This window comes from Microbulbifer mixtoriginis (SeqCode) (genome assembly GCF_052466695.1).
Map to the genome: position 1 here is coordinate 348528 of NZ_CP174285.1, position 57671 is coordinate 406198.

Sequence of the window (57671 nt, forward strand, 5' to 3'; positions counted from 1 at the left end):
AATTTAGTACAGCCACATTCTGATTGGCTATCAGGGAGTAATATTATGTCCACTTCAACTTTGAAAGATATTGAGGCTTTGGAAAATTACTTGCTAACGGGCAAGCAACCAGAGGGGGAAGATTTCTCCAACCTTAAAGCGCTTACTGAAAAATTCAGCGGCAACACTTTTGAAGCAATAATGGCTGCGTGCAAGTGTTACTCCCAGCAAACAGCGATTTCTTTTTTTCTCTCAGGCAAAGATTATAGAAAGCCAGTAAAGATCAGCTATCAAACACTGTCTGAACGTATTATTCAAACTGCTAATTTATTGAATAGTGTTGGCATTAAAGAACATGACACGGTTGCGTTTGTACTGCCAAATTTACCAGAAACGCACTATGTACTCTGGGGGGCAGAGGCGGCCGCTAAAGTATTGGCCATTAATCCGCTACTGGAGGCCAGGCAGATAGAAGAGCTGATTCGGCATAGCCAAGCAAAGGCTATCGTTACCTTGAGCCCTTTCCCTGGTACCGATATCTGTGAAAAAATTGAAAGTATCTTGCCAAATTTGCCTGAGGTTAAAAATATCTTCCATGTGGACCCAGCTTATCATGCAAGGGGTTTTAAAGGCATTGCGGCTAGTGCGATACAGTATCAATACCGAAAACGGCTGCCCCCCTTGCAAGGTAAAAAGCGGATAGCCTACCAGTCGGCACTTAATCAGCAACCGTCTAGCCATTTGAATTTCAAACGCAGTATCCACAGTGATGATACCGCCTCTCTATTTTGTACTGGGGGCACAACAGGCCTACCCAAAATTGCTACCCATACGCACGGGAATGAACTGGCCAATGCAAAAAGTATAGGTCTGGTAGCTGGCGACATTATGGGGCCAGGAAAAGTTATCTTATGTGGCCTGCCACTTTTTCATGTGAATGCGGCAATTGTGACGGGGCTAGCGGCCTTTATTAATGGTTGCGAGGTGGTATTAATGACCCCTCAAGGTTACCGAGGTGAGGGTGTTTTCAGTAATTTCTGGAAAATTATTGAGTTCTACCGCGTGAACAGCTTCAGCGCTGTGCCCACAGTTTATTCCACTTTGCTGCAGCAGCCAGTAAATCAGTGCGATATCTCCTCCCTACAAATGGCTTTGTGCGGCGCGGCGCCTATGCCGGTTGAGGTTTTTAATGCTTTTGAGCGTATAACCGGTGTGCAAATCGTAGAGGGATATGGTTTAACGGAAGGTACTTGCGCTAGTAGTCTCACGCCACCACATGGCGTGAAGAAGGTGGGTTCTATCGGGCTGCGTTTACCGCTGCAAGAGATGAGAAGTGCCCAGCTGGATGAGCAAGGCAACTTCATTCGGTATAGCCAGGCCAATGAAATCGGTAATCTGCTGATTCATGGGAATAATGTATTTAATGGTTACCTTAATCCTGAGCATAACCAGGGGATATGGGTAGAAGATGCTCAAGGACAGCGCTGGTTTAACACCGGGGATTTGGGCAGGCAGGATGAAGATGGCTATTTTTGGCTCACAGGCCGAAAAAAAGAGTTGATAGTACGTGGAGGGCATAATATTGAGCCCAAATTGATAGAAGAGGTGCTTTGCCAGCATCCTTCCGTTGCTATGGCTGCAGCGGTAGGTACACCAGATGCCCACGCGGGAGAGGTTCCTGTCGCCTACGTCAAGTTATCAGAGGAAGCGATTAGTCCCCTGATAGTCAAAGGGCATGAGGTTGTAATGGATGATTTGGCCAAAGCCCTGCTTGAAGCAATTACTACCTATGCCAAAGAAAATATTACTGAGCGAGCGGCCATTCCCAGAAGAATTGTGCTCCGTGCCGAACTCCCTACTACAGCGGTTGGCAAAATTTTCAAGCCCGCTTTAGAAATGGAAGAGATCCGTTTGTGTGTTCAGGGGATTATTGATCAGTTGGTGAGGGGAACAGACATGGTCACTGCCAGCAACCAGGTAAAGGTGGAGCAGGATAAGGTACTTGGCACTATTGCCAGGGTTACCACAGGAGGGAACCCTAGCTTGGAGGGCGCCCTTGCGGAACAGCTTGCGCCCTACACCTTTAAATATGAAATTGTTTAATCTTTCTCTGAGGGTGCTCTCTTTGAGAGCATCGAGATCAAGTCTACTCAATCTTTGGGAGCCTGAACGGTTTGCCCAGGGGCTTTTCCAGCCCTAATAATCTACCATATAAGGAGTTGCATATAAGCCCAGCCATAATCAGCGCAAAGCCTATAATTTCTATGGTCTGTAACTTTTCGTCCAGGATAATACTAGAAGTGATAATACCTACTACTGGAATCAATAGAGCAAAAGGGGTAACCGCTATAGCGGGATGTGATCTAAGGAGCCTGCCCCAAATTGCGAAAGCAATTAGGGTGGAGGTGTAACTGACAAAGGCAAGGGATAGCCAGGTTTTCTGATTGGCACTAATAATTAGAGTTAACGGGTCTTGGCTCTCCAGGAAATAGGAGAGAACAAAAAGTGGTATGGGAGGTACCAGGCATACCCAGATCATAAAGTGCAGTAGATTGACGCCCTGGATACGTTTCATATCTAGTAGGAGTTGCCTGGGAAACTGCTCCTGCATGGTAAAGTGAAATTGGAAATAGTCAATCAAATAGTATTGATCTTGTGGAGCCGGGAGAGTTGGATTTTTCGGGGTGCCTTGTCTAAAAACTTAACAATACAACCTAGGATTATCTTTATCTGCCCAATCAGTCTAACAGTGAGACATTTCAAGGGGCAATGGCGTTGATGGTCGAGGAGGTCAACAAAAGGGCAGGTAATATTATCATCGAGATAATCGTATTCTGTACAGTTTTTCTGAGTAACTAGGTAATCTTCAGGGCATAAAAACTGCAGGTGAACTATCGAAAGTTAAGGGCAGGGGAAAATATTTAGTAATCAGCGAAAACATAGATGCTCAAATATTCGAACTTGTCATGAGCTTCTATTGAGAAGATGTTCCATCTGGCTGGTTGAGCCGCTCGATAATTCTTTGTATGTCCTGTTGATTTTCTTCTATCAAGCGGTCGGCATAAATTTTTAAATGGTGTAGCGAATCGTAGTCAAAGATATCGACGAATGGATCAGCAATTTCGATATTGAGATAATCGTATTCCAGGCGGTCGCTATCGGAGAAATGTTGGGCGAGATCAAGAGCGTATAATTGTTGAAGGTCCATATATCTCTGGATATTAGAAAAAGCATCTCGTATCCAGCGAATGCGCCCCCAGTTTTTTAGCTCGCTATAATCTACCTCGCTACTGGCCAATGGTGGCGAACCTGCCCCCAATATTAGAACGTAGTAGTTTTTATTTGGGAACTCTTTAAGGATATCAAGTAGCACCAGACTGGTGGGGTTATTCATGGCTAGACCTGCATCGGCAAAGTAACGGTGCACTCTGGTTTGCTCTGGTGTTTTGAAGACTACCGGGGGAAAGGCGGTCTCGGCACTGACTGCTGCCGTGATAAGTTGGTATAAGCTGTCGGTAGGTAATTGTTTGATTGCATCCCCACGATTTTTGAAAAGGTGTATTTCACCACTGTGAATGTCCAGTGCAGGAATAAGAACAAAGTTATTTAAGTCTGTAAAAGAGAGCGACTTTGTATAGTGGTTTTCCAGTACACGGTGGAGTCGTTCCCCCATGAAAGACGGGGAAAAAAGCCCCCAGCCTGTTAATAGATCATGATACCAGGGTGAGGAAAACAGATAGTCACTTTCTTCTTTATAGAGTTGTATTAAGTACTCTGTGGCAGAATCATGCCCGGTGTAGTTTTTGGGAATAAATTTTTCAGGGATGTTGATGCCGCTGGCTACAATAGCACCGCTGGATACACCACTATAAACATCAAAAACTTCGCTAATAGGTTTGTTTAGTTTGTTCTCGATATAGTTGAGCACATATAAGGGGATGAGCCCCCGGACACCGCCGCCATCTACAATCAAGATTTTGATGGTGTCTTTTTCTTTGAGGTAATCCAGGCTTTCAGATCGTTCGGGCTCGGAGGGGGAGCTTTTGAAGGTGGCAGACTGAGTAAAGTGCTTGTTGTAGACGTAAGCGGCAACAATATAAATTACAAGGATACAGAGTAGGGCTAAAATCGCACGCTTAAGCATAAGACTGCAGGCCACTCTTACTTAAAGAGTTAGTGAATGCTGCCGGGCCGAAGCCGAGATTACCTTAGGCTAATGAGAAGTGTATGGTCGTATGCCTGCAATCGCTACTTATGAATCTATCTACTGAAGAAATAAAAAAAGGGCTTGCATCCGGAGATGCAAGCCCTTTTGAAATGGCGCGCTCGGGAGGATTCGAACCTCCGACCGCCTGGTTCGTAGCCAGGTACTCTATCCAGCTGAGCTACGAGCGCGTCGTTGAGGGTGCGCACAATATAGACTTCTCCATGGAGCGTCAAGTACTTTTATGAAAAAGAGTACTTGAGGTTAAATATTGACCATCATGCAAAGGAGAGTAGTGGTCAGCTCCTACTCCGGTTGACCAAGAAGCGGGGTGGTTTAGCTATGGCATTACTTGGCATCAATACATTAGTAGCCTTGAGCTGTTTGAGGGGTCGTTAGCCGCTTAGTGGCGTGTCCGTTGTTGTTGGATAGGATCACGCTGGTAGTTTTATTCTTGCCATGGGTGTTTAGTGTTTAATCTCGGAGAGAAGCTTAGGGTTCTGGATCAGATTCCTTACACCGTGAGCATGATTTTCATTAAAGATATTGTCCTTGCACCAGTTGCCCACAGAAGTAATGTTGACCTTGGCAACGTTGGGGCGGACACTCCAGGTGACTTGATAAGGGGAGCCTTGTTCATTGTAATCTGGACCGGTGGTGGAACCTGAATACTGAATTGGCTTTCCAGTATTGCTGGGAATGCCCAAGGCTTGTTGAAAACCACTTTTTTCATCATGGGCAGTTAGCTTTACAAAGTCTAAAGCAGTGGAATCATTCACCAAGACATAAACTTGCGTTTCTACACGCAATTGTGGATTCTTAATCTCTTCATTAAAGCAGGAACCCAAGGTTGGGCCCGGCTTGATTTTGGCGGATGAGTGGACGTAATGGACTTCAATGGTATCTCCCGGATAAAGACTCCCATGATCGCTTGGGCACACTTCTTGATTAGGCGGAGCTAACTCGGCCGTGGTAAGAGTACCGGAATATTTAAAGCCTGACAGGAAGCCATGCCCATCACCATTGCCCGCATACTGGGTAAACTCTCCACCTTTGTGCTCAGCATTTTTATGAAAATGGATATTGCACAAATTCATAACTGTATGCGCTGGTGCGGCAGCGAAGAAAATCGTATGGTTTCCGGAAGTTGATTCAATATCTCGTGGTGATTGCGGGCCAAAGCTTCTCCCTGTGGTGTTCTTCTCTAAATTCGCGCGTTGATTTGCAATGGCTTCATCTGATACTGCGCCACCACTGTCTAGTGCATTTGTGTTGAAGGCTACGGTTGTCGTTGCAGCTAAAACAAAAAGAGATTTTATTTTCACGGTGATAACCTTCTGCGGTTTGTTGTGGTTGAGAGGTTGGTTGTATTTATGTGGATATGTTGCTCTGGTAATTAATTCCGGTACGCTGCAGGAGTAACTTTAGATTACATCCAATAGGGCATATGTTACTCTATCCGGCTTATATACACAGCTGCTAAATTGCTGTTGCCATCCGCAACAATAAAGTCACTTTTACCGTCTTTGTTTAAATCTAAAAGTGCGACCCCCCATGGGTTGGGAGTGTTCAAATTCTTAAATTTGATTGACTTGATCGTCGGGCCTCCAATCAAAATAAGCACTTCACCTGACCAACTGCTGACTAAAGCATCGTCAATATCATCGCCATTGAGATCTCCCGTTGCAATCTGTTTGGCGCCATTAGATGCCTGGATTTCGATTTGTTTCTTTTTTAGAAAACTACCGCTACCATCTCCTGGGATTATAGTAATGATATTGCGATTGTTCGCTACAAGTAAATCCATGTTTCCGTCTCCGTTCACGTCTGCCGCCTCAATGCTAAATGGCACTTCGGATTGCGCAAGACGACTTAAGCTGAAAGAACCCTTGCCCGATTTATTATTTATTAATATGCCTATGTCATTCTGATTTGGAGTTACCAAATCGGAGTGTCCGTCTTTATTTAAGTCTTTGATGGCAAATCCCCGGTAGGGGTCTCCTCCCACTTTGATAGTCTTTCCTGGCAGTTTAAAATCACCATTCCCGTGTCCTTTGAGAACGAGTAAACCTTCGTGATTACGGTTGTCTACAATCAGATCAACTTTGTTATCACCATCAAGGTCATTTAATCGGACGGCATGTGGGTGAGGTGTTACGTGCACGTTTAATGGTGAATTCGGTGCGGGGTTAAAACCTCCTTTGCCATTTCCTAATAGCATGGTGACGTATGAGGTTTCGTGGTTGGCTATAACAACATCAACGTTCCCATCGCCATTGATGTCAGAGGCCGATAGACCTGAAGGGCTGTCACCGGCGGGGAAATCTCCCGCTAGTGTCAAAGTCCCATTGCCATTGGAAAGATAGGTTACTATGTCGTTGTCCGAATTGTTTGCAATAATTACATCTTGATTTCCGTCTGAATTAAGGTCAGTTACTGCAATTGCAGGTTGGCCGGCACCAACTTTAAGTATGGAAGCAGAGTAAGATATATTTTCTACTTTAATTGTGTCTGCGGAGCATAAAGCGCTAGACATAAAGCAGAGTGTTAGAAGAATATATTTAGTTAAATTCATTTTCTTATGATTCTCTAAGGTTTATGTGAGTGCATAACAAGTTTTAAGGGGATGCTCTGGTCTAGAGTTGACTAAGTTTAATTATCTCCGGCTTAGAACTTTATCTGCTCTAGGCAATTAATCGAGACTGATTTGTTAACCTCTGGTTGATTTGGCAGCATCTGAATTTTGTGTGGGCTAAGTGGATGTTGTCACAACTTAATAACTTATCAATATTATGTGCAGCGCAAAATACCCGTGATCGACCTTAAGCGTTATTCTGCCTTTTCAGGGAAAATTCTTTTTTTAATGTCAGAGCTCTCAGGTGGAGGGTTCTTCAAGCTGTTCTTGATTGTGCTTGTGCAGTTAAATAAAGCCTTGGGTTTTCCTGTATTATGGCTGCTTAAAAGAGTCAGGCTGCTCTTTGTTGGCGCTTGAAAATATCTTTTGGTCCCTAGTAGTCACTATTAACCATGTGTCGTCAAAGTCTATTTAAGTACAGGCTCAGTGTACCAGGATACCTGCTGGTAAAGACCCCATACAGGTTGCGCGGCTCTTTTGTAAGAGAGCGATTAAAAATTATATTGTATTCATGTCTCATTTAGGCTCGCAATTTTATGCCTGGGTTGTTATAACAAATACTATCCTTGGTAATAGGAATGTGGGGCCCGTTGGTTCCAGGCTAGTTATTTTGAACATGGGTAAGCTGGGAATATTACTGGAGCTGATGCCAACCAGTCGCCCTGAAAGAACGACATTAGATTGAAGTACTCAATGGGCAAAACGAAAACACTAATTGTCTACTGAGGTACTTCCTCTTGAAAGAATTGCAAGCCGGCATGATGCCTAAAAGTCGGGGGCGTTTATGTGTTTTTTCTGGTAGGAGATCATCCCTTTACCTATAGATTGGCATGACCTAGGTTGCTAAAGCGGGCGGAAGCGGAGAGACGCAAAGCCCTAGAGCCTGCTATGGTAATACCCACTATATATGTGTAACCGGCATTAACTCGTTTTCCGTGTAAGTCACTCCGGCCTATTCAACAAATCAAACACCAGCCTGGAAAACTGCTTGATCTTTTCTGGATCGGATAAAAGCTGCATTATCTGATTCTTGCTTGCACGCCTTAAAGCTATTTTCCATATTGGCGATGAGTGCCGCATCACCCCCTCGCTTACTGTTCTCAAACATTTCCTTGACCTGTTTATTGGCGGCTAGGGCAGATTTGCAGTGGACCTGCCAGCGCTCAACAGCCGGCTTACAGATATTGTCAATCGCCGCGTTGCTCTTACTCTTGATAAAAAAGGCCGCGCAGAACTGCTCTACTTCCGGCCTGGTAAAGATGCCCGCAGCTTGTCGAGCAAATCAAAAATCAGGTCCGGGTCGGTGACGTTGGCCAGCTAGTATTTCAATTGCTCGGAGTAGGGCGCTTGGGTGGCCGCGATGTCTATGATCAAAGCCAGTTTTTTAGCGGTTATCGGTGAATGACCAGAGTGCTGACATCAACCCAGCCACGCTCACCATCCTAGGCATAGCCACTATCGCAGTCGGCTAGCTATACAGCATCACCAGCCCAGGCCCGAAGGCACAAATCTGCGTGTTAGCAGGAATCAAACATCTTTAGCGGCATACCCAATAACGGCAAACCCTTCGCACAAGAGGACACCCTAGCGCCCGCCGTCAAGCCCGGGACACTATCGACGCACAACTGCAGCTAGAAGAGCAGGCCATACAAAACGATCCGCCGGGCACTGCCAGTAATGGCGAGCGCTACCTAGTGGCTTCAGGCAGCGGCGCCTGGGCCGACAAAGTCGACCAGCTTGCCCGCTATGTGGCAATGTCAGGCTACAGACAATTTTGCCTGGCAAAAGTGGCCCCGAATAAAGAGGACAAACTGCTGTATATGAAAGGCAACAGCGGCTGGCGTATCGCTTACCGGGGGGGGCTCTGCCGAAGATCACTGGGAGTGCAAGCAGCGATTTGGCTGGGGTGCTGGGGTAGATGTTATCCGCGTTAAATAACAATTGCTGGGGTAACCAGGTTGTTTGATCGCTTTGCTTTTGACTGCTGGCTTAGTTGGTACGTATATAAAGGTGAAAATTTTGGGGCATGGGGAAAGAATGAAATAAAATACTTCGGACAGTTTTGGCCTAGTTGTTTTAGGGTTGTAGCTTTGTAAAGGTATTTTTTCACAATTTGGAGATGTCCAAGACTGCGATTAATAGCGATTATCAAGCTGCAGGCCTTATTAGGGTTGGGCGTTAAAAAACTGTCCGAAGTATTTATTTGTTTCATAGTATATGTAATAGGTTGTAATTTTGGAAAAACTGGCTACAGAATCCGCTCTGCACAGGGCTGTGTTAAAAAATTCTATCGGTGGTATCACTTTTATCTGTGCATCGGCACTGGTTCATGCGGATACAATCAGTACAAAAATAGATCTAGGTGAGCCGTTTCCCTTTAGGATGGAAGATGGAGTTAGACATGAGGTGAATTTAGATATTGGTTATCAATTCGATAACATTAAGAAAATTTGCATCAATACTAAGGTTAAAAATGGAACTGCCGACGCAGCATTTTATATAACAGAAAGTGAACCTTCAGGGCCTTTCACTCTCCCTATTATTGATTCGATGGCGCAAATGCTGGTTAGGAGTATAGAGCTTCCAACACCGGAAAACCCTAACCCTGTACCACAGCTACAAGAAAGCATCAATTTCTGCGAGGAAGAAAATAGCGTATTAGCAAAAAATTTTCTTGATGGAGAAGGCAAGTTTACGTTCAATGTATCTGGTGGCTATGTAGATTTCTGGGACTTTGAGCTGGTTGTAGATGGGGATGTCTCTGATACTCAGTTGGCGATTGTGCTTGACGAACCTGTCGAATTTTCAGTTCCTGCCTATGGAGGAAGAGTCAATTACGATGCGAGTATTCGCAATTTAGATTCTTCACAATCATTGGTTACTCTTGAGCAATGGAGCGTGCTCACTCTTCCCAATGGGGATAATTACCCCATTCATAAATCACGTGATGTCGTGTTGAATTATTCTGAGGCAAAGGACTACACTCGAAATTATCTAACGATACCAGGGTGGTTTGAGGCTGGAGATTACGAGTTAACTTGGTATGTCACTGACCCAAGCACCGGGGTTCGGGTGAAAGACAGTCTGTATTTCACTAAAAGTGCTGACTAAGTTTTAAGCTTTCGGCTGAGCTGGGGCGCTCTTGTATCCCAGCTCTTCCTTTATCAAGCCAAGGGCTTTGCTTTTAAGGACTGGGTTATAAAAAACTGTCCGAAGTATTGTTGTGCCTCATAATGTATGTAATGGAATATCGTTTTGAAAAAAATCACAAGTAAATTCCCACAGTATAGGGCTGTATTGAAGAGTTCTATCGCTAGTTTCACTTTAATCTGCGCATCGACCTTGGTTCAGGCAGATACGATCAGTACAAAAATAGATTTAGGTGAGCCGTTCCCCTTCAAGATGGAAGATGGAGTTGAGTATGAGGTGGATTTAGATATTGGCTATCAATTCGACAGCATTGATAACGCTTGTATTAGTACCGAGGTTAAAGGTGGAAATGCCTCTAAGGCATTTCTTGAACTGGAAAGTGAACCTGCTACCGGGTCCTTCATTTTGGGTTATTCTGAGTCCCATGAAATAGGGATGATATACAGTTTCGATTTTCCAACACAGGAAAACCCCAATCCTGTCTCAGAACTGATAAGTTTCGGTTTTTGTGCTGGAAGATTTAATGGTAGCCTCCTGAAAAGAAACTTCCTCGATGGGGAAGGTAAATTTACGGTCAGCGTATCCGGTGGTTATGTTGAATTCTGGGACTTTAAGCTGGTTGTTGAAGGGGACCTATCTGATATTCAGCTGGCGATTGAGCTTGATGAACCTGCCGATTTTTCAGTACCTTCCTACGGGGGAAGAGTCAATTATGATGCAAGTATTCGCAATTTAGATTCTTCACGATCATTGGTTACTCTTGAGCAATGGAGCGTGCTCACTCTTCCCAATGGGGACAAATATCCTATTCATAAATCACGGGATGTTGTGTTGAACTATTCTGAGGCGAAGGATTACACTCGAAATTATTTAACGATACCAGAGTGGTTTGAGGCTGGAGATTACGAGCTAACTTGGTATGTCGCTGACCCAAGCACCGGGATTCGGGTGAAAGACAGTCTGCATTTCACAAAAAGTGCTGACTAAGCTTTCGACTGAGTTGGGATACTCTTGTGTCCCAGCTGTCCCGTTCTAATCATATATGGCTTAGTCATCAAAATAAGTTTTGGATGTTAGACTGCCTTTCGATGTTAAAGTACTGTTGTGTATTTCTCTTACTTGCCGTAACAGCCACTTTAAACGGCTGCTACTAAACTGAGCCCGAGGTTTATGATCACAAGTAGTGGCTTCCCCAGTGGTCCAATGCCGATGGTGACTGTCAGAACACTCGCCAAGAGCTGCTGATTCACCTCTCCTTGACTCCGGTGAACCTCAGAAATGAAAAGGCCTGTACCGTTATGCCGCGCTTATGGTGGCCCCCTATAGCGGCCAGTTTTTCCAAAAGGCTTCGGATCTGGATGTTGAGCATATAGTCCTGCTCGCTTGAGTCCATAAGTATGGCGGTGCCAATTGGGCCTGCGAGCAGCGCCGCGCCTTCGGCAAAGACCCGGCCACCTGTGGCTGGTGGAAGAGGGCCATAACCAGAGCAAGGGCGATAATGGCCCCGATGAGCGGCCCCCTTACCAAAACCATCTACAAGCGGCAGTTTGGGATAGTGGCTGGTAAGTATGGGCTGATGTGGCGCAAAGAAATTAGGCCCGATAAGTAGGGCCTATTTTTTAGTTGCATGCTTATACCTGAGTTTGAAAAACCTTGCTCTTGCAGAAGGCTTTCAAGTTTTGTAAGCGCAGCAGCTTTGCTTCTGCGAGTGAAGGTGACGCCTACGGGTGTTCTGATTTCATTAAGAATGAAGTCGCTTTCTTGAAGTAGATTGGTTTCGTTGTGTACTTCAATTTCCCTTTTTTTAGAGGTTTCAACATCTATATATTGACTACTTACTAGCCCTTTAATTCAACAAATTATTTATTATGATAAGTTTCCCTCGGTGTAATGCAGTTAATCGAAAAAATGAATTGGGAGATATACAATTATTGATTAACAACTGCTCGGTTTCGTGCATGCGTTGAGGAGGCAAACAATGCCAGACAATAATTTGATCTGGATCGAATGTAAGCCCGATTTAATAATTCGCAAACTCTGTGTTGAGAGGGCGTGAATAACCTAGAGAGCATTTCACTGATACTCATTGCCGGGATGACCTACAGCGTGATTATTGAAGGCTTCCTGTGCATTTTGCTGGTACTCTTACAGTGCCTAAAGTTCTCGCCTTGAGGGAGGGTACGAAGGGTTCCCAAGTGTGTCAATGCGCCCAGGAGGACAGACTGGCGCCGCTTCGGCCCGCCGTTCAAGGTGGTGAGGCTGGACATTGATAGCAATATGCGGATGCGCTCTATTGAAATCCTAATGAAGTCCAGCAAGCGCCGCATACTGGAGCTTTGGCAAAACCGAAAATCGGGCTTTTAACTCTATATGGTGTTTAGTTAGTTGCGCTAGTCGACAGAGTGGAAAAGTGGTTATGTCCATCTTTAAAGATGCTTTTTGTGAGGGCGTTCAACTGCTTTTGTAGCCGCTTAAAATTTTCTTGGTCCTGAGCAAAAATTCCAACCGACTGCGAGGCAAGCTCAGTTGATTTCCTCAGATCTTCAATCAGCGTTTGTACTTCTGGCTCGAAGTGCGGCGCCAGTTTCCCCAGCCTTTTATCAGCTTTATTGAGGTGCGAGATGAAGGCTTTTTTGGATTTTGTAGCTTTGCAGTCTGGACTATTGTCTTTTCCTATTTTTTCGAATTCAGAAAGAAGAAGGTTTAGTTTCGACTCCAGGCCACTTATCAAAAGCACGGCATTTTCGTATGCCTTCATCTTTTCATCATAAAGAGCTTTTTTCTCAGGAATCCTGTCTTCTAAGCTTTTTAGTGGCTTTGTTATACGCCAGACTATAAAAGCGCTAATTAGGAAAAAGGTTATCGTGACAACGGCAGTGCGAATGATCTTTGTTCCAAGTTCGAGCTCGTCCATGATTTCTCCTGAGTCATTATTAAAAATAGTCATACGATGCAGCAGCTTCTGAGTGGTTACTCCTCAGTCTTCACCGCAAATAAATCTGGCTGCTATTTCCGTACTATCGAAAACTCCAGCCTGGTAATCAGTCGCCCTGTTGGTTGTTATGGGGCGCACCGTTATTGGGTATAAATTGATTCGCCTCATTTGTACCCCTTAACCTGCGAGAATGTAAACCAGAAATCTGTACACCTTAAAGCGGTCGCTGAAGGCTCCGGGCTTGGGGCCTGTAGGATATCTGCTATGTCAGCAGTGTGCAGATATTCCGGCCGGACCTGCGCGTCCACCAGGTGGTGATTTTCTCCAGCAATTATCCACTGTATGGCGGTACCTTCCAGCGGGTGAAGACCACCCTGCGCGAGTTCGGCCCGAATATGGAAGTCTACAGCATTGAGGAGGTGTTTATGGGCCTGCACGGGATGCAAGTGGATTGGCAGGGCTACGGCCACAAAATCCGTAACACGTTCTGGCGCAATATCCGCATGCCTGTGGGAAAGGGTGTCGCCCCAGTAAGTTGGTCAAGCTTGCTAACCGTGTGGCCAAGGCTTTGGTAAAGATTACAAACCCTTTTGAACCGTGCGGGATGTCCCTAGCAGAGGCAGGGTGCATCGTCAGCCTGCGCTAATCCATTTAGTTAGTCAATAATCGCCCTCGTCACTACTGTCATGCAGTGATTGCAAGAGATCTAAAAACTTCTATTCAAGTACTGGAAATTGAGCTAACCAATAAAACCAAAAAAGATGGTACGGAAGAATCAGAAAGTCTTTCAACTTTGTTTTTTCAGGCCGGAGATACAAAATCAACTTATTTGAATATCCTGGATGAATTGATGACATCGTATAAGGGTGAAGGTCTAAATGCGATGAGCTGGAAGCGAAGTTATATTGCTGAAAACACTTCTGTACGAGAATACTTGGGTCATCCGGGCAATAAAATAAAGAGTGAACAAGGTGCGTTGGGGTCATGGATAGAAAGAGCGACTCAGAAAGTAATCGGTATGTAACAGAGCATTAGTTCCTAATTTTTATTAAAATTATGACTATTTAACATGTCTATTGTCTTGTAATTTAAATGACATCTAGCTCATAGATTAAAGTCTACTTGGGCAGTTTGAAGGTTATAGATATCTCTTTAGAGTTAATTGGGGAAGGCTGCTTACCACCCTGTTAATTTAAGTGCGCAGTCTAATAAAAATGCTTAATTCCACCTTTTCATAAATTCTTGCTAGGCAGAAGCCAGATATTACCGAGATTGTATTTGGCTTTAGGTGTCCGATTTTAAAGTGGATGAATTTATAACCTTCTAAGACCTCAGAAAATAATTATTAGTTGGTACCTGTGTAAAAGTTGTTGTGTTTTTAACGACCAGATTGTTGTGGTTAGATTTTAAAAATTAATTTCCCACCTTTACCATGCGAAAGAAAATTTAGAATGTTGTTGATTGTACTTTTCTTCTTGTGATAAAAGGTGCGCCTAATTTACAGGGATGTACTGTTTTATTTTTGCCTTCATTGGCTCCGATGGTCCCTTTTGGTGTGAAGCTTTTTTCTACGTGTAGTCTGGCTATGCTGAAACGGATTTCTTTCTTTAGTTGTTTGTTTTTAATACTTTTTGCTGAATTTGCTACTGCTGGGGTTTGGGCAAGCACCACGAATTCAAATGGAAAGCATACGATTCGTTGGAGTACAAATTCATCTGCCGAGTACTATGGAGTAAGCGTCCATAAAGGGTCAAAGTCTATTGGCACCTATAATGTAAATGGTACTTCTAGATCTTTTACCCACACTGAAAATGGGGACTATAGGTATCAAGTTGTCGCTTTTTCAGGGGATATTTGGAATCCAATAATAGGTGAATGGGTTCCGGGTAGTGGTACAGCATTGGGCAGTGTTACAGTAACGGTAAAATTACAAGCGCCCCCTAAGCTAGGCAATCTAACAGCCCCCACAAATAGTTCGAACGGTTCTTTTACCTTATCCTGGCCAGTACTTTCAGGTATTGTCTCTCGCTATGAGGTCTATAGGCAGATTAACAACGGGGCTTGGTCTCCCCTCAACGGTATTGGGGCAAGTTCCACCAAGATTTCAGGTTTATCTACAGGAGCATGGGATTTCAAAGTCCGAGCCTGTAATAGTACCGGCTGTGGGGCTTTTTCTAACGAACGCCGGGTCAATGTTGCCCGTACACCGAATACGCCGGCTAGCATTGTCCTTAAGGATATAACAAGTGGCACTGTCGACCGTGAGGGGCGGATAAGCGTCGATTGGTCAGCACCTGGTTCGGGTTCTGCTGTTACGGGCTACCAGATACAACAATGTAAAGATTCTTGCTCAAGTTGGACACAAATTTACTCTAGTGCAAGCACAGCCACTGGGCCGACGCCTGTTCCGGCGTCTGGAAGTACTCCGCTAACTAATGGAACTTATAAGTACCGTGTTAGGGCCTATGCAAAGGGCGGTTCCTATGTCACTTACAGTGGCTGGAGAAATTCCTCTTCAGTGACTGTGAGTCGACAGCCTGATACTGTGCGGAACTTTACGCAACCTGACCACGGGACCCAGAGTGGTAGTTTTAAGGTGGTATGGTCTGAAGTTACCGGCTCATTCGATGCGGTAACACGTTATGAGCTTCAGTGCAGTATCAATGGAGGGAGTTACACCTACGCTAAGTGCGGTAGTTCCAACTTGGGTACAGCAACCTCTATGGAGGTTACACTCGACTCCAGTGATCCCAGTGGCGAATATCGTTTTATGGCTCGGGCCTGTAATGACCATGGTTGTAGTGGTTGGACTCCCAGTGATAGCCGTAAAGTTGTGATGGTCAATGTGCCGTTGCCCGCACCAGACGCACCGAAATTTACTTCTTTCCCTAGTGACAGTGAGTTTGGTGATTACGATCTCAGTTGGAGTGAACCAAGCCTTACATGGACCTCTTTTGAGTTACAGCGTGAGCGCCGCAATGACCCAGACACAAGCTGTGGAAATAGTTGCTGGAAAGTGGTCTCAGGTAATCTAGAGGAGCGGACTTATTCAGCTCGCGGAGACATAGAGGATAAATATCGCTACAGAGTCCGCGCCTGTAATGGTCCTGAGTGCTCTGGATGGACTACAAGTGATTGGATTGATGTACACAATCTCGAGGGGATCGAGCCGGCGGTCAGTCTTGCAATTGCAGATACATCAGGAACAGCAAATTATAGTGCAAACGTTAATTATGAAGGGGACGCGGTTATATCGATTCCTGTCGAAGTAGCGCCGGGGGTTAATAACTTGGTCCCTAGCTTGGGCCTTCAGTATTCAGGTGCTCGATACCGGGAAAGAAATAATGAGATGTTGCCAGAAGATATTCTGGGCTATGGATGGAGGTTGAGTGGTCTGCAGGAGATCCGCCGCTGTGTGAAGAATCGTCCCAACACAGACCGCATCAAGTTGGATGATACGGATTCGCTGTGTTTGAACGGTCAGCCATTGGTCCTTGTTTCCGGAGAATATTGGGCCTCTGGTTCGAAGTACCGAAAGCTTAGAGATGACTTTAGCCTTATTGAACTAAAAGAGACAGGTGGTCAGCCTTGGTTCCTGGTACATAAACCTAATGGTGAAGTTCATGAGTTTGGTAACACAAATAACAGTCGAATCCGCGCTGGGAAGAACCCGAGCTTTGCTTGGAGCATCAACAAGGTTACTGATGCCTTTGGGAATAGCATAACGTATCAATACCATCTTGATACCGTTGAAGGTATTAATTATCCACTAGAAATCACCTACGGTAATGGAAACGATGCACGTATAGAGTTTGCCTATGGCACCCGCAGCGATGCCCCCCCGCAACCACTGGCCTCGGGAGAAATTGAGCAAGAGCAGTTGGTTCTACTCCACCATATTAATGTTTACCTCGACAATAAATTATTAAGAGAGTACCGCTTAATTACTGAGCCAGAACCTGCTAGCAAGCATTCCCAGCATTACCGCCGTCTGCAGCAAGTTCAACTCTGCGGTTATGATAAGCATGGTACTGGCTATCAATGCCTTAACCCCCTCATATTCAATTGGGAAGAGGTTAATAGCTCTAGTGACCTGGATCTCGATACCGGTATCTGGCAAATTATCGATGGTTTAGGCAAAGCTACTAGGTTCTATCACACTACGGTACGTGAGGTAACTGGCCAAGCCTCTGCCTCCGGTAACGCTACTTTCTTGGAAAGGCCCTTTGGGGATGGTGTTCTTCCCGAAAATGCGAAAAATCTTGAGGCCGATAATGGTGACTATCGGACAGTAGTCGGAGAAGTGCACAGATCCAATGGTTTGGCAGATGATTTGGAAAATGGTTGGCATAAAACCAAGTATTACTATCAAGGTGTTGGCGTTGTCAGTACCAAGGGCTGGGGATTCCTGGGTTTCTACGCACAAAAAATCCATGATATAGCGTCGGATATCGTTACTTATCGCCAATTCCGTCAAGATTTCCCGCATTTTGGCAAGGTGGCGAGAAAGCTGCAATTTCAGGGAAGTTATGGTTCTCATGCGCAGAAATTGGCGGATGAGCGTCATCGTTATAGCGTGATGGAGCTATCCACAGGCTTAGATAAGAGTTACTACCCCTTCTTAGAGAAAAGTGTTGAAACCCTAATCGAAAAGAACCAGGTTCTTGGTTATCGTTCTCTACAAAACAGCTTTGGAAAGAGAAGCTTTGGTACACTCGGAGAGCTGCTTGAGAATCAAACTTCAGTAGAGAAAACAGCGAAATCCCTATCTGGGACCGCTGATCAAGATGGCTTGGGCGGTATTACTACCCCTTCCTTTGGGCAAACCGATAAACTCCCGACCTTACCAACTAAACCGGTTACCTGGGGCGAAATTTCTGACTTTTCCTTGAGTGGCATTGAGAGAAGTCGCGAGATTTTCACTAGTTTTGAAAACCGAGTTGGAAATGGTCAGTGGTTAGTGGGCTTTGCATCCGGCCTGGAGCTTAGGGAGTATGATGGTGGCCCCAGTGGTGCTCCCGATCGTACTCATACCGTGGTCTCTCTTCCTTATTTGTCAACGAACAAGGTCGCAACTAGGGTCAGCTTTCCCGATGATGCAGATCTAAAATTAAGCACTGATTTTGATTATGACACCTCGGGTAATTTGGTCAGTGAAAGTACTAGCGGAGCCCATGTAGAAACAAGAACAACGTCTGCAACTGATTTTGTAGATAACCGCTACCCTGGGACATTAACCAATGCTCTCGACCAGAAGGTCTCACTAACTTACGATCAACGCTTTGGCTTGGTATCTGAGATCACTGATAGCAATATCCGTACTACTAGTGTGCAATATGATGCCTTTGGGCGCGAAATCGAGAAGACCAATACCGATGGAGTGGTGTTTAATACGACATATTCCGAATGCTTTGCTGGCACTTGTCCAGTAGCTGGTAATATTCTTGCAGCTTATAAAATAATCAAAGATTCTTCAATTTCTCCCAAAGTTGAACTCTACTATGACTTGCTGGGGAGAATAGTGCAGCAGGATCAAAAGGCATTTGATGGAACACGTATCGCCCGGCGTGAATTTAATTATGATTTGCAAGGCCGCTTATATCTAGAAACTGATCCCTTCTATCTAGGGGAAAATAAACCACTGACCATCTATGATTTCGATATAAAAGACCGTATTGAGAAAATCACAAGCCCAGATGGTAGTGAAGTCCGCACTAAGTACTATCCAGATACGGCTCAAAAACTAATCAGGGTCGAAGCAGAAGAAGATATCTTAGATAGTAATGGCAGCTTGGTTGAAACTCAGACTAGGCATCACTATTACAATATTTCTGGTAGCCAGGTGAAAGTAGTTGAAGCTGTGGGAACTAATAAACAAGTGACTACAGAATATGACTACTATGGCAGTGGTCTATTGAAATCTGTGCTTGTTAACAATGACTCATCAACAAAAGCCAGTTTCTTTTATGACAATGCTGGCAACAATACTAGAACCATTGATCCTGCTTTCGGTACAGTGGTCACTCACTACAATGGGTTAGGCCAGATAAGAGAGCAGATAAATAACAAGGGCGATAGCTTAAGTTATCTCTACGATAAGCTTGGACGTATGCGTGAGCAGGTTGATGCTCTAGGCGTAGCCAGTTGGACTTATGATGCAGCAAATGCAATAGGTAGCATTGCAAATCGAAGTTATAGTCAGAATGGATTAACTCTATTTTCTGAAGATTATATCTATAATTCTGCGGGTCAATTGCAGGATTTAAAAACCTCGTTACAAGCTGGCGATTTGCAGCGCAACTATCAGCATACTTATGGTTATGATAATTCGGGTCGCCTGGATAAACTTATTTATCCTTCTGGTGCTGAAGCTCGCTATCATTACAATAACCAAGGTTTCTTGTCAGAAGTTACTGATGGGAAAAACACCCTGAAAACCTTTAAAGATCGGGATGCTTCAGGGAAAATACTAGAGTTTACTTTTGGTAATTCACTGACGACGAAAACAAATTACGATCCGAATACCGGCCGTATTACTTCCATTAACACTGCTGCTGGCTCTATCCAGAATAATATTTACAAGTGGCGTTCTAACGGTACACTGGAAAGTCGCTTATCGATGAGCGGAGCCAATAAAAAGGAAGAGCGCTTTTCCTATGATGCACTCAATCGATTGGAAGGCAGCGAGACATTACTGAATGGCAGCCATCTTCGTAGCCTAAGTACACTCTATGACTCCCTGGGCAATATTCTTAGCAAATCAGCAACGGGAAATGTGAGTAATCAGGTGACTGGTTACCAATATGAGCAGGTTAACAATGCCGGTCCCAATGCTGTAACCCAAGTTAATATCAATGGTGTGGCCAATAACTTAGGCTATGACCAGAATGGCTCTCTAACTCGCTATGATGCTGCTGTGGGTGACGATCGGTGGATTACCTGGAACGCACGTCAATTGGCGGAAGAGATTACTCTGGGTAGCGCACAAGATACTGCAACTCCCAAAGCAAGAGATCGCTTCCAATACGGCCCCAATGGACAGCGCTACTACCGAGAATCCAGCTGGTGGGACGAATCCCAACAGAAACTGATGATCGAAAAAGCGTTTATTGTGGGTGACTATGAAGATCTGCTTCCGGCCAATGATCCCGACTATCAGCAGATCGAGAAGGTGCAAATTGGTGGAGATATCCTACAGGTCTCAGCTACCGATCATCTTGGCATCAAGGTCCAGGTCTTCGAATTTTTGCACCGTGACTACCTGGGCTCTATTGAGAAGGTAACCGATGAATCTGGGGCTGTTATCCTGGATACGGCCTTTGATCCTTTCGGTGCCCGCAAGAAGAGTGATTGGAGTGGAGAGTTAAGCAAGGCTGATATTGAAGAACTAATAGCAGCGCAGGGGCTCAGCACCAAGAGGGGTTTTACCGGACATGAACACCTGGATAGAACCGGCCTTATTCATATGAATGGCCGGATCTATGATCCTACCCTGGGCAGGTTTTTGAGCCCTGATCCCATAGTGCAATTTCCATCGACTTCTCAGAATTGGAACAGGTATTCCTATGTACTTAACAATCCGTTGAGTTTTGTTGACCCTTCTGGTTTCGCTATGGACCATGTACAAGGTTGGGGATACAGGTATAACGGAGGAGATATGGGGCTTGAGGGTGCATTAAGTGGGCCAGTATTTACAGGTGGTGGAGCACCACTAGGCAGGAGTGAGGGTGGTAAATCTGGATTTTCCTCTGCTCAGAGCAATGATAGTGCCGATCAGGATGATGATAGTGATGACTCGGACTCAAAAGATGAGAAAGATCCTGAAGAGGTAGTAAAAACAGCCAGCTGTGAAGATTATAAAAGAGCTGGTATGTCATGTGATGGAATAAGGGTGAATACTGTTGGAGGCTACTTTCAGGAATTGGTCTGCACTTCTGATTTGTGCGCGATACGCTCACAAACATTCAAATCTCCAGAGGAAATCGCAGATCATCAGTCATGGAATAATATACGCACCGCAGTGAAGACGACTATGTTAAGTTTACTTGGAGGTGCTATTGGTGGGTTTGCGGGTTCGGCATTAGCGGGTGGAGCTACCGCTAAAGGGATATTTATTGATACTCAGGTTGATTATGCTTTGCAGGTAGGAGACACGATTATTCAAGAAATTAGCGCTGATTTTACAACAGGGTTCGATAGCGGCCTTGAAAACCTTATTGTTACACAAACTATTGTTAATAGTGAGGGAGTTGTTGTCAGAAGGCAGCAAGGTCCACCAGGGTTTTGACAATCATGAAATCTATATTTGTTTTTTTGAAAGGGCTTTTTTCCTTTAGGTTTTTCTTGAGTGGTTTTTTTGGGTTGATTACGTATTCAGTCTATTTTTTTAGAGTTGAATTGGGACGGTTTGGTTGGATCCCTCTCATAATTTTGGTGTTGTGGGTGATATCTAGCATAATTTTTTATGTAGCCAAAAAAACAAAGTCTATGTGACATTTTGAAAGAATTTTCTATCAGGATGCCTGTCATAGCCGTTGAAAACGAGCTTCTTTCCTATCAGTTAAAATGAGCAAAGCCTCGGCTGAGTAATTTGCCGGGACTTTGTCGTTATGGCCTATCAAGTCTTTTTCTTCAGCTGGGCATTCTAGATAAACGTATCGATCATCTGAATCACCTGCCGCTTGGTGGCGGTGTCCGGCTGCTTGATTTTCTTCACCGGCTTTACGCCGAGTAGCTCGTCCGTGTTGACCCTGAGAGCATGCGTCGGGTCTGCCAGCAGGTTGGCTGGTGTAAGTAATGAAGAGTAAGTCAGAAATTATGATGTCAATTTTTTAATTGTTTTGGAGGTGTTTTTTCTAATTTTTGGTGCTGAATATCTTTGTGCGAGTATTGATATTTAATTATCTCAATTTTAGAGTTAAACTTTAAGAAATCTTATTTTTAGTGATTTTTATGATGAGAATTATCTTTTTTGCTATACCGCTATTTTTTTCAATGTTAGCTTTCTCAAAAGAAAACGTCATTAAAGTTGATCCTCCGACAGGTAGCCATATCAAGCGTGTAGCAGTATCTGGAAGAATTCCTTTTGATAGGCCCTATAGTGAATTATCTGAAAAAGAAAAGCGGATATTTACTTCGGAGTATGAAAATTTTCAAGAGGGAGATGAACCTCCATTCCCTAAAGAGGGGCTCAAGGCACTACATTGGCCTCTATATAAGGGGCATGAAATATCGATGAAGCGCGGAATACTAGATGTTATCGCACTTATCAATGAGGATGGTGATCTTGAAAAAATCTCAATTTATGAGTCTCCAAATAAGTACATGTCTGACTTAGCCATTGCTGTATTTAGAGAAACAAAATTTAAACCCGCGATATGCTCTGGAATGCCCTGTACTATGGAGTTTCCCTTGAAAATCAATTTTAAAGTTAAATAAATACTTGGGGAAACCTACACAAATATCCGCCAGCTGGATCAGTATCTCCTACGACGGTTCATACATTCCGCTCACGTACTTGTTGAGGTGGGGTTAGTGGATACCTAGCTTGCAGGCCTGCTTCTTCTGAGGCTAATCCCACAGTTTGCTCAGTTCTCGGAGTCGTTTTCCGTAGGTTTGAATGATGTCCTGATCCTGCATGACTTGCATAGGCCCACAAATGATGGTGCATGAGGACACTCAGATACACTTCAGGGTTATCAAGCCTGGATTTTGTTCAATGGGCAAAGGAGTAGTCACAATTTATTAGTACAGCCCAGTATGCCGTTGAGAATGGATTAAACTGGCAAGGATCTCCTGTGATCCATGGGAGTTGACACGGTATCGGCCCTTGCCAGAAAGCTCTCAATATAAAAGTGTGAAACATTATTGTTAGCTTACATGCGGAACTGTCAAAATATACAGGTTATGAGCGATTACCCAACTTAATTTGCACCACAACAAAAAAAGGCTTACGCCGTGAGACGTAAGCCTTTGCTTTGTATGGCGCGCTCGGGAGGATTCGAACCTCCGACCGCCTGGTTCGTAGCCAGGTACTCTATCCAGCTGAGCTACGAGCGCGTTACGGGTGCGGATATTATAGAGACGCTTTACCCAAGTCAACTGTTTTCTTAAAAAAATCGTTACAAATCATTGTCTTACCCCATACATATTGATCTTGCCAAGCGCTACACCAAATAGCGGGCCAGGGTGTCCCAGTCGAAGCGCCGTGTTTTGCCATCGCTGAACTGTACCTCCACACGCTGATCCTCCCATTTTAAAACCCGCCCTTGGCCGAGCTTGTTGTGGCGCAGGGCTTCGCCTTGGGTGGGCTTGCGTATGGGGGCGGCGGGTGCGCTGAGTGTTGGGCTGTAGTCGCAGGCCTCTAGGTAGCGCAGGGCTTGGTGGGAGACCGGGATATCGGTATGGATATGTTCGGGGCGCTCGCGCAGGCATTGCGCCATCAGCTGGCTGAGGGGCAATTGCATTTCGTCGATAAACAGTGAGGGCTGTGCGGCCTCGGGATCTTTGCGTTTGGCCTCCTTGGTGGGGGCCAGCAGAAATAGTTTGGACTTTGCCCGCGTCATGGCCACGTACATTAGGCGGCGCTCACTTTCCAGGGAGGCGGGGGTGCTGAAATCCCGCTGGGACTGGTAGGGCATATTGTGCTGGGTGAGGGTGGGAATAATAACCTGGTCCCACTCCAGCCCTTTGGCCTGGTGCATGGTGGTAATTTGGATGGCCTCCGCCGCAGTCTGCTCGCCCTCGCGGTGTTGTCGTTGTAGTTCCTGTAGGTGCGCTAAGGCTTGTGCTGGAGGTTGCTTGAGGGTATCCAGGTATTGGCAGAAAGCCAGAATAGTTTGCTGTCTCTCCTCACCCTGCTGGCGGGTGAAGGCGTCTTCGGCAATTCCGCTGAGGAGTTCCAGCTCACCGATATGCCGGCTCAGTAGCTCGCCGGCGTGGCCACGCCAGCTCTCTATTTGTATCAAAAGCTCCGCTCTTTGGCGCAGGCGTTTGGCCTGCGGTTTGCTTAGGCTCTCGGGCAGTTGCGCAAGCAGCTGTTTGCCCCAGCCTTTCTCTTGTGTGGCGAGGGTGGCACAGAGGGGTTCAAGTACTTTGCGTGGGATGCGCACATGCGGGGCGGTGAGCCATTCGTACAACCCCTGCTGGCGCCGCTTGGGGGGCAGCTCACTAAAACGGCCCGAGGCGATATTCAGGCTCCAGAACAATGGCCGCAGTTCACGGCGCGACAGCACCGTGTTGCGGCTGGCGGAGTGGTAGGGGATGCTGTTGGCCAGCAGTGCCAGTTCCAGTGGTGCGGCAATGGACCAGAGGCGGACCAGTACGGCGATACCCGCTAAAGATTGGCCCTGCTTTTGGCAGCGGCGCAGGTGTTCTACCAGCCAGTGACCTTCCTTGTCGGTGTTTATCTGTTCAATTGGAGTTTGCTGCTCGCCATCGGCGGAAACACAAAAAATCTCGGCACGATCGCGGTTGTTCTCAATAAAGTGGTTGGCGGCCAGGGACAGCTGGTGTCCGTAGCGAAAAGTACGGCTCAAGTGGTAAATGTGAGACGGTGGAAAATCCTGGTCGAAGAGTTTGAGCAGGAATTCCGGCTTAGAGCCGCGCCACTCATAAATGGTCTGGTCGGGGTCGCCAATGGCGATCACATTGCCATTGGCGCCGTGTAGCACTCGTAACAGAAAGTGCTGTATCTCATTGATGTCCTGGTATTCGTCCACCAGGATACCTTCATAATTTCCGCCGTATTGTTGTGCCAGCTCTGGCTTTTCATGGAGTAATTTTGCCGGGTCGTAAATCAAGTCGGCGTAGGTCACGGCCGCTTGGCTGCGGCGCCAATCTTCAAAGGTGCGAAATACTTGTAAAAAATAACCGTATTCGTCGCCGAGTTTTAGTTCCTTGAGCGCGCTGTGTTCGCCGCAGAGAAGGGTTTTGCTGTAGTCGATAAAAAACTCTGCGGCCTCGATTTCCGATTGTTTGCGCTCGCGAATTTCTTCCAGCTCATGGGTGGGGGCACATTCCTCAATGGCTTTCCAGATTTGTAGCTGTGCGCTGGGTTGTGACAGGGGGCTAAGATTCGCTGCGGCGATATGGCCGTTGGCAATCATGCGCTGGTAGAGGCGGTAGCCGATGCTGTGAAAGGTGTGCACTGCCGGGGTATGGTTGTTGGCCAGCTGGCCCATACGGCGTTCGAAATCTTCCCGCGCGCTGCGGTTGTACATCAATACCAGCAGCTGGGCGGCAGGCGTGCCGGCATTCAGGCGATTTTTTACGTAGTGCAACAGGGCGGTGGTTTTGCCGGAACCGGCCACGGCAATAATTTTGGCATGGCCACCGGAATGATCCGCAATGGCCTGCTGTTCCTGTGTCAGTGTATCGCCAGCCATGGTGTCCTTCGCCCAAATACTGGATATTTTGCCAGTGATTGGTGGTGGCAGACAAGTTTACCAAATTGTGGGTTAGCTGGGGTCGGCGGGGGAGGGTGGCGTGCTGGCTTGGTCGTCGTCATGGATATTGTGATGGCGCAGGGCCAGCTCGGCAATATAGGCGGAGAGAAAAACCCGGCCGGTTAATTCCTGTAGCAGCTTGGAGCGCCCCAACCGGTCCAGAACAGGGCCCTTTACCTCTGCCAGGTGCAGACGGATATTGCGCTCGAGCAAATCTTGGTTGACTTGTTGCAAGCGCTCAATGGCGGTGCTGTCGATACGGTTGACCGAATAAAGGATCAATACCAGGTCGTGCAGGCTTTTCTGCCGCTGTACTTCCGCAAACAGGCGGTCTTCAATCGCGCTGATATTGCTGAAAAACAAGTTTTCATCGATGCGCAGGAAGAGGATATCTGGTTGGGTTTTTACCGTGTAACGCAGCACATTGCGAAAGTGCTCGGTGCCGGGAACGCGCCCCACCACGGCGATATGGGGGCGGCTGGCGCGCCAGATTAGGGTGGCGAAAGAGAGCCCCACGCCCAGCCCGATACCGGCCTCAACACCAAACAATATAACGCCCAGCAGTGTGCCACCCATGGCCAGACCATCGGTGCGGTCGTAGTGCCAGTGGTGCGCCAGCGCACGCAAATCGATCAGATTGGCTGCCGCGACAATAATCGTTGCAGCCAAAACGCACACCGGCAGCTCGGTGAATACCTTGGTGGCGTAAAGCAGTACCAAGGCAATAAATATTGCGGCGATAATGCCGCTCAGTGGTGATCTCGCCCCGGCCTCATCGTTCACTGCGGTGCGCGCAAAGCTGCCAGTTACCGCAAACCCACCGGAAAAAGCGCTGAGGAGATTGGCGGTGCCGAGGCCGCGTAATTCTGCATTGGCGTCGAGCTTCTCTCCCCGCCGCAGGGCGATGGTATGGGCTACCGAGAGGCTTTCGACAAAGCCGATCAGGGCGATAATCAGGGCTGGCAGCAGCAGCTGATAAATCATGGTGGGGTTAAAAACCGGCAGCGTGAAGTCCGGTAGCCCCGCGGGAATTTCGCCCACCACGGGTAAATCCTGCTCCCAGTGAAAGATGGCGGTGAGTGCGATGGAGAGCAGTACAACCAGCATGGGCGCCAGGCGCGATAGCAGCTTTGCCCTTGTGTTCTCAACGCCCAGTGTGCGCAGTAACAGGGGGAGCCCGAGGCGGGCGATAACCAGGCTGAACAGAGCAATCAACCCCATTAATGCTGCATCCGGGTCGCTCATTGGGCTGTTGTCTATGGTGCTCAATAGTATCTCCAGGGCCGTGTGGCCCTCACTCTTGGTGCCGAGCAGGGGAGCTATTTGCCCAGCAATGATCAGCACCGCGGCGCCAGAGACGAAGCCGTTGACCACCGGCAGGCTCAGCAGGTTGGAGAGGCTGCCGAGGCCGAGAAAGCCCATTAGCAGCAGCATGATCCCGCTGAGCAGGGCCAGCAGTATGGCCCCGTTGATATATTCGGCACTGCCGGGTGTGGCGATGGGGGTGAGGGCGGATGCGGTCATCAGGGCCAGTATTGCCACGGGCCCTACGGAGAGTACCGAGCTGGAGCCAAACAGGGCATAGCCCACCAGGGGTAACAGGCCCGCATAGAGACCCAGGTAGGGGGGCAGGCCGGCCAGGGCCGCATAGGCCAGGGCCTGGGGAACCAGCATCATGCTGGCAAGGATTGCGGCCACGGCATCCCCTATCAGCCACTTGGGCTGGTAGTTTTTCAGCCAGGAGGGGGTCAGCTGGTGCGCACGCATACCTTTATCTTTTGGGTATCGGCACCCGCTGTGCGAGCGCCCTGAAACAACAAGATAGACCGCTGCGGCGGCGCGGGTTATTCGTAGCAGTCGCCGCCCACAGTCTTTGGCCTTAACCTTGCGCCGGGACCATCTTGCGGGCACTGAGTCTGAAAATCCCCATACCGGCCAGCATAGCCAGGGTGAATATCAGAGCTTTTTCCTGCCCGGCACCACTCGCCACAATGGCCGGGCCGGGGCAGAAGCCCGCCAGCCCCCAGCCGGCACCAAACATCAGGCCGCCAATCAGCAGGCGGCGATCAATATGATTATTTGTCGGCAGCTGTATGGTTTGCTTCAACAGGGATTGGCTGCGGCCTTTAAATAATTGGAAGGCGGGCAGGCTCACGGCGATGGCACCAGCCATCACCAAAGCCAGGGAGGGGTCCCAAGCGCCGGCAATATCCAAAAATCCGAGGACTTTTTCCGGGTTGGCCATGCCAGATAACAGTAGCCCGAGGCCAAAGATCAAACCCGCCAGCAGTGCAGTAAAAGTGGTTTTCATAATTCGATCCTCGCTTAAGCGGCCAGCAGGTGGCGTACAACGTAAACAGTGACAAAACCCGCAGCCATAAATACCAGCGTGGCGACCAGAGAGCGCTGGGAGAGGCGGGAAAGACCGCAAACCCCGTGGCCGCTGGTGCAGCCGGAGCCCAAGCGAGTGCCAAAGCCCACCAGTAGACCGGCGGCGATCAGGGTGGGGTAGCCGGCTTCAATTTCTATGGGTGGCAGGGCAAAAAATAATTGCCAGGCCAGCGGCGCAGCCAACAATCCGATAACAAAAGCTAGGCGCCAGCCGATACCGGGGTTGCCCTCCAGCAGGCCGCCCAAAACGCCAGAGATACCGGCGATGCGGCCGTTAAATATCAGTAACAGAATGCTGGCTAGGCCGATAAGAGCGCCGCCGGCGAGTGCTGTGGCTGGGGTGAAAGCAGTCCAGTCGATGGTCATGGGATTACTCCGCGCAGTAGAGTTGGTAGAGAGTTTGTAAAAGGGCCAGTACCCGTGGATCGGCTACCCGGTAATAGACGTGTTTGCCCTCCCGACGGGTATCTACCAGCCCCTCGCGGCGCAGGACCCCCAACTGTTGGGAAAGACTGGGTTGGCGAAGCCCCAGGCGCTCCTCAAGTTCGCCTACATTTAGTTCTTCCTGGCTGAGCTGGCACAGCAGCAGCAAACGGTCTTGGTTGGCCAGGGAGCGCAGCATGGCCGCGGCTTGGCCGGCGGAATCACGCATCTTGTCTAAGTCGAGGTTTGTGGTATCGGGCATGAACTTGGCCTGGCAATAATTTACAGATCAATAATATATTGTTTTATATATTATCAAAATGTATATTGTTCTGGTAGTGAAATTTGGAGGGCATAAAATGTCGCAGTTAGAGCAAGGCACCCAGGTGCAGCCATTCCTAGACAAGGAGACCGAAACCTGGAGCTATGTGGTGTATGACAGGGACGGCGGCTCGGCCGCGGTGGTGGATGCCGTGCTTAACTTTAACGCGGCATCTGGGCGCACCAGCAGCAAGGGTGCTCAGGCGATAGTGTCGTTTATCCGCGAAAAGAACCTCACCCTGGAGTGGATACTGGAAACCCACGCCCATGCCGATCATCTCTCTGCGGCACCTTTCCTGCGGGAGCAATTGGGCGGGCGCATCGCCATTGGTGAGCAGATTTGCCAGGTACAGAAGATTTTTCGTGAGGTCTTTAATCTGGAGCGGGAGTTCCTTGCCGATGGCAGTCAGTTCGATCACCTATTCAAAGATGGTGAAACTTTTCAGGTGGGGGCACTAGAGGCACGGGTGATTTATAGCCCCGGCCACACGCCGGCGGATATGGCCTGGCTGATCGGCGATGCCCTGTTTGTGGGGGACACCCTGTTTATGCCCGACGTGGGCAGTGCCCGTTGTGATTTTCCCGGTGGCGATGCCGCGCAGTTGTATTTGTCGGTGAAAAAAATATTATCTCTGCCGGACGAAACCCGCATGTTCATGTGTCACGATTATCCGCCGCAAGACGAGCGAGACTATCAGTGTGAAACCACGGTGGGTGCCCAGCGCCGCGAGAATATCCACCTGCGCGACGGCATTAGTGAAAGCGAATTTGTGGCAATCCGTAAAAAGCGCGATGCCAGTCTGCCTATGCCGCGGCTGATTATTCCCTCGGTGCAGGTCAACATCCGTGCAGGGCAACTTCCCCCGGCGGAATCCAATGGCACTGTTTATTTAAAGGTTCCGCTGAATCAGCTATAAAAAATCAGTTAATCCCAGCGCTGTAGTTCTATTTTAATGAGGACTGCTGTCATTTCGAGACGACTATGAATATTAAAAAGTTAGATGAACAGGTGAGTGTTTCTGAACATATTACCTGTGAGGCAATGGCACCGTTGGCACAGAGTGGTGTACAGGTGGTGGTTTGCAATTGCCCGGAGGGAGAGAGTGAAGTACATCCTAGTTACAAAGCTATGGAGCGGGCCGCCCAGGACGCCGGCTTGCGTTTTATTGCGATCCCTTTTACCCGTGGGCGAATGACGCGGGAACACTGTGAGGCCTTTCTTGATGTATTGCAGGGCGGTGAAAAAATCCATGCATTTTGTCGTACCGGTAATCGTTCCAGCCAGGTGTGGGCTGGTGCCAAAGTTTTAATGGGCTCTGACAAAAAACAATTGTTCGGCCAGGCACAGATGGCTGGTTTCGATGTCAGTGCCGCGCTGGTTGCTATTGAGCCCTAATCTATCAGGCCCTAATAAAGACACTTCAATGGCCGGCTAGGTCATACCCAGAATTGCGGCACAGTTGTGAAAGTGTGCCGCAGTTAAATGCCCGTGATGTGCCGTGATAAAGCGGGAGATACCGGCGTTGTTAAACAACAGAGTGGAAGGTGAACCAAGGTTATGCAGCAACTCTCCCGATGGTTTCCCATCCTCACTACTTTTCAATCCTATAACCGCCGCACCTTAAACCGCGATCTGCTCGCCGCCGCAATTGTCACAGTGCTACTGATTCCCCAATCTCTTGCCTATGCCCTGTTGGCGGGTTTACCGGCGGAAGTCGGCCTCTATGCGAGCATGGTACCGCTGGTGGTTTACGGTATTTTCGGTTCCAGTAGTACGTTGTCTGTGGGGCCGGTCGCGGTGATCTCACTGATGAGCGCCGCCGCCCTGGGAGAGGTCACCGCCACGGGCGAGGTAGACTACCTGAGTGCTGCCGCCGCGCTGGCACTGCTTTCCGGGGGAATACTTTTTCTGCTGGGTACATTACGCCTCGGTATGCTGGCTAACTTTCTCTCCCACCCGGTGATCTCTGGTTTTATTACTGCTTCGGCCTTACTGATTGCTCTCAGCCAGTTGCGGCATTTATTGGGGGTGGCCGCCCAGGGTGATACCGCACCGGAGCTGCTGCTATCACTATGGCAGAACCTGAACAGTATCAATAGCCTTGCTTTGATCACCGGAGTAGGGGTGTTGATTTTTCTCTGCTGGAGCAGGGCCCTTGCTGCAAAATGGCTGGAGAAAATGGGCTTGTCTAGCAGCAATGCCGAACTGTTTGCCAAGGCGGCCCCGGTAGTGGGTGTACTGGTAACCATTGCCTTATCCGTCGCCATAAATTTTGAAGCGCAACAAGTGGCCTTGGTAGGCGCTATTCCTGCCGGTTTACCGCCCCTATCACTGCCGCACCTCTCACTGCCGCTGCTGCAATCTTTATTTGTGCCCGCACTAATGATTGCCATTATTGGCTATGTAGAATCTATATCGGTGGCCAAAACCTTGGCCGCCAAGCGCAGGCAAAGAATTGATAGCAACCAGGAATTGGTTGCCCTAGGGATGGCCAATATAAGCTCAGGCATTTCTGGCGGTTTCCCGGTGAGCGGTGGTTTCTCCCGCTCGGTGGTGAATGATGCAGCGGGGGCGCAGACACAATTTGCCAGCCTGTTTACCGCATTGGGTATCGCCCTGGCTGCACTCTTTTTGACCCCTTTTCTATATTACTTACCGAAAACCACACTAGCCGCCACCATTATTGTTGCGGTTCTCTCCCTGGTGGATTTCTCCATCCTGCGTAAAACCTGGCACTTTGCTAAAGCAGACTTTATTGCCGTTACCCTAACAATTGCCGTTACCCTGCTAATGGGTGTCGAACCCGGTGTGGCCTGTGGTGTTGGCGCATCCTTATTATTGTTTATCTATCGTGCTTCCAAGCCCCATATCGCCGAAGTGGGCTTGGTGGAGGGTACCGAACACTTCCGTAATATTCACCGGCACCAGGTAAAAACCGTTCCCGAGATTCTCACCTTCCGCGTAGATGGTCGCTTAATCTTCTCCAATATCGGCGTATTGGAAGACCGCATTTATACCGGCCTTGTCAATAACTCACAGGTAAAACATGTCATTCTGATGTGCAGCGCAGTGAATGAAATAGATTGGAGTGCCTTGGAGGTACTTGAGTCTATTAATAGCAATCTATTGGATAGAGAAATTCAACTGCATCTATCGGAAGTTAAGGGGCCGGTGATGGATTGCCTGGAGAGAAGTAGTTTTCTGCAGAAGTTATCTGGAGGTATATTCTTGAGTCAGTACCAAGCATTTTCTTCTGTTACGGAGTATTAACTACTCGGAATCCACTTAGATTGTTGTTCATTAAAAATGGAGAGCAAGGCTCTCCATTTTTAAGTTATGAGTGATTTCTCTATAGATGAATTAGTTAACACTGCTTGAATGGTAAATCATCGCTTGCCAAACATTCTGCTTGCCGCCACCGTAATTATCATAGGTGGGGTTCTTGATGTATGACCAAGCTACTTTACCGTTGCCAAGGAAAATGGGTTCATCCAGGCCACCCCAACCAAACTTGGTTAGTTTTACTGGCCCTTCTAATACATTGAGGTCTGCGTCAATCTCCATAACATAATAGGCCTTGGGGACCAGCATACGCATTGCGCCATTCTTCGCTGAACTTCGGTTGTACGATAGGTTATCGGAGATGCACTGAAATTGTGCGTAGCCAAACAGGTAGCGACCATTTTTCAAATCAATAAGTTGAGGATCACTGATTTGACAGTCAGGCTCTTCTACCAGCCATTTAAAGCCTTGCCCCTCGATACTGCCGTTACCATCGACTTTGGCGATACCAATACGGGTTAAAGAAGAGGCTTCCAGGGCATCGCCTCCGCGTAGGCCCTGCCTGGAGATGGTTGGGTTGCTGCTGCTTGACATATAGGAGAAGAAGCAATTCGTACTATCTGAACATTGCTCATCAAAGGGGCCGCCACTACTTGTATCAATGCCGTATTCGCTTTGTAGGAAGCGATTCATTTCCTCGTCATCAATATACTTGGGGGAGACGATAAGCGATAGATTTGTGTCTTTATCAACCGGCACTACCGTGTGCCCACCGCCATTGGAGAAGAATGCATTGTCGGAGGGAACAAGGTAATTGTAACTTCCTTCAAATCTACTGGTAGAGGAAGTATCCTCCATTTTGATAGCAATAGTGTTTAACCCACGAGACTGATTATATTTTCCGCCATCGCTGGTACAAATTGCTCCATACTTTTCATTACCTGGATTATAGAAGGCGCGAATATTTAATACGTGGCCATAGCCACAAAGCCAATACCAACCTCTATTATTACTTCCACTCATGTTTAGGGACCAGTTATCTCGATCAATAACCGTCATTCCTGCAGAGTAGTGGGAGCCACCATAGCTGCCGTCAAATACTCGCGCTGTTACTGAGAAGGCATAGCTGGTGCGGCCTTGGCTATCATTGTCCACATAGATAAGCTCCTGGGCTCCGGCATGGCCACCACCGTGCATCTTGTTCACAACATAGGCCGCAGGCTTTTCACTGAGTGGTTGATCGTCCCACTCCATGAGCCAGATCTGGTCGTTATATTTATAACCTCTCTCACGAATGTACTCGACCATCGCGTTATAGTCGGCTTCAGAGAGCTGATCGACGATATAAGCCATCTCCTCTTGCATCTCTTTCCCTTTAATGGTCTTAAAGGATGGAGAATCACCAAAATCGGTCTCTGGGAATTTAGCTTTAAGCCCTGGGAGGAAGTCCTCAAATGTCAGGGTGGCATGATCAGTAAAGTAGCCGATGTACTGACTATGATTGGTTGATATCATCAGGCCGATGTCCCTTTCAATTCGGGCATCGATAGGACCGATATTGTCTTCCATTTTCATCCAGTCGCTACCGTATTGTTCTACCAAGTCACCCTGCACCTCATAACGTTTGTTGGCTTGGTATTCCGTGTTGCACAAGACCGCAACACGGGAGCAATCTGAGCTGGCCGCAATACCGTGCGACTCGTAGCATTGTTTTAGTATCGTTGTGTTACCGGTTTGATCGAAGCTTGAAGTCTCTGGGTTATATTGCAGCTCATAAACAGTGCCATAAGTGACTTCATTATCTCCACTACCCTCGCTCAGGGTCTTGGAAACAAACATTCGAGGTTTGTCGGTGTCAGTTGCGCAGGCAGCTGTGTAACTTCGCATGGGGACCGACTTTAGGGTGTCGTCCTGGGTGCTGTCTGTTCTGGCAATATAGTGTGGGAGCCCGTGCACCTCTTGGGCATTGGGTTGGCCATTCGGTAGGGTGATATCCCGAGAAGTGATTCGGGCAAATCCTAAGTCTGCAGTTTCAATATCGCCAACAGTCACTGTGCCGGGTTCATTGTCTGGAAGTTGTGTAGTGCTACCTGATCCGCTGCCGCCAGTTCCGCTTCCTGAGCCCTGGCCACTACCATCTCCCCCTGTGGGTGGGACTGGGTCGGAATCCGAAGAGGAGCCTCCACCGCCGCTGCAAGAGGCCAATACAACAGTAAGCGCCAATGCCATAACTTTCTTGCTAAATAGCTTATCCATAGTCTGCTCGAAGATACATTATTTAAATCGAATGCAATGTGGAAACTTGTGGACCACTTCACAATATTGAAAAAGTAAATTAGGGAGCCATTCTAGTTCCCTTTATTTACTTTTCTGTGCAGTACTTAATATATTTTCCACTGAACCTTTTTTTGAGCGAGGATCTTGAAAAATTTAGAGAGCACGTAACTCTTGAGGTTTAAAAAAGTATTATGATATGAATCCTCTCTGTTTGGATGGTCTCTAACTAGAGAGGACGTATACAGAACTTTGAGCAATCTCGGATATGTTCAATTCCAAGTGGGAAAATCAATAGGTAGTAAAGAAAGGTGGGCGATCTAGTTGGGAGAGAAATCACCAGTAACTATGGGATTCGAATCTCAAAGTGTCTTGGCTGGGTGCCTGACATATTCAGTACTATCTCTTTGTCGATATAGAATGCGATGTGGTGGTGATTGCCCATTACTGCATAGGCAGCGATATCTAGCGCAAATTTTCCATCTGGTTTATGCATTTGAAAATCAATCCACAAGCGGAAATATTTGTAGTCTCAATATTCTAAAGACCTAATTTATGAAAGTTGTAGTGGTAGTTATGATATTGATAGTCGGTGTTGTCTATTTTTCCAGACCGGAAAAAGCAAGTGAGTTACTTGCTGAATACTGCAGAGATTCCTATCCGGATAGGTCATTAGAGAATTGCAGACAGCAAATAACGACCCCTAAAATCAGGTGTGATATTCTGAAAGGTACCCTGGAGGAAGGTGATGTGTGCGTAAGGTGGAGTCCGCCAAAAGGTTCTCGGCGGCCTCTTGATAACGATATCAATTTATAAACTAAAGATTTGAGAGGTTTCACTGATTGTAGTCACGTATAATAAAGCTCGATACTTGATGCATTAATTAAGTTGGTTAAAACTAAACTCACTTGAAACTAGTATTCAATACGAGCAACTTCCACGATCTTTTCTCTCAACCATTTATTTGCCGGATCATCCTTATTTTTTAAGTTCCAATAGGCTTTCATAGAGTATTGGGGGAGGGTGACAGGTGGAGTAAAATGCACAATATTGAATTTTCCGGCAATAGATTGGATAAATTTTCTTGGTGCGGTGAGGATTCCGTCACTGCATTCTACGATGTAGGGCGCACTGGAAAAATTCGCTACTTTAAATTGAACATTTCTGGATAAGCCAATTTCTTCTAGTGCCTTGTCAACTGTTCCGCGGTTATCTCTCCCCGTGCCTGCCATAATATGCGGATATTGACAAAAACTATGAACATTTTTCTTGTCTTTCAAAAACGGATGATTATTTCTTACCGCTGAGACAAAAGAGTCTTTATACAAGGTTTTTACTATCAGGCTTGGATGACTTGATTCCATAACACTGATAGAAAGATCCGCCTCACCACTCTCAATTTGGTTGGCGATCCTGTGCTTATCTAACTTTATAAAAATAACCTGAACTCTCGGAGCGTCTTTTTGCAGTAAAGCTATTAGGGGGGGAGCGATACTTTGCTCCACCAGGTCGCTCGTCGCGATATAAAAAGTGCGTTGCGTACTTTCAGGATTGAATTCTTCTTGATTTAAAATATTCCGCTCAAAATCACTTAGCCAGCGACTTAACGGTGTTTGTAGGGACTCAGCCCTTGGAGTCAGTACCAGTTGATTGCCTTGCCTGATGACTAGTGAGTCATCAAAGCTGTGGCGGAGTTTCTTCAGCGTATGGCTTACCGCAGATTGCGTTAGCCCTGCACGCTCACCAGCCCGGGTCAGGTTTCGGGTCTCAAATATAATCTGCAGGAGCCTTAGTTGGTTCAGCTCAATGTCCGAAATATTGCCCATTCTAACCAGTCTCAGCCATTAGTTATGCTCATGCCTATATTAGGTTAATTAATTTCAGTAATGAAGCCTGGGGTCCTATTCTGTCGCCACTTCAATTGATTCAACCCTAATTTCGAGGAAGTGATTATGAACTTGAAGAAACTGCTTGCGATGGCAGCATTGCTAGTCAGCCCACTGGCGGTGGCAGATAACGTTCTGGTTGTGATGTCAGATGTGTCAGAAATGAAGCTGAAGGGTGGTAGTGACTACAAAACAGGCTTCTATTTGAATGAGCTTATGGAGCCGGTCAAGTTGATGATGGAAGCTGGCCACACAATAACATTCGCTACCCCGATGGGGCTGGCGCCGACATTGGACCCGGTTTCAGACACGCCTGACCATTTCTTAGATACTAGTCAAGAAAACTACAATGCCCATAAAGCTTTACTCAACCAGCTAATGCTGACTGACAAAGATCACAGCCCAGTAGTTAGCTTTGCTCGTATTGAGCAAATCGGTATAGAGAATTTTGATGCGCTGTTTGTACCTGGAGGGCATGCACCTTTAGGTGACCTGGTATCCAATGATCAATTGGGCAGCTTCCTACGTCATTTTAACGCTGAGTCCAAGCCTACCGGTTTAGTGTGTCATGGCCCAGTTGCGCTGTTGTCCGCTTTGCCTAACAGCTCTGAATTTGAAACCCAAATGAAAGCCGGTAAGAAAGCTAAAGCTGCCAAGGGCTGGGTATATGACGGTTACAAAATGACCTCTTTTAGTAACTCAGAAGAAGCTGTAGCTACTCAATACTACTTAGGTGGTGATGAGCTGTTCTACTGGCCTCAAAATGCACTCACCAATGCCGGTGGTAATTACTCCCGTAGTAAAGAAGATTGGCAGCCGCATGTAGTTGTTGATCGTGAACTGGTAACAGGCCAGAACAACAAATCCTCCATTGCTGTTGCTCAAGAGCTTCTAAAATTGATGAAATAGTCGTCTATCTTAGTAGCAGGCTTCTTCAGGCAAAACTCCATTGAGAGTCCCAAGGCTGTAAAGAATGATTTTGGTAAAAAGCCTATGCCTGAAGGAGCAGTATTAATACCGTATTCCACAAACTCTAATTTATGTCTTTGACGATAATCCAGGAATCCCAATGAGCACATCTACTATCTTTCAGCCGAATAATGTTGCAGTTATTACTGGTGGTGCCAGCGGAATAGGTTTTGCGGCAGCAAAGGCCCTATCAGAAAGAGGGATGAAGATTTGTTTAGCAGATGTTAACAAAGAAAAACTGGAAGAAGCTAAGCGTGCTCTACCAAATGATACTTTAATAGTAGAAACCGATGTGAGTGATTTTAGCTCGGTACTAGCGCTCAAAGATCAAGTTAAAAAAGAATTCGGTCGTATCGACTTTCTTTTTAACAATGCAGGAACTGCTGTTAAAAATGGAAGTTGGGAGAATTTAGATGGTTGGAATAAGATTATCAACACAAACCTTTGGGGTGTGATTCATTGTATTCATGCATTTGCCCCCGAAATGATCAGTCAAAATAGCCCATCTGTTATCGTTACAACCGGATCTAAGCAGGGAATTACCACTCCACCGGGAAATCCGGCTTACAACGTCAGTAAGGCTGCGGTAAAAGCTACTGCGGAGGCGTTACAGCACTCTATTCGAAATACACCTGGAAGCCAGGTCTCATCTCACTTGTTAATTCCTGGTTTCACTTACACGGGTATGATTGGTAGCCCTAGTAAACCAGATGGCGCATGGACTGCAGATCAAGTGGTCAATTTTATGCTGGAGAGCGTCGAGCGTGGTGATTTTTACATTCTTTGCCCGGATAATGACGTAGATCGTGAAACTGATGTTAAACGCATGAGCTGGGCGGTAGGGGATATTATTAACAATCGTCCGCCACTCTCTCGTTGGCACCCCGACTACCGTGAGGCATTTGAGGCGGAGATGGGTAAACAATGAGAATACATTTTTCCTTGTGGAAAAAATAACTAGAGTTGTCTAAATGTGTGCAGGTAGGGCTTAACTCAATTTTGTAATTGTTTAAGTCCTATACCTGTATGGTGCTAGATGACAGTTTTTAAGGTCTTAATTCCTTAGGCTGCTTATTCAAAATATCTTATGTTTTTTTATTCTGTACGTTGTGTCTAGCTATTTTTCCACTAAAAAACTAGACGCAAAATCTGATAGATAACCAATCCGGCTCTTTGTGTTGAAGCCCTTTTTTCTTAATTTTTAAAAACCCCCTGATTGAATGTTTGATCAATAAGGATAGCTTAAAAAGCCTTTTGCGTACTGGTTTTTGGCTATTATTTTTATTCATTGCTATATGCATTAAATCAATTTCATTAATACACGTACAAGTCTTAATCTTTACACCAGTTGATGTGATGCAAAATTTAAGGAGACAATCATGACTCAAACAGCGCTTATTACTGGTTCAAATAGTGGTTTTGGTTATCTAATAGCCAATACACTTGCAAATAATGGCTACAAAGTCATCGGCACCATGCGGGATCCAAGTGGCCGCAATGCTTCTGTAGCCAATGAGCTTATTGCTAAAGGTATCGTTGTCGTCGATATTGATGTAACCGATGATGAGAGCGTCGCCAAGGGTATTGCTCAAGCAACTAAAGAAGTCGGCCCAATTGATATATTAATTAATAACGCGGGAGTCGGTACGCTCGGGTGGCAGGAAAGCTTTACCATCGAGGACTTTAAAAAGGTTTTTGATATCAATGTTTTTGGCGTTCAACGTTTAATACGTGCAGTGTTGCCGCAGATGAAACAGCGCAGCAGTGGAACTCTTATTCAGATATCAAGCATTTTAGGTAAGTTCGTATTACCTTTCCTTGGTTCTTATAATGCCACCAAACATGCGGTAGAAGGAATGGCAGAGAATTATCGCGTAGAGCTGGCGCAATTTGGTATTCAATCTTTGATTGTTCAACCCGGCGGATTTGGAACCGATTTTGGCTCAAACCTGTTAAGAGCAAGTGATAAAGAAGTGGCTGCGAGTTATGGTGAGTATGCAGATGCCCCGGAGCAAATGTGGGCCGGTACAGAGAAGGGCCATGAATCAGAGAATGCCCCCAGCCCACAATTGGTTGCAGATGCGGTTCTGAACTTACTGAAGACAGAGCCTTCAAGTCGACCATTTCGAACAACTGTTGACGGTACTGGATTGAACCCTACGATAGAAAAGATCAATCAAGTTACCGAAGAAGCAATGCAGGAAATTTATTCAGCATACGAAATGGGTAATTTATTTCAGCTTAAAAAGTACTAAACGACTTATGGTATTAGTGGGTACTCTGCATACTTTCATAGGTATAAAGGTGCCTTTTTATAAATGCACCTATCAAAACTTCTTGAGTACGTTTTTTTGATTGGCCCGAAAGTAACATTTTCTCAATAGAAGTTAATTATAGTTAGTATATGGAGCATGAGGGAGAGGGATAATATAGAAACTTATATTGCGAAGTTGTCTGAATCATACCCATATAGAGAATTTTAGGCCCATAGTGGGCCCTTTCTATTGGAGACGTAGGCTCTTAGCCGCTTCGGTTTATCAATTTTCTTTCCTTTTGAATGCGTATATAAATTTCTTCACGATGCACAGGTAGGAATTTGGGGGCATGTATTCCTATCTTTACTTGATTACCCTTAACCTCCAATACTGTGATAGAGACATTTGTTCCAATTCTTAGATTTTCGCCAGTGCGGCGTTTTAAAATCAACATTTTCTTTTCCTACTGATATGCAAGTTATGGCTAAGCATTCCGTAATGGGAAGGCGGCTTGAAGGGCGGTGTTTGCAGGAAATTTGAGGTGGGGCACGGGAACGGTAGGCATAGAAGAAGAAAAGGCGGGCGCAACGCTCCCAGAGCTTGGGGAATCGCTCCAAGCTGCTGAATGTACTCCACTTTATTGAAGACGAGCGGGTTTCTAGCGTACTATGCATATAGCCACGTTGATAGTGTCGATATCAATTTGGTTAGCTGGCCCCTGGTGTTCCCGCACCATGGGTCAGCGCCTTTTACTTACTCTTATATCACGCTACTGTTCTCCTATAAGTAAATGGATTATTTGGAAAGATTTTCGGGTTTTTAAACTTGAGCTATGTGCCGATTGAAACTCGCACAGTGACAGCCAAAAATACCGATAAATATCTACCAATTCTACGCAGCTTTGACACTAAAACAAACTTAATAAAATCCAATAAGATTATTTTCGTGCCTATATTTTGTTCTTTTTCCTTTAGGTAAATCTGATTTTTCTTTCAAGAAACGCAAGCTAAATCTGCATTCTTTATAGACTCTTGTGTTTTAACTAGCTCCCGATATTTTGTCTATTGCGAGCTCCTGGATGACTTAGAATTTGTCTGTATGAATGGGCACGCTGAAGAGAGACTAGTTATTCATTTAAAAGCTAATGTGAGGAATCCGCTTGCTCCTTTTATCTCTGTATAGCGGTCTAAGCTAGTTAAGCGCTCAGTGTTCGTACAAACCCCTTATATTGAACAGCAGTCATTATGGAAGGTGGTGCTATACCCTGTTAGCCTCCATTGCATTACAAATCGAGGATGGTAAGGAATATGCAGGAGTCAGATGTTGCCAATCGGTTGATAGAAGCGGCACGAGAGTGCTTTTTGAACGATGAGTATCACCGGGTTACCACTCGCCAAATTGCTGCCAAGGCGGGGGTGGCGGTATCAATGATTCGGTATTACTTCGGCAGTAAGGATGGCTTATACGAAGATATGATTCGTCAAACCTTACTTCCCCTGATTAATGCTGTTGAGCAGCTGAGCCTCGATGGCGACTGGGATTTTGGTGACTTCTTTGACCTCTACTATGCCACAATGCAGGAGAATCCCAAGTTTCCAGCCCTAATCTTGAAAGTTATGGCGCTTAACGAGGGACCAGGAAAGAATGTTATTCGCCAACTCTTAGAGCGGGGGCGCCAACGGGGGACCAGGAGATTGGCGGAAATTCAGGGCGCTGAACCTTCGGACGCTGGTACTGAATATGATTTGCTCAGGATTGCGTTTGTTAGTCTTGCTATGTTGCCCATGCTAGCCAAGCCAGTTCTTGAGGAGCAAATGGGCCAGGAAATGGGGCCTGAGTTTTTAAAGCAGCTTGCCGATTTTAATGGCCGAATCCTAAAGGCCGGTTTAAAAAATATGTAACCTTTCAAGTCTCTGTTTGTAATAACAGAGATGTTTATTTTATTGGATATTTTTATCAGACATTTTTTCTGAGGAGTTCTTATGCCCGGGTCTATGCAAAAGAATAGGGTTTCTAATTGGATCTTTCAGAGGGTTTCCAATGCGGTTTACAGTTTATGCAATATTCCAACTCGCCTGATCCCGGCTCCCTTTCGTTTGATGCAAATAGGATCTTTATTTTGGCAATCTCGCTGTTTATATGCTGTTGCCTGTCTTAATGTTGCTGATCATATTGAAGATAAAGCCATTTCGATTGATAAGTTGGCGGATGCCTGCAAAGCCGATAAACAGTACCTCTATCGATTGATGAGAATGTTATGCGCAATGGGGATTTTTAAAGAAGAGGAACCAAAATATTTTTCGCATAATAGAAATTCAAGAGCGCTTCGTACTAACGCCGACAACAGCGTAAAAAATATGATCCTGATGCATAATTCACCTGAATTTAGTAGGCCATGGTTTTCCAACTTTGAGGGGCATATCAAGGAGGGCAATGTGCCTTTTGAAGGTGTGTATGAAAAGGAGATGTTTGATTATATGAATGATCACCCGAAGGTTAGTGACCTATTTTCGGGTGCAATGGATACTGTTGATCATCTTACCGGTTTACAATACCTGCAAGACTTTAACTGGAAGAATTTTGATCGAATTATTGATTTGGGTGGCGCAAAAGGTAGTAAAAGTGCCAGTATCCTTTCTTCGTATAAACACTTGACTGCAGTTATTGTTGATAGGAACAATGTAGAATCGACTGCGCGAGAGTATTGGAATAGTCACCTCGGTGATGATGTTAGGAAACGATTAGATTTTTATCCTACTGATATCCTAAATGACCCACTTCCAGATGCAGTAAGTGATAAGGACATCTATTTGTGCGTGGCTATTTTTCACTTGCTGAATGATTCCAGGGCTAAAAAGCTTTTAATAAATATTCATCGGGCGATGGGTGAACGTAATACTACTTTAGCGATTGTTGATGCTGTACTGCCAGAGAAAGGGGCAGATCTCAATTTAGCGGCAATGGATATGCAGATGCTAATGGGAACAAAAGGGTGTGAACGAACGGTCAGTGAGTGGAATGAGTTGTTTGCTCAGAGCCCTTTCTACTTGGTTGAGACTGTCAGCGTTCGGTCTTTCGCTAAAGTGATGGTTTTAAAGAAAAGAGAAGGGTTAAAGTGAGCTGCCAGTCATTGAGGCATCTCTAATGGGGTTTGAAGTTTCACTTCAGACCATTCGACACCAGTGGCGGTATCTGAAGCTCAATTTCCTTTGCTATGGCGAGAAGTGTTAAGTCGGCGCCGGGCACTCCATCCAGTTCCACACCTACCGGTAAGCCATTATTGCCTCGCCCAATAGGAATACTTATTCCGGGAGCACCGGTGACTGCTGCTGTGGCATTGTTGTGTATGAGTGTGTCCAGAGTTGGAAGTATTTTTCCGTTTAGTTCAAGTTGGTTTGATGAAGTACTAATAGATTGAGCTTCGATCGGTGCTGTAGGGAATACAATCGCATCTAGTTGGTGCTGCTGGATGATTTTTAGGTAGTTGTCGCGTACCCCAGATATCTTCTTTAAAGCGTTTTGATAGTCGGCATTTGATGGTGCCTTAGGGCCGAGTACTGACTCCTGATAGACAGCCTTTACATCATTACTTTTGATCATTGCAACCAACTCAGCCAGTTGGGTATTAGGCTGGTAGCTCGCCAGAAATTGGGTCATAGCGGTTTTCATTTGATGAAATCCGATAGGAAACCCAACATCAAGGACTGCGCTCACTAACGAGGATAAATCGATTTCTATTAGGGTGGTTCCCGCGGAGCTAAGGGAATGTAACGCAGCTTTAAAAGCTTGGTATACACCTGGTGAGAGATTATCAAATAACGGGTGGGCAAGCCCAAGGCGCAGCTGATTGAGTGGCTTTGCCTGGGGTAGGGCAGACCCGGTTAATATCTCAAACAGATAAGCGGTATCCTCTACATTGGCGGCCATGGGGCCTGGGGTATCAAACGCTGGTACAGAGGGCACTATTCCCTCGGTACTCAGGCAGCCAGTGGATGGTCGAAAGCCCACAATTCCTGTGAGGGCTGCTGGCAGCCTGATTGAACCGGCGGTATCTGTGCCCAGGCCTGCAGATACGATCCCGGCGGCAATGGCTACTGCTGTTCCCCCGGATGAACCACCTGGAAAGCAGGATTTATCCCAAGGATTCCTGACGGCACCATAGGCGGCGTTATTCGAGGTTACGCCGAAGGCGAGTTCGTGCAAATTGGTTTTGCCAATGACGATAGCTCCGGCCTTCTCTAGACTCTCAATTATTGGGGCAGAAGTCTTGGCCTGGAAGTTCATACCAGGTGTGCCCGCAGTCGTTTGAAAACCTCTCACATTGATATTGTCTTTGACAACGATGGGGATGCCAGCAAGAGGCCAGTTATTGCTGCTTTCTTTCAGCTCGTTATCAATGCGCTGTGCTTTCTGTAATGCGCCTTGCCTATCCAGGCAGATAAAAGCATCCAGATCTGAGTGGGCCACTGCATTATCGCAGGCATCTTCAATTAAGGATGTCGCTGTGATCTTCCTTTTGCGGACCATTTCAGAGAGCTGGCGTAGAGACGTTGTCATGGTTTATTTTTTATGAAAATTTGAATCAATCTTAGTACATGTCAGTCATAATCCTGCACCCTTAAGGTTATGAATTATGATAGACAGCGTGTTTGGTTGCCATACATGATTAATCGTTAGGAAAAAATATCAGATCATTATAAGTATAGAATACATCAATCACGCTACTTCAGTAGTGTTTGATATAAGGTGTTAATCGTAATTAATATTAATCAGGATTAGTAAAACTAATTATGACTGTACCATTGGAATATGAGAAAGCATCTGAAAAATTTTTTGAATATTTAGTTGATGCTCGAGATATAGCTGGGCTTTGGAGCACGCATGTTACCTATACAATGACACAGGGCGTTTTTCATGTGTTCCGCCGTCGAATTTCTACATCCGATGCTATTGCGTTTTCCAATGTCTTACCCGTTTGCCTGAGATCTTTGTTTGTGGCCGACTGGGATGTTAACGAAGAAAAGAAAGACTTTGATAGTGTTGAGGAAATGACCAGGGAGGTGCGGTTATTACGAGGGAAGCACAATTTTTCAACAGTTACAGCAATTAAAGATGTTGCTAAAGCTTTACGGAAACATGTGGATGAAGAGGTATTTGATGAGTTGCTTTTAAAGCTTCCGGATGGGGCCTTTGAATTTTGGCGACCCTAAGCGGGTAGATGCCCATAAGGAGGGTGGGAAAGTCTATACACATTGAGTCCGCTTTACGGTTAGGTGGGGGGTATGGATTTTTATTGCACTCAGAGGATATGACTACTGGATAAGGCGATGCAATTGTCAGAAGGGCACTAAATAGTAGAGAAAATTTTACGAGGAAGAAATCGCTGAAGTAGAGGCTGGGCACAAAGTAAAAAGTATAGAAATCCTGAAACTGGGAGAATGGTGGATTGGAAACAGTTGAGGAGTCTATGGAGGTTGATTCGTATTGTTATTGCTTCTTGAGCTTACCACCGCCCATAACTGAAAGCCTGCCTAAGAGGGTGGTATTTGTATATATTTTATACATGAAGTGAGCTGATTGCCGCCATCAGAATAAGAATCAGGCAAAATTCACAAGGACGTCAGGCGCTATATAGCCAAGTTGATTACAGTGATTGCCAGTTACCCCTTGATCAAATAAGGATAAGTCATGAGGCATCGTTCTACTTCAGTCATTTTACTTTCCCTGCTAACTCTAAGTTGTACCAGCTATAGCAAGGATACCCCTGTAGTGCTTGAAGGCCCTTACCTTGGACAGAAGCCACCTGGGCTGACTCCACAACTGTTCGCCCCTAAGCCTTCGAAAGAGTATCGTGACTGGGGCGGTTACTTCACGCCAGATATGAAAGAGTACTACGTTACAAGAAGATATCACCAAAGTGGCAAATCCTCGAAAGTTGTATTCAAGCTTGAGAACAATCGATGGCATGAGTCTGAAGTGGCCTGGGGCGGTTCCATCTCACCGGATGGTCAAACGATGTATGCTAGAAATCAATATAGAGAGCGTACCGCTAATGGTTGGTCAGAGCTTAAAAGTCTTGGCTCACAATTTGAAGACATTCGTATTATGCGCCTTACTGCTTCTGCGAAAGGAACCTTTGTATTTGATGAGGTAGGTCAAAACGGCGATGGTATTCTTCGCTATTCACGACTGTTAGATGGTAAGCGTGAAACGCCAAAGCCTTTTGGCCATCAGATAAACACGGGCAAGTGGACTGCTCACCCCTTTATTGCCCCTGATGAGTCTTACATCATCTGGGATAGTGAAAGAGAGGGCGGATATGGTGATAGCGACATGTATATCAGCTTTCGCCAGCAGGATGGCTTATGGGGTGAAGCTATTAACTTTGGTGATAAAATCAATACAGAGGGGGAAGATGGTGGGGGATATGTAACACCAGATGGAAAATATCTTTTCTACTGTCGTCGTTGTACCCCCCTGAATTTTGAAATAATGTGGGTAGATGCGCAGTATATAGAGACTCTAAGGCCCAAATAAATTCTATAGTATTAAATCTAGAGTGACGCTCAAAGATAATAAATTTTCTGCGAGAGTTATCTCTTAGTAGAGGTAAAGTATCTGGCTTTTTAACTACCTAAGTCAAATGAAGATTGATTTTAATTTGGCTGCAAACTTAATTGACGTTCTTAGTGCGGACGAGGCTAAATAATTACCATTCGACAATGGTCTTGAATTCTCTGGTTATGAAAGGATCGCAGAAGATTTAGAGGTCGATATTTATTTTGCCCACCTATATTCACCCTGGGGAGGATTAACGAAAACACTAACGGCCTCATTCGACAGTATTTCCCAAAGGATGCCGACTTAAATAAAGTAACAGATGAGTAGGTTCAATTTGTAATGGATCGTCTGAATAGTAAACCTAGAGAGAGCCGGGGTGGCAGGTCACCGAATGAGTTATTTAAGGGACAGCAAGATGATCTACTACAGCATAAGGAATTGCAGTTATTAATTGAAATCAAGAAGTATTACTACAGGTAAAACCAAAACTTTGTTCCAGAATGGGCTGCAATTGCTCATCAGGAATATAACCCCTGAGCCAGCGCAGCGGCTTACCATTGGGTGCTATTAGAAAACTGAAGGGGGTGCCGGGAGTTTCACCCAGTACTTCTTGGAGTTTTCGATTCGCCTGGAACATGGGAAATTCCGGCCGCAATTTTCGATACTCAGCCAGTAGGGCTTTGCGCGACCCATTGATACCAAGGGCAAGTGGTTGGAACTGTTGTGAACACTTCTGCGTAAGACGGTTGAGTGCTCGTACCTGACGAAAGCACCAGGGGCAGTCGGGTTCTACCAGTACCATCAGGCTTGGCTTGTCTTTGAAATGCTGCAAGTTGATACGCTCAGGCCCGGCAAGGCTGCGCAATTCAAAATTGAATAGGGAAGTGGGAACTTCAGTCGCGCCAGTCGGCGCGAACAGAATTGTGAAGAGTAGGAGCCAGGTTCGCATTACAGGTTCCAGTCGAAGCCCAGGTAGAATTCACGGCCGCGCAGGGGACCATAGATATAGGCTACGTCATAGGCACCACTGGCATCCCAGGAAAGAGGGGTTTCTCCTTCCTCGACTTTGGTGTAATCGGTGAGATTGTTGCCGCCCAGGTACAGACTGAGGTTTTCACTCACATCAAAGGTCAATTTCATACCCAGTGTCCAATAGGCGTCTGCGTTTGTACTCTTTAACGAGACGTCGCCCAATTGGTTAAAGCCCGCATAGCCAAATTCATCCAGGTCGCGGGCGCCTACCCAGGTGACGCTAGCGTATAGCATCCAGTAATCGGCTTTGTAATCCAGATTGAATAGCGCACGTTGCTCCACTGGGGCAATGGCAAAGGATTCCCGGAAAACATCGTCGTAATCGTAGGTCTCCAGAGTGCCGCCAATAGATAGATTGTCGTTCAGCGCATAACTGAGAGTAATGTCGGCAGCGCCTACAGAGGCACTTTCCTGCATTTGGCTAAGCAGTGGTACCCCGTCCTCGGTTTCACTTAATGCCGCAAGGTTATCTACTTCGGTAAATGCCAATGACAGGGTACTGTTAAGGCGCTCCCCTTCGAAGCTCAGCGCATAAGCTGCAGATAGAGACTTCTCCAGACTTTCAATGTCGATGGCAAAGCCATCTCCGGCATCCAGGATGCCGTGATCCGTTTCGAAAAAGGAGAGGGGGGCTCGGTAGCCTCGCCCCATCGCTACGCGGGAGGTCCATTGATCGTCGTGCAGGTAGCGCAAGTCAATACGCAGGGCCACCACTATTTCATCAATCTCGGTACCGGGTTTTTGCTCGGCGACGAAATCGGCCTTGGCATTATCCAGGCGTATGGCTAGTGCCACCTCAAGATCTGGTGAGACTGTCCAGGTATCCTGCAGGTAAAGGCCGGTAGTTTGGTAGTCGAAACTATCTTCAATGTAGTTGTCGCTTTCCGCCCCTGCAGCAGAGTCGGAGCGCATGGATTCATCGCGAAGGTCGACACCAAACGTCAGCATATGCTGGTCATTCAGGATCAGGTTGTTGCGCAGGTCGAAGTAATTGAGCGTGTCGGTAGCGCTGTAGTCGAACCCCTCGTAAAAGGAGTCCTGTTTATGCTCTGACCAGGCAACTGTCAGCAAAGTGTTATAGGACTCGTTAAATTCGTGTAGCCAGCTGCCGGAAATTTCACTGCGGGTGGTGGCTATCCATTCGGTGGTTTCCCAGGGTTTACCGATATATTGCTGTCCCACATCGTCGTCGACAAATAATTGGTCAGACTCCACACCATCGTATCCGTGCAAGACTGAGCCAATGCTGTCTCCCTGGGGGCCACCAAAAATATTGGAGTCGGTGTAGGCCGTGCGAAGGATCAGGTTGTCCCGTTCACCCAGGTCTTGCGAGAGACGCACCATGTAACTGGTATTTTCCTGTAACGGCGCTTCGCTGACGCCGTTACCATCGTTGTCCATCTGGTGATGTTTGTCATCCTGGATGACCAGCGATGTGCGGGTACGTTCATCATCGCTCAGATAGCCTGCCATTAAGCCAAGAAAATAACTGTCGTTGTCCTCCATGGAGGCATTTATATTGACGCCAGTTTCTTCTATCTCCTTGGAAATCACATTGATGGTTCCGCCGATTGCTTCGGGTGCCAGCAGTGATGCGCCAGCACCGCGGGCCACTTCGATACGTGAGATGCCAGTGGTGGCCAGTGCATCTACCGCGTAGTAGCCAGCCATCATCGTGTGTAAGGGAACTCCGTCGGTGAGGATGGTGGAATGCTCCCCACGCATACCATTCAGCATTACCCGCTTGACGCCGCACATAGAACACTCATTGGAAATCCGTACCCCGGGGGATTTCTCAATGGCATCCGTCAGGTTTACCGCTTGTTGGGACTTGATCAGGCTCTCGTCTACGACTTCAGTCTTCTGTATGGCGTCTAAGAGGGCGCCGCGCTCATACAATCGCTGGCGCACACCTATCACTACCGTCTCCTCCATTACGGCGGCTTGATCTGAAGGAGTGTCGCTGGCAAATGAGGTAGGGATTGCGGAGGAGAGGGCGATGGCAATCAAGCTTTTGCGAAACATGGGTTGATTCCCCAGAAGTGAATTCATCTCATGTGATAATGATTCGCATTTGCGGTGCAAGTGAGCAAAGGTGGTAGTTTTTTGCGTCTTGAGGATTGGAGGGGCAGGGGCTACGACTAGTGCCGTTCAGGCAGCTCGTTGTTCAATGATTGAAAAATGGTCGAAATATCAGATAAAGCCATTAGTATGATTTTTGATCTGCTGACTGGGTTGGCTGCTTAATTATTCAAAGCAAGAAGTAGATAGTTATAGTCTGTCTATATTTAACTTTGCTTCAGCAAATAACTTAATAAGTCTGAATAATTAATTGATAAATAACGATAGATATTGATATTGCCATGTAAATCAAGAATTTTATTTTAATAAATACTCCCCACCTAATTAAGGGGGGAGTGAATACAATTGCTCTAATTACTCATCACAAGGAATAATTTGGATATTTAAAAGCAGCTGTGCTCCAACATCGGCAGAACGCAGAGAAAATAGGCTGTCGGCGCCGATTACTGTTGCAACCGTATCTGCTCTCGCAATAAGGGCCTCCCCATCGCACCCGGAATAGTAGGCAAATGGTGGGCGATCATTCAGGATAAAGTTCTCAAAGCCAGAGCTATTCCAGTTATTGTCATGGCTAGGGCCTTGACTGCCAGAAAAAAAGTATTCTCTATGGAAATTTATAAGTGATCCATCGGCAGAAAATACTGTACCCCGCCAATCAATATCTAATATTCCTACTGAAAATCCAGGTTCTACACTTAAAGGTATTGCCAAGTTACAATCAGAGCTAGCAATTGGATTTGAAGAATTTGTAACGGCGCTATATTTACTGAAAAGTATAGCGATATTTTTATTATCATCTGTTGCCGTAGCCGTTACTGACCCTACCGGGCAGCCTGTGCCATTAACGGCGACTTCTCCAATCTCAATCTGTTGACCATCAATTAGTAAAGTTTTAGCGAAAGTGGGGATAGAAAAAATTGAACAAAGTGTGAGTGCTAGAATTCTATTAAGCATTGATACTCTCCATTCCTTGAAAAGTGTGAGCGGTTAATATTTGTAAGTTCTATGTGTTAATTCCCAATTAATCGTTCTGTTGCTGGTGTCTCCCAATGAATTAGTGGGCTCATACTGCAAAATTCATATTTGCAATGTCAATTAGTTGCAGGCGTAATCATTGGTGGTGGTTTAGGTTTGAATATGTTTGTGAGCCGGGTCACGAATGGATTCAATGATAATTTATTAGTGCGGAAGGGTTAGCGATGTTGTTGTCTGAGGTTGTGTGTGATTGAGTAGAGGTTTTATCGAAAACATGGGCAAGTGAGTAAATAATAAGGTCTGTAAAGTTGGTTTTTTATTGGTAAATTAGTTGATATTTTTTAAAGGGTTAATAACTTGGCGCAAAGGTGAGAGGCTTATTATAAGATAATTGATTTTTAGTGGTTATGAGGTCGTCATGTCAGGGTGTCGGCCGTATTTAAAAATTATATTTGTCTAGCTTGGCCTGCTGATAGTTTGATTTGTTGAAATTTTACCTGTAAATGAGTTCGCATGCTTGACACTAGGGGTTGCATGAGAAGTAATCATAATTACTTCGAATACCTGCATATTGCTGAGTAGCTTGAGGCCTTAAATTCTATTTTTCAACTCGATTCTTGAGCTAGCTGTAGAGTCAGGATTTGTTATACCTTGAAAAATATAAATGTAACTAATAAATGATTTTTTGTGCTTGCTAATTATTTAGATGTTTCTTGATAGGTGTTGATAATGCAGTCAGACTGTATATAAATACAGTTTGGTTGTGTTTTAGGTGGCACCTTATAACTGTTGTCAATGAATGGCTTTAGAAAAACCTAAATTAACTCCTCAGCAAAATCAGTAGGAAGCAAAATAGTAGTTTGGTGCGGCCTAAATTTGTTGAGAGACTATTTCTGATCATTCGAGGTATATCTTTGGCACTTAAAATCGAAATATCCTCTTTGGAAGTAATAATTTGCAGGATCTGTTCGAAAATTTCACCGCATAGTATGCGGAAGTTCGAAACTGCTTTATTCGGAAGTATAATTTACTAGCCCTTATTCTCCTGGTATGTTTTTTAACCACCTAGGCATCGGTTAATGCTATATGACCCTCGTAAGTCACATTGGCCTCAAGGCTGTTGTTAAGTTGGGCTAGTAATGTTTTGTATTATGGCGACAAAGCAGAGTTTTCAGATCACATTGAAGGTTGAAGTATGAACAAACAGAGCTCTCTCAGTATCTTGTCACGCTTGCTCGGAAGAAATGCAGAGGGTCTCTCCCCCTTTCAAGTGGTGTTCGCGCATCTGGATAAAATTCAAGCGGGCCTGTCGGACAAAGTCGTTAATTATATCGAGACTGGGGATGGCCGTACGGTTTTGGCAACACTTCAGGCCTCCAAGTCATTAATTGATAAAATTCTGCAGGATTCCGCCTCAGGGGACTGGGAAAAAGTTCAGGCCAGAGTGCGCCAAGAAAATTGCTTGCTGTTCCATTTTGGCGGTAACCCAGAAGGGTTGGCACGATGTGTTGAAGCTCTTCATTGGGGCTGTGAAACCCAGGGGAGATACTGTACTTATGTTATTGGAAAGGATGAGATTTCTCCTCTGGTTGCTGAAGTAATTGGCCGGTTTAACCGAGAGCTCCAAGGTGAGGGCAATGAATCTCAGCAAACCACTAATGAGGACCTTATAGCGGCCACTAAACTTCTTGGAGGACGTCCAGCACAGCTTATGGTTGCTATTGTTTGTAATTATCTAAATATTAAACTTCGGGGTATACCGGTAGAGCAATTCTTAATGGAGGGCGACCCCGTAGAAGTCATTGAAGGCCTAAAAATGGTGCGCACGTTCAATCGTGAGCAAAGTATTCCGCACTTACTGAAATATTCTTCGGCTACAAATCCCGCCTATTTGGGTTTCCTGTTTGAGCAATTGGAGCAGGGCTCAAGCTTGCTGCGCGACGCCGCAAGACTGGTACTGGGAAAGCATGACCCGGTCTTGGTACAACAAATGGCAATAGATTTATTGCCGAGCAGTAAAGCCACTGCACGTAAAGCCATAGTTCAAGTGTTAGGCAGTATTGGTAGCGAGGGGGCTCTTGCCGCTCTTAGTGAGCATCGGGAGAAAGAAAAGACCCAAAGTGTCTTGGCGCTTATTGATCAGACCCTTGCGCTCTCGGCAACAAATGTGAATGCAGATTTTTTTGAAGGATGTTATGTGGCTGTTGATGGCTCCACCGTAGAGATCCCGCCAATGACTGAGTTAATTGATAATGGCGAGCCGGTGTTGACCACCGATGATCTTGCCCAGCTTAAAAAGCTTGAAAAGGATGCGTATATTGCTGAGCGGAAGCAGTACAGTGAGCGTGGAGATAATTCTAGGATAAAAGAGCCCGTTCATCGGAAACGAGCACAGTTGGTTTTCGATATATTTACAGGGAAAACTCCAATCAAGCCTCACGGGCCAGAGGTTAATCAAGATTCTCTGATGAATGATCATGATTTTCGGATATTTAGCGACTGGATTCTGTCAGCTTTGCAAAAAGTCCCCCCCTTAAGGGCGTTAAGAATCTACTTGGGGCATAAAAGAATTCTACGCGGGGGTGTTGGCCTGAGCATGGGGTGGCCCCGGCGACGTGATGGGAAAAATTGGCTGGCTGAATATATAAAGGATGGTGTATTCGACTTACGCCATCTAATTAAAGAGGCTAGTGCACTGAACGTGCTCTACGGGAATTATAGTAGTGATTTAAAGTTGTTGACCCCAGAGCAATTGATTGAAAGTGACTGCACAGAATTTAATGTTAACCTGTCTTGGGATAAGAGGTTAGCTAATTCCAATGGAGTTTGGCCCCTATATGCTGAGCACCTGGATTTACTTGCTAATTTTTTACCGCCAATAAGCGTCAATTCCTACCACAATCAAAACGCTTTGAGAATCATACAAAAACTCCCAAAGCTCCCAAAAACTTTGTTTCAAAATACTTTGTTTACGGCTATTGGTGAGGGGCGCTCGGCACGGGAAATGGCTCAAGCCATGTTAAAGGATATTCCCGGTGTGGATGAAACCTTAATTGCAACACTGGCCGATAAACGCCAACTGATCCGAGGAAATGCTGCGCGGTTCCTTGCCGACCGTGGTACCAAGAGTGCTGTACCAGCGTTAGCAAAAAGCTTGAAAACTGAAAAATCGGAAGTGACTCGTGCAGAGATGATATCTGCTATCGCGCGGCTTGGAGGCGATACGGCCCCTTATTTGGGCCGTGAAGCACTGCTTGCAGAAGCTGAAAAACTGCTGAACAAATTACCGTTGGGTAAATTGGACTGGCTACCACAAGCCCAAGCTCCGGCTCTGACTTGGGGGGATGGTGAACTTGTATCTCCGTTATTGATTGATGCCTGGTTGCGGTTAGCTTCCAAGCTTAAGGCCCCAGGGGGCAGTCCACTATTTGATTTGTATCTGGATCAGCTAGATCAGGATGGTGTGGCAGTATTCGCTGAGTGGCTACTGACAAACTGGATTGCACGCGACATTGACACCCGTGTTTCAGTATTGGGTCAGGCTACCAGTAGCAAAGGTATTCTTGCTCTAACCCATCGCGCCTCGCCAGTCAAGCTTGGGGGAATGATCGCAGATTATCTCAAGGTACATGGGGCTCGGATTTCACAGGCCAAATCTTTGCTTGAGGTACTAATGAAATCCGGATCACCTGAGGCGGTGCAGCTGTTGGTGGGCGTTTCCAATCGCTTCAAGCAGCGTAGCCTTCAAAAATTTGCTAGTGAATGTGTCCTTAAATTGGCAGAGGAGCGGGGCTGGAGTGAAGATGAACTGGCTGACCGCTCTGTGCCATCTGGTGGGTTTGAAGAAGACGGCACTATAACGCTGCAAGTGGGAGAAGTAGGCAAGTGCTATGCGGTACGCCTCGACTCCAGTTTGAAAGTGAAAGTTTTCAACCCTGATGGACGTGAGGTAAAAAACTTACCTGCGGGTAAAGATCCACAAACCCAAGAGAGCAAAAAGAAGCTTAGCCAGGCCAAAAAGACTATCAAAACTGTAACCACCCAGCAGGTTGCCCGATTGTATGGCGGGATGCTGGCAGGCCGCACTTGGCCAATTGAAGATTGGCGCAATGACCTGAATACCCACCCGATTCTAAGTCGCCTTACCGAGCGAGTTATTTGGCGTGGGTTAAATGAAGTTGGAGAAATGATAGTGAGCTTCAGGCCTACGCCAGAGGGTGATTTCTTTGATGCTGAAGGAGATGATGCAGATCTGACCGGCGTTGTAACAGTAGACCTGATACACAGTGCACTGATTGATGATTCATTGAGAGTCGAATGGGCGCAACATTTGAAAGACTTTGAAGTTATTCCACTGTTCCCGCAGGTATCTCGACCGCTACAGGTATTGAGAGAGTCACAAAAAGTTGAGACAGAGCTAACAGACCGCAAAGGCTGGTTGCTGGAATCCTATCGTCTACGCTCAGCAGCGACAAAATTGGGCTACGATCGAGGCCCAATTGAAGATGCTGGATCATTTAGCTGCTACCAAAAGATATTTCGCAGTGCGGGGATTACGGCACAGCTTAATTTTACCGGCAGTTATGTGCCAGAGGAAAATATCCCGGCAGCCATTATCGATATGAGATTTATTGAGGGTACTAAGGGGTACGGGATCGCAGGAATCAAATTGAGTGAAGTGTCCCCACTGTTATTATCAGAAGTTTGGAATGATTTACATGAAATTGCCAATTACGGGACTTTTGATGATGAATGGGAAAAGAAGGGCTTACACTCATGAATAAAAACACAAAAGCCATTCTTCGCCCAGCGGCAGAGTCTGTTTACGCTGAACAACTGACTGCCCTGGCTGCCGATGATAGCGGTCCACGACCTGCTGGTTGGAAGCTTACCCCTCGTGCAGTGCGCCGCTTTATCATTGGTGATGGAGCATTAGGTATTGATGCAAAATTCGTAAGTGATGATGCTTTGGTAGATCGATGTATTGTATCGCTAATGGGCCGCCAAGGTTTGATGTTGGTAGGAGAGCCGGGAACGGCAAAATCCTTACTGTCGGAGCTGCTGGCGGCAGCGATTTCAGGGCGCTCAACGGCGGTCATTCAGGGTTCCGCTGGAATTATCGAGGATCACCTGCGCTATGGCTGGAATTATGCACTACTGCTAGCCGAGGGACCGAGTCCCAAAGCAATGGTGCCGTCTCCGGTGCTGTCAGCCATGCAGGAGGGGCATATAGTACGTGTGGAAGAATTAACACGCTGTGCCCCTGAAGTGCAGGATGTGTTGATTTCTTTAATGTCGGAAAAGACCATCACCGTACCGGAGTTAGGCAGCGAATATGAGTTTAGGGCAAAGCCTGGTTTCAATGTGATTGGTACCGCAAACCTAAGAGATCGCGGTGTACATGATATGTCCTCGGCACTAAAGCGACGATTTAACTTCGAGACAGTACGCCCTATCGCCGATGCAGGCTTCGAAAAGGCATTGGTAGAGAGGCAACTGAGAGAGCGAATGGCTGAGTATCCCCAGGCTGCTTTGCCCGATAGTAGCGTGCTAGATTTGCTGGTTACCGTATTTCGCGATTTGCGTCTTGGCAGGCTTGAGGATGGCACTATGGTGGCATCGCCCAAGGCGGTAATGTCTACTGCAGAGATAGTAAACCTTGCCCACGCGGCAACGTTGGACGCCACCTTTTTAGGCCGTGGTAATGTTGACGGTGGGCATATAGCGCGGCAGTTACAGGGTGTTGTCTTCAAAGACGAGCCTGAAGATGCACGTAAATTGCGAAGCTATATAGATTTGGTCGCTCGTGATCGAGCAAACAAATCTGCCGTATGGAAGGATTTTTTTAATACCGCTCACAAAGCTTTAGCACGTTTTGAAGCGGGTGAATAAAACGGTGGTTGATGCTCCTCTAATTTCCCGTACCGAGGTTGATAACGCTCTGTTTGGCACGCGTGAAGGGCGCTGTCTGTTTGCCCCGATCCGACATCACTCACCAGTCTGTGCATGGATGCTGCGAGCTATGCTCGATGACTTCCGGCCAGAAGAGATCCTGATTGAGGTCCCGAGTGACTTGGAGTGTCATCTACCTGATTTGACTGCTTCAGACATTATCCCACCGGTGGCAATTGTCACCCTTGGGGCTCAAAGTGGGCAGAGTTCACGCGCGGTACGCTATTTCCCATTCTCTGAGCATTCCCCCGAATTTGTAGCGATAACTCATGCCAAACAGATTGGTGCTGTGGTTCGGTTTATTGATTTGCCAGCCGGAACCCGCGTAGAGAGTGTGGAAAAAGCTTCTACATTCCATTCTGAAGTAGCTTTTGACAGTGCGGCATTTATACAGTCTACCTGTAATAAGCTCGGCCTGCGTGATGGTGCAGAATTGTGGGATCACTTATTCGAAGTGCACTTGGGTCAGAGCGACTGGCGAACTTTCTTCGCTGATGTTTATGCTTATTGTCTGGCTATTCGTGAAACCACAGCCCCGGAGGTGATTGCCAGCGATGACACCTTGCAGCGCGAGGCGCATATGCGTGCTTATATCGCCCAGGCCGAAGACAAACGTATTGTCGTTTTAACAGGTGGTTTTCATACTCCTGCCCTAATCGAGAAGGGGTGTGAAGCCCCTTTTAAAGCATCAGCTCTGGAAAGTTATCTGATCGGTTATGGGGAGGAAGCCCTGGATGCGCTATCAGGTTACGCTGCAGGGTTGCGTTATCCAGGCTGGTACGCAGGTCTTTGGCAGGCCGCCTGCGCAGCTGATGGTCCACCAGATTGGTCCGCCCATGCACTGGAAGTAGGCACCGGGTTTGCGGCTTTGATGGCAGAGGAAAAGCGCCGAGTGGCTATACCACAGCTGGTTGAAATGCTGTCTATGGCAGAGGGGTTAGCCCATTTAAAGGGGCGTAAAGCAGTGCTTATACCAGATCTGTTTGATGGAATGCGCAGCGCCCTGGTCAAAACAGAAATTGGACCGGGAGAACCCTTTTCAGAGTGCCTTCACCGCTACCTCCGAGGCAACAATCTGGGGCAAGCTTCCCAGTCCGCTGGTCTACCTCCTATTGTGGCAGATGCCAGGGCAAGGGCTGACAGTGCCAGGGTGAATATGTCTGACACGGTGAAGCGAAACAAGAAGTTGGATATTCGTCGCAAGACCACCCACCGTAAAGCATCCCAATTCTTTCATCAGATGGGGCTTTTAAGTACAGGTTTTGCCGAATTTAAAACGGGTCCCAATTTTGTCACTGGAGAGCGCACAGACTTACTGTTTGAGGAGTGGGCCGTTGGCTGGTCCCCTTTTGTTGAAGGAGCATTGATCGAAGCAGCACGTCTGGGGTCGACCCTCCCTGAAGCCGCAGTAAATCAACTGGCCGAGAGGCGCACGGCTTTGTTTGATAACGGCAGTGGCAATGACTTGGTTGCCCAACTGGAGTTGCTATTGCTGGGTTTGCGCGCCGGACTGGGCTCGAACTTAATTGGGCTCGCAGCAGAGCTGCATGATGCCGTAACAATTTCAGCAAACTTTGATGGGCTAGCGCAGGTTCTGTTCAAGTTACAAGCGGTTAGTACTCCAGGTGATCCATTATTTGATGAGGAATTACCAGACCTATCGGCATTGTTGGCTGCCGCATATGAAAAAATTATTTATTTAATGGATGACCTTTCTCAGACGCCGGAAGATATGTTAGTCACGCGAATAAAAGCGCTTGAGACGATCGCCAGTGTAGTGCAAGGGCCTCATGCGAAGCGATTTAATAGCGATAGATTTAGTAATGCTTTAGCACGGCTTTTGGAGCAACAGGATTGCGCTGCAATACTGATAGGTGCTGTGGCAGGATTACTAGTTCGTGCGAATCTACGTTCACCA

42 protein-coding genes, 2 tRNA genes and 1 pseudogene (1 of these 45 only partly in view) are annotated in these 57671 nt (G+C 46.5%); 24 read left to right on the forward strand and 21 right to left on the reverse strand.

The annotated features are described in order from the left end of the window. Positions 1 to 45 precede the first annotated feature (45 nt). A complete protein-coding gene (locus ACJJI0_RS01500) occupies positions 46 to 2082 on the forward strand; it encodes an acyl-CoA synthetase (protein ID WP_444884354.1) in 2037 nt (678 codons plus the stop codon). A gap of 43 nt (positions 2083 to 2125) precedes the next feature. On the opposite strand, the gene ACJJI0_RS01505 is transcribed toward ACJJI0_RS01500, so the two are convergent. The 5 genes from ACJJI0_RS01505 to ACJJI0_RS01525 all read right to left on the reverse strand — a co-directional run bounded on the left by ACJJI0_RS01505 (position 2126) and on the right by ACJJI0_RS01525 (position 6758). Next, complete coding sequence (locus ACJJI0_RS01505; RefSeq protein WP_444884355.1) at positions 2126 to 2620, reverse strand: EamA family transporter; 495 nt, start codon at positions 2618 to 2620, stop codon at positions 2126 to 2128. Positions 2621 to 2953: 333 nt separating this feature from the next. Next, positions 2954 to 4123 carry a patatin-like phospholipase family protein gene (locus tag ACJJI0_RS01510; RefSeq protein WP_444884356.1) on the reverse strand — a complete coding sequence of 390 codons (1170 nt, stop codon included), beginning with the start codon at positions 4121 to 4123 and terminating at the stop codon, positions 2954 to 2956. Between the two features lie 174 nt (positions 4124 to 4297). Next, positions 4298 to 4374: transfer RNA gene (locus ACJJI0_RS01515), tRNA-Arg, on the reverse strand. Positions 4375 to 4650: 276 nt separating this feature from the next. After that, complete coding sequence (locus ACJJI0_RS01520) at positions 4651 to 5508, reverse strand: delta-class carbonic anhydrase (RefSeq protein WP_444884357.1); 858 nt, start codon at positions 5506 to 5508, stop codon at positions 4651 to 4653. Between the two features lie 125 nt (positions 5509 to 5633). After that, positions 5634 to 6758, reverse strand: a complete 1125-nt coding sequence (locus ACJJI0_RS01525; protein ID WP_444884358.1) for an FG-GAP repeat domain-containing protein — start codon at positions 6756 to 6758, stop codon at positions 5634 to 5636. Positions 6759 to 6995: 237 nt separating this feature from the next. Here ACJJI0_RS01525 and ACJJI0_RS01530 point away from each other — a divergent pair, with 237 nt between their 5' ends. The 5 genes from ACJJI0_RS01530 to ACJJI0_RS01550 all read left to right on the forward strand — a co-directional run bounded on the left by ACJJI0_RS01530 (position 6996) and on the right by ACJJI0_RS01550 (position 11534). Next, entirely contained in the window at positions 6996 to 7175 is a 180-nt protein-coding gene (locus ACJJI0_RS01530; protein WP_444884359.1) for a hypothetical protein, read from the forward strand. Between the two features lie 1337 nt (positions 7176 to 8512). Further along, entirely contained in the window at positions 8513 to 8752 is a 240-nt protein-coding gene (locus ACJJI0_RS01535) for a hypothetical protein (protein ID WP_444884360.1), read from the forward strand. A gap of 301 nt (positions 8753 to 9053) precedes the next feature. Beyond that, the gene (locus ACJJI0_RS01540) at positions 9054 to 9929 is read left to right on the forward strand and encodes an RbmA family biofilm matrix protein (RefSeq protein ID WP_444884361.1); all 876 of its coding nucleotides are present in this window, start codon (positions 9054 to 9056) and stop codon (positions 9927 to 9929) included. Between the two features lie 144 nt (positions 9930 to 10073). Next, positions 10074 to 10955, forward strand: a complete 882-nt coding sequence (locus ACJJI0_RS01545) for an RbmA family biofilm matrix protein (protein ID WP_444884362.1) — start codon at positions 10074 to 10076, stop codon at positions 10953 to 10955. A gap of 423 nt (positions 10956 to 11378) precedes the next feature. Then, positions 11379 to 11534, forward strand: a complete 156-nt coding sequence (locus tag ACJJI0_RS01550; protein WP_444884363.1) for a hypothetical protein — start codon at positions 11379 to 11381, stop codon at positions 11532 to 11534. An 811-nt stretch (positions 11535 to 12345) separates the two neighbouring features. Here ACJJI0_RS01550 and ACJJI0_RS01555 read toward each other — a convergent pair. Then, positions 12346 to 12882, reverse strand: coding sequence for a hypothetical protein (locus ACJJI0_RS01555; RefSeq protein ID WP_444884364.1), 537 nt, complete (start codon positions 12880 to 12882; stop codon positions 12346 to 12348). 296 nt (positions 12883 to 13178) lie between these two features. On the opposite strand from ACJJI0_RS01555, the gene ACJJI0_RS01560 reads away from it, so the two are divergent. Both ACJJI0_RS01560 and ACJJI0_RS01565 read left to right on the forward strand, forming a co-directional pair. Then, complete coding sequence (locus ACJJI0_RS01560) at positions 13179 to 13478, forward strand: Y-family DNA polymerase (protein ID WP_444884365.1); 300 nt, start codon at positions 13179 to 13181, stop codon at positions 13476 to 13478. 116 nt (positions 13479 to 13594) lie between these two features. Continuing rightward, positions 13595 to 13927: a hypothetical protein gene (locus ACJJI0_RS01565; RefSeq protein WP_444884366.1), complete on the forward strand. Its 333-nt coding sequence runs from the start codon at positions 13595 to 13597 to the stop codon at positions 13925 to 13927. A 422-nt stretch (positions 13928 to 14349) separates the two neighbouring features. Here ACJJI0_RS01565 and ACJJI0_RS01570 read toward each other — a convergent pair whose 3' ends face one another. Further along, entirely contained in the window at positions 14350 to 14571 is a 222-nt protein-coding gene (locus tag ACJJI0_RS01570; RefSeq protein ID WP_444884367.1) for a hypothetical protein, read from the reverse strand. A gap of 1168 nt (positions 14572 to 15739) precedes the next feature. Between ACJJI0_RS01570 and ACJJI0_RS01575 the strand changes: the two genes are divergently transcribed. Next, complete coding sequence (locus ACJJI0_RS01575; RefSeq protein WP_444885902.1) at positions 15740 to 21190, forward strand: RHS repeat-associated core domain-containing protein; 5451 nt, start codon at positions 15740 to 15742, stop codon at positions 21188 to 21190. Between the two features lie 665 nt (positions 21191 to 21855). Continuing rightward, the gene (locus ACJJI0_RS01580) at positions 21856 to 22341 is read left to right on the forward strand and encodes an energy transducer TonB (RefSeq protein WP_444884368.1); all 486 of its coding nucleotides are present in this window, start codon (positions 21856 to 21858) and stop codon (positions 22339 to 22341) included. 544 nt (positions 22342 to 22885) lie between these two features. Here ACJJI0_RS01580 and ACJJI0_RS01585 read toward each other — a convergent pair. From ACJJI0_RS01585 to ACJJI0_RS01610, 6 genes are all read right to left on the reverse strand, one after another. Continuing rightward, positions 22886 to 22962, reverse strand: a tRNA-Arg gene (locus tag ACJJI0_RS01585). Between the two features lie 107 nt (positions 22963 to 23069). After that, a complete protein-coding gene (locus tag ACJJI0_RS01590) occupies positions 23070 to 25289 on the reverse strand; it encodes an ATP-dependent helicase (protein WP_444884369.1) in 2220 nt (739 codons plus the stop codon). A gap of 72 nt (positions 25290 to 25361) precedes the next feature. Beyond that, positions 25362 to 27116 carry a SulP family inorganic anion transporter gene (locus ACJJI0_RS01595; RefSeq protein WP_444884370.1) on the reverse strand — a complete coding sequence of 585 codons (1755 nt, stop codon included), beginning with the start codon at positions 27114 to 27116 and terminating at the stop codon, positions 25362 to 25364. Positions 27117 to 27228: 112 nt separating this feature from the next. Next, entirely contained in the window at positions 27229 to 27660 is a 432-nt protein-coding gene (locus ACJJI0_RS01600; protein WP_444884371.1) for a DUF6691 family protein, read from the reverse strand. Between the two features lie 14 nt (positions 27661 to 27674). Then, positions 27675 to 28106, reverse strand: coding sequence for a YeeE/YedE family protein (locus ACJJI0_RS01605; RefSeq protein ID WP_444884372.1), 432 nt, complete (start codon positions 28104 to 28106; stop codon positions 27675 to 27677). 4 nt (positions 28107 to 28110) lie between these two features. Next, entirely contained in the window at positions 28111 to 28425 is a 315-nt protein-coding gene (locus tag ACJJI0_RS01610) for an ArsR/SmtB family transcription factor (RefSeq protein ID WP_444884373.1), read from the reverse strand. 97 nt (positions 28426 to 28522) lie between these two features. Between ACJJI0_RS01610 and ACJJI0_RS01615 the strand changes: the two genes are divergently transcribed. From ACJJI0_RS01615 to ACJJI0_RS01625, 3 genes are all read left to right on the forward strand, one after another. Then, positions 28523 to 29401 (forward strand): MBL fold metallo-hydrolase, encoded by an 879-nt coding sequence (locus tag ACJJI0_RS01615; protein WP_252082219.1) that lies wholly within the window; start codon positions 28523 to 28525, stop codon positions 29399 to 29401. Positions 29402 to 29466: 65 nt separating this feature from the next. Next, positions 29467 to 29880, forward strand: a complete 414-nt coding sequence (locus tag ACJJI0_RS01620) for a protein tyrosine phosphatase family protein (RefSeq protein WP_444884374.1) — start codon at positions 29467 to 29469, stop codon at positions 29878 to 29880. Positions 29881 to 30042: 162 nt separating this feature from the next. Then, the gene (locus ACJJI0_RS01625) at positions 30043 to 31755 is read left to right on the forward strand and encodes a SulP family inorganic anion transporter (RefSeq protein ID WP_444884375.1); all 1713 of its coding nucleotides are present in this window, start codon (positions 30043 to 30045) and stop codon (positions 31753 to 31755) included. A 90-nt stretch (positions 31756 to 31845) separates the two neighbouring features. Here ACJJI0_RS01625 and ACJJI0_RS01630 read toward each other — a convergent pair whose 3' ends face one another. The 3 genes from ACJJI0_RS01630 to ACJJI0_RS01640 all read right to left on the reverse strand — a co-directional run bounded on the left by ACJJI0_RS01630 (position 31846) and on the right by ACJJI0_RS01640 (position 35867). After that, positions 31846 to 34023 carry a hypothetical protein gene (locus tag ACJJI0_RS01630; RefSeq protein WP_444884376.1) on the reverse strand — a complete coding sequence of 726 codons (2178 nt, stop codon included), beginning with the start codon at positions 34021 to 34023 and terminating at the stop codon, positions 31846 to 31848. A gap of 364 nt (positions 34024 to 34387) precedes the next feature. After that, on the reverse strand, positions 34388 to 34537 hold the full coding sequence (locus ACJJI0_RS01635) for a hypothetical protein (RefSeq protein ID WP_444884377.1): 150 nt from the start codon (positions 34535 to 34537) through the stop codon (positions 34388 to 34390). Between the two features lie 418 nt (positions 34538 to 34955). Next, positions 34956 to 35867 carry a LysR family transcriptional regulator gene (locus ACJJI0_RS01640; RefSeq protein ID WP_252082208.1) on the reverse strand — a complete coding sequence of 304 codons (912 nt, stop codon included), beginning with the start codon at positions 35865 to 35867 and terminating at the stop codon, positions 34956 to 34958. Positions 35868 to 35993: 126 nt separating this feature from the next. Here ACJJI0_RS01640 and ACJJI0_RS01645 point away from each other — a divergent pair, with 126 nt between their 5' ends. From ACJJI0_RS01645 to ACJJI0_RS01655, 3 genes are all read left to right on the forward strand, one after another. Further along, entirely contained in the window at positions 35994 to 36836 is an 843-nt protein-coding gene (locus tag ACJJI0_RS01645; RefSeq protein WP_444884378.1) for a type 1 glutamine amidotransferase domain-containing protein, read from the forward strand. A gap of 160 nt (positions 36837 to 36996) precedes the next feature. After that, positions 36997 to 37824: an SDR family oxidoreductase gene (locus ACJJI0_RS01650; protein WP_444884379.1), complete on the forward strand. Its 828-nt coding sequence runs from the start codon at positions 36997 to 36999 to the stop codon at positions 37822 to 37824. A gap of 451 nt (positions 37825 to 38275) precedes the next feature. Then, on the forward strand, positions 38276 to 39151 hold the full coding sequence (locus ACJJI0_RS01655) for an SDR family oxidoreductase (protein WP_444884380.1): 876 nt from the start codon (positions 38276 to 38278) through the stop codon (positions 39149 to 39151). Between the two features lie 265 nt (positions 39152 to 39416). Here the strand turns inward: ACJJI0_RS01655 and csrA are convergent, their stop codons facing one another. After that, a complete protein-coding gene (csrA, locus tag ACJJI0_RS01660) occupies positions 39417 to 39605 on the reverse strand; it encodes a carbon storage regulator CsrA (RefSeq protein WP_444884381.1) in 189 nt (62 codons plus the stop codon). Between the two features lie 853 nt (positions 39606 to 40458). Here csrA and ACJJI0_RS01665 point away from each other — a divergent pair. Next, on the forward strand, positions 40459 to 41052 hold the full coding sequence (locus tag ACJJI0_RS01665; protein ID WP_444884382.1) for a TetR/AcrR family transcriptional regulator: 594 nt from the start codon (positions 40459 to 40461) through the stop codon (positions 41050 to 41052). A gap of 81 nt (positions 41053 to 41133) precedes the next feature. Continuing rightward, a complete protein-coding gene (locus ACJJI0_RS01670) occupies positions 41134 to 42270 on the forward strand; it encodes a methyltransferase (protein WP_444884383.1) in 1137 nt (378 codons plus the stop codon). A gap of 40 nt (positions 42271 to 42310) precedes the next feature. On the opposite strand, the gene ACJJI0_RS01675 is transcribed toward ACJJI0_RS01670, so the two are convergent. Further along, positions 42311 to 43708, reverse strand: a complete 1398-nt coding sequence (locus ACJJI0_RS01675) for an amidase family protein (RefSeq protein WP_444884384.1) — start codon at positions 43706 to 43708, stop codon at positions 42311 to 42313. Positions 43709 to 43941: 233 nt separating this feature from the next. Between ACJJI0_RS01675 and ACJJI0_RS01680 the strand changes: the two genes are divergently transcribed. The 3 genes and pseudogenes from ACJJI0_RS01680 to ACJJI0_RS01690 all read left to right on the forward strand — a co-directional run. Continuing rightward, positions 43942 to 44361, forward strand: coding sequence for a DUF2267 domain-containing protein (locus tag ACJJI0_RS01680; protein WP_444884385.1), 420 nt, complete (start codon positions 43942 to 43944; stop codon positions 44359 to 44361). 478 nt (positions 44362 to 44839) lie between these two features. Beyond that, positions 44840 to 45688 carry a TolB-like translocation protein gene (locus tag ACJJI0_RS01685; protein ID WP_444884386.1) on the forward strand — a complete coding sequence of 283 codons (849 nt, stop codon included), beginning with the start codon at positions 44840 to 44842 and terminating at the stop codon, positions 45686 to 45688. Positions 45689 to 45860: 172 nt separating this feature from the next. Beyond that, a pseudogene (locus ACJJI0_RS01690) lies at positions 45861 to 46192 on the forward strand (IS30 family transposase); the annotation flags it as partial. Here ACJJI0_RS01690 and ACJJI0_RS01695 read toward each other — a convergent pair. The 3 genes from ACJJI0_RS01695 to ACJJI0_RS01705 form a co-directional block, all read right to left on the reverse strand. Further along, positions 46170 to 46661 (reverse strand): TlpA family protein disulfide reductase, encoded by a 492-nt coding sequence (locus ACJJI0_RS01695; protein ID WP_444884387.1) that lies wholly within the window; start codon positions 46659 to 46661, stop codon positions 46170 to 46172. The pseudogene ACJJI0_RS01690 and the gene ACJJI0_RS01695 sit on opposite strands and share 23 nt — an antisense overlap. Further along, the gene (locus tag ACJJI0_RS01700) at positions 46661 to 48769 is read right to left on the reverse strand and encodes a TonB-dependent receptor plug domain-containing protein (RefSeq protein WP_444884388.1); all 2109 of its coding nucleotides are present in this window, start codon (positions 48767 to 48769) and stop codon (positions 46661 to 46663) included. The genes ACJJI0_RS01695 and ACJJI0_RS01700 overlap by 1 nt, the downstream gene beginning before the upstream one ends. 411 nt (positions 48770 to 49180) lie before the next feature. Further along, positions 49181 to 49780 carry a DUF4360 domain-containing protein gene (locus tag ACJJI0_RS01705; protein WP_444884389.1) on the reverse strand — a complete coding sequence of 200 codons (600 nt, stop codon included), beginning with the start codon at positions 49778 to 49780 and terminating at the stop codon, positions 49181 to 49183. Positions 49781 to 50996: 1216 nt separating this feature from the next. On the opposite strand from ACJJI0_RS01705, the gene ACJJI0_RS01710 reads away from it, so the two are divergent. The 3 genes in view from ACJJI0_RS01710 to ACJJI0_RS01720 are tightly spaced (at most 4 nt apart) and all read left to right on the forward strand, a layout consistent with a single transcriptional unit that may run on beyond the window. Continuing rightward, positions 50997 to 54581, forward strand: a complete 3585-nt coding sequence (locus ACJJI0_RS01710; RefSeq protein ID WP_444884390.1) for a DUF4132 domain-containing protein — start codon at positions 50997 to 50999, stop codon at positions 54579 to 54581. Then, on the forward strand, positions 54578 to 55693 hold the full coding sequence (locus ACJJI0_RS01715; RefSeq protein WP_444884391.1) for an ATP-binding protein: 1116 nt from the start codon (positions 54578 to 54580) through the stop codon (positions 55691 to 55693). The genes ACJJI0_RS01710 and ACJJI0_RS01715 overlap by 4 nt, the downstream gene beginning before the upstream one ends. A 4-nt stretch (positions 55694 to 55697) precedes the next feature. After that, on the forward strand, positions 55698 to 57671 hold the 5' portion of the coding sequence (locus ACJJI0_RS01720) for a DUF5682 family protein (RefSeq protein ID WP_444884392.1). It continues 399 nt past the right edge of the window; 1974 of the gene's 2373 nt are visible here — the first part of the coding sequence; the start codon lies at positions 55698 to 55700; the stop codon falls past the right edge of the window.

Bases quoted from the DNA above. Each gene is read 5' to 3' on its own strand.
- ACJJI0_RS01605 (WP_444884372.1), bottom strand. From the start codon at position 28,106: ATGACCATCGACTGGACTGCTTTCACCCCAGCCACAGCACTCGCCGGC.
- ACJJI0_RS01615 (WP_252082219.1), top strand. From the start codon at position 28,523: ATGTCGCAGTTAGAGCAAGGCACCCAGGTGCAGCCATTCCTAGACAAG.
- ACJJI0_RS01510 (WP_444884356.1), bottom strand. From the start codon at position 4,123: ATGCTTAAGCGTGCGATTTTAGCCCTACTCTGTATCCTTGTAATTTAT.
- ACJJI0_RS01685 (WP_444884386.1), top strand. From the start codon at position 44,840: ATGAGGCATCGTTCTACTTCAGTCATTTTACTTTCCCTGCTAACTCTA.
- ACJJI0_RS01630 (WP_444884376.1), bottom strand. From the start codon at position 34,023: ATGGATAAGCTATTTAGCAAGAAAGTTATGGCATTGGCGCTTACTGTT.
- ACJJI0_RS01675 (WP_444884384.1), bottom strand. From the start codon at position 43,708: ATGACAACGTCTCTACGCCAGCTCTCTGAAATGGTCCGCAAAAGGAAG.
- ACJJI0_RS01710 (WP_444884390.1), top strand. From the start codon at position 50,997: ATGAACAAACAGAGCTCTCTCAGTATCTTGTCACGCTTGCTCGGAAGA.
- ACJJI0_RS01645 (WP_444884378.1), top strand. From the start codon at position 35,994: ATGAACTTGAAGAAACTGCTTGCGATGGCAGCATTGCTAGTCAGCCCA.
- ACJJI0_RS01610 (WP_444884373.1), bottom strand. From the start codon at position 28,425: ATGCCCGATACCACAAACCTCGACTTAGACAAGATGCGTGATTCCGCC.
- ACJJI0_RS01715 (WP_444884391.1), top strand. From the start codon at position 54,578: ATGAATAAAAACACAAAAGCCATTCTTCGCCCAGCGGCAGAGTCTGTT.
- ACJJI0_RS01680 (WP_444884385.1), top strand. From the start codon at position 43,942: ATGACTGTACCATTGGAATATGAGAAAGCATCTGAAAAATTTTTTGAA.
- ACJJI0_RS01650 (WP_444884379.1), top strand. From the start codon at position 36,997: ATGAGCACATCTACTATCTTTCAGCCGAATAATGTTGCAGTTATTACT.
- ACJJI0_RS01700 (WP_444884388.1), bottom strand. From the start codon at position 48,769: ATGTTTCGCAAAAGCTTGATTGCCATCGCCCTCTCCTCCGCAATCCCT.
- ACJJI0_RS01555 (WP_444884364.1), bottom strand. From the start codon at position 12,882: ATGGACGAGCTCGAACTTGGAACAAAGATCATTCGCACTGCCGTTGTC.
- ACJJI0_RS01500 (WP_444884354.1), top strand. From the start codon at position 46: ATGTCCACTTCAACTTTGAAAGATATTGAGGCTTTGGAAAATTACTTG.
- ACJJI0_RS01640 (WP_252082208.1), bottom strand. From the start codon at position 35,867: ATGGGCAATATTTCGGACATTGAGCTGAACCAACTAAGGCTCCTGCAG.
- ACJJI0_RS01655 (WP_444884380.1), top strand. From the start codon at position 38,276: ATGACTCAAACAGCGCTTATTACTGGTTCAAATAGTGGTTTTGGTTAT.
- ACJJI0_RS01620 (WP_444884374.1), top strand. From the start codon at position 29,467: ATGAATATTAAAAAGTTAGATGAACAGGTGAGTGTTTCTGAACATATT.
- csrA (WP_444884381.1), bottom strand. From the start codon at position 39,605: ATGTTGATTTTAAAACGCCGCACTGGCGAAAATCTAAGAATTGGAACA.
- ACJJI0_RS01635 (WP_444884377.1), bottom strand. From the start codon at position 34,537: ATGCATAAACCAGATGGAAAATTTGCGCTAGATATCGCTGCCTATGCA.
- ACJJI0_RS01670 (WP_444884383.1), top strand. From the start codon at position 41,134: ATGCCCGGGTCTATGCAAAAGAATAGGGTTTCTAATTGGATCTTTCAG.
- ACJJI0_RS01590 (WP_444884369.1), bottom strand. From the start codon at position 25,289: ATGGCTGGCGATACACTGACACAGGAACAGCAGGCCATTGCGGATCAT.
- ACJJI0_RS01595 (WP_444884370.1), bottom strand. From the start codon at position 27,116: ATGCGTGCGCACCAGCTGACCCCCTCCTGGCTGAAAAACTACCAGCCC.
- ACJJI0_RS01695 (WP_444884387.1), bottom strand. From the start codon at position 46,661: ATGCGAACCTGGCTCCTACTCTTCACAATTCTGTTCGCGCCGACTGGC.
- ACJJI0_RS01625 (WP_444884375.1), top strand. From the start codon at position 30,043: ATGCAGCAACTCTCCCGATGGTTTCCCATCCTCACTACTTTTCAATCC.
- ACJJI0_RS01665 (WP_444884382.1), top strand. From the start codon at position 40,459: ATGCAGGAGTCAGATGTTGCCAATCGGTTGATAGAAGCGGCACGAGAG.
- ACJJI0_RS01600 (WP_444884371.1), bottom strand. From the start codon at position 27,660: ATGAAAACCACTTTTACTGCACTGCTGGCGGGTTTGATCTTTGGCCTC.
- ACJJI0_RS01705 (WP_444884389.1), bottom strand. From the start codon at position 49,780: ATGCTTAATAGAATTCTAGCACTCACACTTTGTTCAATTTTTTCTATC.
- ACJJI0_RS01575 (WP_444885902.1), top strand. From the start codon at position 15,740: ATGGTCAATGTGCCGTTGCCCGCACCAGACGCACCGAAATTTACTTCT.
- ACJJI0_RS01580 (WP_444884368.1), top strand. From the start codon at position 21,856: ATGATGAGAATTATCTTTTTTGCTATACCGCTATTTTTTTCAATGTTA.
- ACJJI0_RS01525 (WP_444884358.1), bottom strand. From the start codon at position 6,758: ATGAATTTAACTAAATATATTCTTCTAACACTCTGCTTTATGTCTAGC.